The organism is Streptomyces sp. P6-2-1 (assembly GCF_050613165.1).
In the GTDB taxonomy this organism is placed as follows: Bacteria; Actinomycetota; Actinomycetes; order Streptomycetales; family Streptomycetaceae; genus Streptomyces.
In genome coordinates this window covers 4016747-4073374 of record NZ_CP192513.1, presented here as the reverse complement: position 1 = coordinate 4073374, position 56628 = coordinate 4016747, and the positions used below count along the sequence as shown (strand labels likewise).

The window sequence follows — 56628 nt, the reverse complement described above, 5'->3', positions numbered from 1 at the left end:
CCGAGGAGACGGGCACGCGGCACCGCACCGCCGACCGCGTCTCCAAGCAGGTCGGTTTCCCCGTCGTCTCGGTGAGCCAGTCGATGCGGCTCATCGCGCTGTACGTGGACGGGCAGCGCCGTGTCATGGAGGACTCCGCCGCGATCCTCTCGCGCGCGAACCAGGCGCTCGCGACGCTTGAGCGGTACAAGCTGCGTCTCGACGAGGTCGCGGGGACGCTGTCCGCGCTGGAGATCGAGGACCTCGTCACGGTGCGGGACGTGTGCGCGGTGGCGCAGCGCCTGGAGATGGTGCGGCGGATCGCCACGGAGATCGCGGAGTACGTCGTCGAGCTGGGCACCGACGGGCGGCTCCTCGCGCTCCAGCTCGACGAGCTGATCGCCGGTGTCGAGCCGGAGCGGGAGCTGGTCGCGCGCGACTACGTGCCCGAGCCGACCGCGCGCCGGGCCCGCACCGTCGAGGAAGCCCTCACCGAGCTGAACGCGCTCACCCACACCGAACTGCTCGAACTTCCCGTCGTGGCCCGTGCGCTCGGGTACACGGGCTCGCCCGAGGCGCTCGACTCGGCCGTCTCGCCGCGCGGTTACCGGCTGCTCGCGAAGGTGCCGCGCCTGCCGGGCGCCATCATCGACCGTCTCGTGGAGCACTTCGGCGGCTTGCAGAAGCTCCTCGCCGCGAGCGTCGACGATCTCCAGACGGTCGACGGGGTGGGCGAGGCCCGCGCGCGCAGCGTCCGCGAGGGCCTGTCGCGGCTGGCCGAGTCGTCGATCCTGGAACGGTACGTCTGAGGCACGGCGAAGGGGCGGGCGCGGGTGACTCCGCGCGCCCGCCCCTTCGCCGCGGCCCGCCCCACCGGACGGACCGGCCACGCCCTCGGTGGCTCAGTCCTTGTCGAGGCGGAACGACGTACGGGCCTTCTCCAGCCCCGGCGCCTTCGCCTCCACGAGGTACGTTCCCGGCTTCGCCGAGCCGCTCGGCGGCTTCGCGCAGGCGGCGCGGCTCGCCTTGCGGTTCCAGTCGATCGCGTACCGGATCGTCTCCTTCGCCGGCACCCGCAGCCACAGGCTCTCGGTCGCGGGGCAGTCCTTGGAGGACCAGTACGGGGCGTCCTCGCCGGTCAGCGTGATCGTCACGACGGTGCGCGCCGCGCCGAGATTCACCTTGCACGCGGCGGCCGAGCTGTTCTTGACGGACAGTTCGAGCCTGGGTTTCTTGCCGGGCTCGTACGTGTTGTGCGCGCTGCGCAGCGAGAGTTCGGCGATGTCCGTGGTGCAGTCGGGCAGGCTCGATCCTGCGGGGACGCGCTGCGCCGCACTGCTTCCGGCCCCTGCGCCCTTGCCGGAGGTGCCCGAACCGCTGTCGCCGCCCGTCTCGTTGGAGCCGTCGGCGCCGTCCGACCCGTCTCCGGAGCCGTCCTTGCCCGAGCCGTCCTTGCCCGAGCCGTCCTTGCCCGAGCCGCTGCCCGCGTCGCCGTCCGAGGGCTCGTCACCCGGTGCGGCCGTGCCGTCGTCGTCCTTGTCGGCGCCGCCCGACTCGTCGCGGCCGCCCGGCTGTTGACTGATCGCCGGGCCCGAGCCGCTGGGGCCGGGGGTGATCGAGGGCGCGGGCCCCGAGGAGCTGCCGGAACCCTGCGCGCCGTCCTTCTTGCCGCCTCCGCCTCCGCCCGTGAGGTTCACCAGCCAGACGACGAGCAGGGCGACGAGCACCAGTACGGCGCCGAGAATCGCCCTCCGTCGCCAGTAGATGCTGGAGGGAAGCGGACCGACCGGATTGCGCATAGATCCCACGGCGCAACTCTACGAGAGATCCACGCCACTCCCGGCGCCACCCGCCGCCCCACCCTCAACTTTCCCGGATCATCATTCCGGCTGGTCTTCACACGAGCGCCAGTACCGTTTCGCGCTGCCGGTTTCGCGCCGGTACGGGCCGTTCCGGGCCACCCCCCGCACCCGTCGGCCGCCCCCTGATGTCACCTCTCCACCCCCCACCCGGGCCGTGATCACTCCGTTCCCCATTCGTGCCGCTTTCGTTTCCTTCTTCTTCCGGCGCGGGTGCAATCGCCACGCATACGTGCCGTCGCGCCCGCCTCGCGTCCCTGAATCGCCCGCACCCCGCCCGGCTTGTCCGCGCGTACCCCTTCCGCCCCCTCGCCGTCGCAGGACCGGCGCCGCGGCCGGTCCGGTTCACCTCTTCCTCATGCCGTGTCCTCCCCCGGTTCACCTCCCGCCCCTGCCGATCGGCAGGGGCGGCAACGGTCCCGCCGGGGGATGTGGTGGTCGGGAGCAGCCCGTAGCGTCCCCGACTATGGAAGGCATGACCAGCGTCGACTCTGACCTCTATCTCGACATCCTCGACTTCGGGCACAGCACGCCGGAGTGGTTCCAGAAGCTCGCCGAGATCTGGACGGAACTGGGGCTGCTGCTCTTCGCGGCGCTCTTCGTCGTCGCCTGGTGGCGTGCCCGGCGCGGCGACCCGAGCGCCCTCGCCGTCGCCGTCCTCGCCCCGCTCGGCACCGCTGTCGCCTACGTGATCAGCGAGGTCGCCAAGTCCTCGATCACCGAGGAGCGTCCCTGCCGGGCCGTCAAGGGCGCCCGCCCGCTCATCGACTGCCCCGCGCACGGCGACTGGTCCTTCCCCAGCAACCACGCGACCATCGCGGCGGGCGCTGCCGTGGGCCTCATGCTCGCCTGGCGCGTGATCGCCTGGCTCACCCTGCCGATGGCGCTCCTCATGGCGTTCTCACGGGTCTTCGTCGGCGTCCACTACCCGCACGATGTCGCGACAGGGCTCGTCCTCGGCACGCTCGCCTCGCTCGTCGTCGTGAAGCTCGGCACCCGGCCGCTCGCCGCGCTCGCCGCCACCATGCGGGCCTCCTCGATCGGTCTCCTCACCTGGTTCGCAGGCCCGGGCCAGCGCCGCGCCGCGCACGCCGCGCCCTACGTCCGCTGATCCGCTCCTCCCCACCCCTCCTCCCCCACCGGCAGCCCCGCCTCGTGCGCGAGCACGGCGGCGCGGACCCGGTTGGGGACCCCGAGCCGGTCGAGCACGACGCTCACGTAGGCCTTCACCGTCCCCTCGCTCAGGCCGAGCCCTGCCGCGATCCCCGCGTTGGACAGCCCGCCCGCGAGCAGGACGAGCACCTCCCGTTCCCGGGGCGTGAGCCGGGCCACGGCCCGCCGCGCCCCGGCCGCGCGTTCCAGGCGCCGCCCGCCGAGCCCGTCCAGTACGTGCCGGGTCACCCGTGGCGCGAGGAACGCGCCGCCTGCCGCCAGCGCTCTCACCCCTGCGATGAGTTCGCAGGGGTCACCGGACTTGAGCAGGAAGCCCGCCGCCCCGCCGGCGAGCGCCCGCTCCACGTACTCGCCCTCCGAGAACGTCGTGAGCATCCCGACCGCAGTGCCGGGCAGCACCCGGGCGAACTCCTCGGCCGCGCCGAGCCCGTCGAGCACCGGCATCCGCACATCGAGCAGCACCACGCCCGGGCGCAGCCGCAGGCCCTCGGCGAGCGCCTCACGCCCGTCGCCCGCCTGCCCGACGACCTCGATGCCCGGCGCGCTCGCCAGGATCGCAGCGACCCCCTCGCGCACGAGACGTTCGTCGTCCGCGAGCAGCACCCGCACCGGGGCACCGTCCCCCGGCCGCTCCGCTCCCACCCCGCCGTGCTTCCTCATCCGCCCAGCTCCCCGAGTTCCCTGCGCACGTCCCCTGCCGCGCCCGCTCCCGGCACGACGGCCTTGTCCACGAGACGCCCGCCCCTGAAGCACAGCCGGTAGTGGTCCACGCTCACGAAGAGTCCCGGCACCGCCCGGTAGTAACGGCACACGGCCCCCGCCGGCCGGGCGGGCTCCCGCTCGACAGGGACGTCACCGACCGTGCGCGCGGGAAGCCTCGGCGCGAGGTCCGCGTACGGCGTCCCCGGGCGCGCGCTCGCGTAGACCCGCGCGTCGAGCACGGAGTGGCCGCGGCTGTACGCGTACCAGCCGAAGCCTCCGCCGAGCAGCGCCGTCCCGGCCACGACCCCCGCGACGACCAGCGCCCGCAGCCGCCCGGGCCCGAGCACCGGCACCATCCCGGGCGCCGGCCGCGCCCCGGGCACCGGCCACGTCTCAGGCACCAACCCCGTCTCGGGCACCGGTCCGGACCCGAGCGCCTTTGCGGGCCCGAGCGCCTTTGCGGGCGGGCGGTCCCGCTCCCTCGCGGGCAGCCACGCCTCCACGAGGTAGCCGCCGTCCTCACGTGGTCCCGCGTCGAAGCGCCCGCCCACCGCGCGGACCGCCGCGGAGAGCGCCCGCAGCCCGGAACCGCCGCCCTTCGGCACGAGCGGGCGTGGCGGGGAGACCGCCGCGCGGTCGGGGCTGCCCGCCTGGCCCGCGTCCGGGCCGCCCGCCGCCCGGGGGCCGGGTCCGCCGGCGACGCGGAGGTGCGTGCCCCCGTCCCCGGGGACGCACGCGACCGTCACCTCGGCGCCCGGCGCGTACCGCGCGGCGTTGGTGAGCGCTTCGCGTACCACCCTGTGCCGCAGCCCGGTATGCGCATCGGGCCGCTCCGGCCAGGCCGTGACCCGTACCGCGAGCCCCGAGGCCACGGTGCGGCCGAGGAGGTGCGCCAGGTCAGGGGCGTCGGGCGGCCCGGGTGGGGGATCGCTCTCCGCCGGGGGGCCGCCCTCTTCCGCGCGCAGCACGCCCACGATCTCGTGCAGCCGGTCCACCGCGTCCGCCGTCGCCGCGCGCAGCCCCGCCGCCGCCTCGCGGTGGCGCTCCGGCAGGTCGGCGGCGACCTGGAGCGTTCCTGCCCGCAGCGCGATGAGGCTGAGTTCATGGCCCAGCGCGTCGTGCATCTCGCCCGCGATCCTGGCCCGCTCGCGCAGCGCCGCGCGCTCGGCGACGGCCCGCCGCTCCTCCTCGACGCGGGCCGCCCGGGCCCAGCCGGCCTCGGCGAGCGCCCGGCGCTGGAGTCCGTACCTGCCGGCGAGCCACGGGAAGACGACGAGGAAGAGGAGCACGGCGAGGAGGAGCAGCCACGCCGTGACCGGGTCCTCGGCACGCCACAGCACCCGTACGGAGCCCGCGAGAGCGAGTGCCGCGCACGCCGCGCCGGTCTGCCGTGCGCCGCCGCGCAGGCCGAGGAGGTACGTGAGGACGGGCAGCGCGGGCCCGTAGTCCGCGGTGAAGAGCGCCGTACCGAAGGCGAGGCCGGGGGCGGCGCCGAGCAGCAGGGCCGTCGCGGGAAGGCGCCGCGCGCAGGCGGCGGCGAGGGCGAGCGCGACGAGACCGAGCCCGGTGGCCACCCAGGGCACGTGTTCGACGAGGCGGAGGAGCCGCGCCAGGACGACGGGCACGGCGAGCACCGCCCAGAGCCCGAGGGCCCGGACGCCGCGCGAGAGCACCGTGACTGTCATGCCGTTCACGGTACGGGGCCCCACTGACAAGCTCTCCGTAATCATGCGAATACAGTGCGTAAGTGCAGGTCATGGGCATGTGGTCCCGACGGGCCGGCTGCGCACGGGCCGCACCGGCCGCTCCCGGCCACTGCCCCTCACGCACGACGCCCCCCCTCGTGGCACCCGCACCCCCTGCCTGCCCGGCCGCGCGTGCGCCGGGCGTGCGCCCCCTTTGTGCTCCGCCCTCCCCGTCGTCACCCTGGCGCGGGAGGCGCGCCGTGCGGTCAGGAGGTGTGTGCGTGGCAGGATCTGAACGCCATGACTTTGCCCACGCACTCCGCCGCGTCCGTTCCCTCCCCCTCACCCTCGGCGCCTCCCGCACGGGAGGGCGCATCGCTGCACGGCCCCGTGATCGCCTGGTACGAGGCGAACGCCAGGGATCTGCCGTGGCGGCGGCCCGAGGCCGGTGCCTGGGGGGTGATGGTCAGCGAGTTCATGCTCCAGCAGACCCCGGTGGCCCGGGTCCTGCCCGTCTACGAGGAATGGGTGCGGCGCTGGCCGCGCCCGGCCGACCTCGCCAAGGAGCCCTCGGGCGAGGCCGTCCGCGCCTGGGGCCGCCTCGGCTACCCGCGGCGCGCGCTGCGGCTGCACGGCGCGGCCGTCGCCATAACGGAACGACACGGCGGCGACGTGCCCGAGCACCACGCGCAACTCCTCGCCCTGCCCGGCATCGGCGAGTACACGGCGGCGGCCGTCGCCTCCTTCGCGTACGGGCAGCGGCACGCGGTGCTCGACACCAATGTGCGGCGGGTGCTCGCGCGTGCGGTGAGCGGCGAGCAGTTCCCGCCGAACGCGACCACTGCGGCGGAGCGACGCCTCGCGCGTTCGGTGCTGCCCGAGGACGAGGAGACGGCCGCGCGCTGGGCGGCCGCGTCGATGGAACTCGGCGCCCTCGTGTGCACGGCGAAGAACGAACAGTGCGGACCGTGCCCGCTCAGCGACCGCTGCGCCTGGCGGCTCGCGGGCAAGCCCGCGCACAGCGGCCCGCCGCGCCGCGCGCAGACGTACGCGGGCACCGATCGCCAGGTGCGCGGGAAGCTGCTCGCGGTACTGCGCGAGGCTCTGGAACCGGTGCCGCAGGCGACTCTCGACCGGGTGTGGCACGACCCGGCGCAGCGGGCGAGGGCGCTCGACGGGCTCGTCGCCGACGGACTCGTGGAGCCACTGGAGAACGGCCGCTACCGACTGCCGGGACACCGCGCCTTCCCTCCCCACCAGCCCCGCTGAGCACCTTGCTGCCCCACCGGCCCCGCTGACCCCGCGTCACCTCGCCCCTCCCCCCGCCCCTTCCCCCACCTGTCCGAATCCGACAAAAGCCACATGCGGGCGCTTCATTTCCGTCTTCGGCTGGGCTGTTACACAACCGATGGGTAGCTGTGCATCCATCGATCGCTCACTCGGAAGGCTCCGTTACACCTCCTCCGTAGCGTCAGCACCGTGCTTCGACCAGGGCACACGGGGACACGGGGACCACGGGGACACGGAGGCGGACGACATGGCGCAGGCGACAGTCGGCGACGGGGTGCGGGACGAGGCGGCGCGGGACGGGCTGCCGGAGGAGATCCTCGGCTTCGAGGACTACGTACGGGCGCGGCAGGACGCCCTGTTGCGCAGTGCCCGGCGTCTCGTGCCCGACCCGGTGGACGCACAGGACCTGCTCCAGACCGCGCTCGCGCGCACGTACCGCCGCTGGCAGGGCATCGCCGACAAGCGGCTGGCCGACGCCTACCTGCGCCGGGTCATGATCAACACGCGGACCGAGTGGTGGCGCGCGCGCCGTCTCGAAGAGGTGCCGAGCGCCCAGCTGCCCGAGGACGGTGCCGACACCGTGCCCGACCCAACCGAGCAGTACGCCGACCGCTCGCTGCTCGTGGACGTGCTCTCCGTGCTCGCTCCCAAGCAGCGCAGCGTCGTCGTGCTGCGACACTGGGAGCAGATGTCGACCGAGGAGACGGCGGCGGCGCTCGGTATGTCGCCCGGCACCGTCAAGAGCACCCTGCACCGTGCCCTGGCCCGGCTCCGCGAAGAGCTGGAGACCCGGGCGCGCGAGGCGCGGGCGCAGGAACGTGAGGAGCTGGAGCGGTGCGTGGCCTAGTGCCCCGGCAGTCGAGGCGTGCCCGGCCCCGCGTCGCCCCAGGCGAAGGAGCGGGGACGGGGGCGGCTCAGGAGGCGTCCGCCGGTGCGGACGACAGCCCGGAGCGGCCAGGTGGCGCGGCTGCCGCGGGGGCGGACGCCTCGGCAGGCGCGGCGGCCGGGCCGGGCGACCCAGCGCGGCCGGCCGTTCGGGAGCGTCAGGCGGTGCGTCCGCGCCGCGGGCCGCGCCCGGACCGTCGGCGCCGTGCGCCCCGTGCGCGGACCGCGGCGGCGCGCTGGCGGAGGCTCGGGGCAGGGGCCACCGCGTTGCTCGCGGCAGGCGGCTGCGCGGTCGGCGGCACCGGGACGAGGGACGAGGGTCCCGCCCGGCCGGAGGCCGCGGCCCAGGTCAGTCCCGCGTCGAGCCCCTCGGAGAGTGCCTCGGTACCTGTCATGGGCCAGCAGCGCGTCGTCCGGCTGCTCCTCGCCGACGCCGCGGTGAGCGCGGAGACCAAGAAGGACCTCAAGCCGTGCGGCGGGCACGACTACCCGGTGGACGTCTCCTCGGGGGACCTCACGGGAACCGGCACACCCGATCTCCTCGTCAATGTGATGACCTGCGGAGACGCGGTGGGCGTCGCGAGTTACGTCTACCGCAAGGAGAAGTCGCGGTACGTGAGCGTCTTCCGGGCCGAGGACCCCCCGGTCTACGCGGAGATCGACCGGGGTGATCTGGTGGTGACCAAGCAGCTGTACCAGAAGGGTGATCCGGTCTCGTACCCGTCGAGCGAGGAGGTCATCACGTACGGCTGGCACGGGGGCGAGTTCACGGAGTCGTACCGGATGCGGAACGACTACAGCAAGACGGTGGGCGGGGACAACGGCGGCGAGGAGACCGGGGAGGACGACGGCGAGGACGACGGCGCCGCCGCACCGACCAGTCCCCCCCGATGACGACCTGCCGCCGACGGGCCGCCGACAGGACCCGCGGGGCGGGCGGCGGACATGCCGGCCGCACAGGGCGGCGGCACAGGGCGGCGGCTGCGCACGGCGGCGTCTGTACGGGCGGGGCGCGAGGCTGCCGATGCCGCGCGGGGGCGCGGCGCCGCGCGCGTGCGGGGCGGGCGGTGAACGACGAGAAGACGAGCTGACGGACATGGAAGAGCAGACACAACGGCGGGCGGGGGCACACGTCCTCTTCGTGGAGGACGACGACGTGATCCGGGAGGCGACGCAGCTCGCCCTGGAGCGCGTGGGTTTCCGGGTGACGGCGGTACCTGACGGGCTTCAGGGCCTGGAGTCCTTCCGGACGGGGGCACCGGACATCGCGCTCCTGGACGTGATGGTGCCGGGGATGGACGGGGTGAGCCTGTGCCGCCGTATCCGGGACGAGTCCACCGTGCCGGTGATCATGCTGTCGGCGCGCGCGGACAGCATCGATGTCGTCCTCGGCCTGGAGGCCGGGGCGGACGACTACGTGACGAAGCCCTTCGACGTGTCCGTCCTGGTGGCGCGGCTGCGCGCGGTGATGCGGCGCTTCGGGCACGCCGGGGGCGCCGGGGGGCAGCCGGTGGAGCAGGAGGAGCCGGGTCCGCTGCGCTTCGGGGACCTGGAGGTGGACACCGAGGGCATGGAGGTGCGGCGCCGCGGTGAGCGGATCGCGCTCACACCCACAGAGATGCGGCTGCTGCTCGAATTCTCGGCCGCCCCCGGCACCGTGCTCAGCAGGGACCGGCTTCTGGAGCGGGTGTGGGACTACGGCTGGGGCGGGGACACGCGGGTCGTGGACGTCCACGTGCAGCGGCTGCGGGGCAAGATCGGCCAGGACCGGATCGAGACGGTCCGCGGTTTCGGCTACAAGCTGCGGGCCTAGCGTGGCGGAGACGGAGCGACACCCCGAGAGGGACAAGGGCCGGCGGCGGGAGGGGTCCGCCACCGGGCGGGCCAAGCCCCCGTGGCGGGAGCGGCTGCGCAGCCTGTTCCGTACGGGACTGCGCTGGAAGCTGAGCGCGGCGATCGCGCTCGTCGGGGCGCTCGTGGCGATCGCCCTGAGTCTCGTCGTGCACAACGCGGCGCAGCTCTCGATGCTCGACAGCGCCCGCGACGTGCAGGACCAGCGGGTGCAGTTCGCGCAGCGGATCTACGAGACGACGGGGCGGCTCCAGTTCGGCGCCACGCTCGACGACCCGGGGCTGCCGAAGGCGCTGCGTGAGCGGGTGGCGAAGAACCGGCGGGCGACGTACATCGCCTCCGGGCCCGAGGGACGGCCCGACATCTGGGCGGCGCTCCCGCTCAGCAACGGGCACGTCCTGTCCCTGCACACCCGCTGGTCGACGCGGAAGCAGCGGATCATGCAGGACCTCGACCAGGCGCTCGTGATCGGTTCGATCGCGGTGGTGCTCGGAGGCAGCGCGCTCGGGGTGCTCATCGGCGGGCAGCTCTCGCGGCGGCTGCGGAAGGCGGCGGCCGCGGCGCGGGAGGTGGCGCGCGGGCGGCGGGACGTGCAGGTCCGGCAGGCGATCGGGGGGATCGTACGGGACGAGACCGATGATCTGGCGCGGGCCGTGGACGCGATGGCGGATGCCCTGCGGCAGCGGCTTGAGGCGGAGCGGCGGGTCACTGCGGACATCGCGCACGAGCTGCGGACGCCGGTGACCGGCTTGCTGACGGCGGCGGAGCTGCTGCCCCCGGGGCGGCCTACGGAGCTGGTCAAGGACAGGGCGCAGTTGCTGCGCACGCTCGTCGAGGACGTGCTTGAGGTGGCGCGGCTGGACAGTGCGGCGGAGCGGGCCGAGCTTCAGGAGCTGATGCTCGGGGAGTTCGTGGAGCGGCGGGTCCGCGCGTTCGACGCGGGGATCTCCGTGCGAGTGCTGCGGGAGTCGGAGGTGGTGACCGATCCGCGAAGGCTTGAACGCATCCTCGGCAATCTGCTCGCCAATGCCGCGCGGCACGGGCAGGGCCCTGTCGAGGTGACGGTGGAGGGCCGGGTGGTGCGGGTGCGGGATCACGGCCCCGGGTTCCCCGCGGAGCTTCTGGCGCAGGGGCCGAGTCGCTTCCGTACCGGCAGCGCGGACCGCTCCGGGGGCGGGCACGGTCTCGGGCTGACGATCGCGGCGGGGCAGGCGCGGGTGCTCGGGGCGCGGCTCACGTTCCGCAATCTGCTGCCTCCCGGTGCCGACGAGTCCGGTGCCGCGGCCGAGGGGGCTGTGGCGGTGCTGTGGCTGCCGGAGCACGCGCCGACGGACGGCGGGGTGCCGGAGACGGGCTGAGGGCGCGCACGCGGAAGGGCCCCGGCCCGGTCGACAGGGTGTGTCGCCGGGCCGGGGCCCTGGGGAGCGGTCGTGCGGTGCTCCCGTTGTCCGTGGGTGCTGCTCAGGGGTCCGGGTCAGACCTTCACGCCCATCTTGTGGAGGAAGTTGACCGGGTTGACGGCCGAGCCGTAGTTCGGGGTGGTGCGGATCTCGAAGTGGAGGTGCGGGCCACTGGAGTTACCGGTGCTCCCGGACTCCGCGAGGTGCTGGCCGGTCTTGACGCTCTGGCCGACCTTCACGTCGATCTTCGAGAGGTGCGCGTACTGCGAGTACAGCTTGTTGCCGTGCTTGATGACGATGGCGTTGCCGTAGGCGGGGCCGTCACCGGCGCCGATGGGGCCGGCCTTGACGACGGTGCCGCTGTGGGCGGCCATCACGTTGGTGCCGGTCGGGACGGCGAAGTCCTGCCCGGAGTGCTTGTGCGCCCAGCGGGAGCCGTCGTTGCCGAAGCTCGCGGACAGCGTGTACTTCTTCACCGGGTCGATCCAGGACTTGGCGGTCTTGGCGGCGGACGCGGCCTTCGCGGCCTTGTCCTTGGCGGCGTGCTCGGCGGCCTTCGACTGCGCGTCGGCCTGAGCGGTGACACCGGCCGCGCTGACAGTCGGGATGACCTTGGTGGTCTGCGTGCCCGTGTCGGCGGCGACCGCGGCCCCCGCCCCGAGCACCGCGGTGGCGCCGACGCCGGCGGCCAGGAAGGCGGCGCGGTGACGGAGACGGGCGGTGGTGCGGGCGTTCGAGGACGTGGTGCTCTTCGGCATGGGGTGAGTACCTCCGAGTGGGGGGATTCCGGCGGATTGCCGGGGCGACAACCCCATTGGTAACAAGCCCCCCAGAGCATCCAAAACGGGGCATCTACTATCAAATTACGTAGCTCTCGCCCGCCTTTCCGGCTCGCCCAACCCCCTCCCTTTCGCCTGTGACGCGGCTTACGTGACGCCACCCACAGAGAGAAAGCGCAGGTGAAAGGGGGCGCGAACAGGAAAAGGCCGCCGGAGGCCGGATGGGCGCCCGGAATACACCCCGAACCAATTGATCCGCTTTGTCCCTATTTATCCCCTAATGTGGTTAGTACGTGACGCAGGTCCTGTGCCCCACGTCACCCGTAGCCCCTTTTCCGGGCCTTTCCGGACCCCTGGGGGAGTGACCGCGACCACGTGCAGGACGCCGGAAAGGGACTTGCCCGGCCCCGTGCGAGCGGCCGAGAGTGAAGGACCGGTCACGCCGCGAGGCCAGGAGGCTCCATGTCGACCGTCCGTATCGCCGTGCTCGGCGGTGGTTTCTCCACCGAGGGAGACACCGTGCTCGATCCCTGGCTGCTCGGGCACGCGCGGAGCCCTCGCCCCCGGGTCTGTTTCGTGCCGACGGCGAGCGGCGACGCCCGCACGTACGCGGACGCCTTCCGTACGGCCTTCGGGCGCCTCGACTGCGCGCCGAGCGTGCTCTCGCTCTTCACCCGGGACCGGGACGCGGCGGCTCTGCGCGAGCAGGTCCTCACCCAGGACGTCCTCTACGTCGGCGGCGGGAGCACGGCGAACCTACTCGCGGTGTGGCGGGCGCACGGCGTCGACCTGCTGCTGCGGGAGGCCGCCGCGCGCGGTGCGCTGCTCTGCGGGATCTCGGCGGGTGCGAACTGCTGGGCCGACGCTTGGCTCACCGACTCGTACGGACCGCTCGGCGTGCTCGCGGACGGACTCGGCCTGCTGCCGGGGTCCTTCTGCCCGCACTACGACTCCGAGCCGGGCCGCCGCCCCGCCTACCGTGCGGCCGTCGCCTCCGGCGCGCTGCCCGGGGGCTGGGCGCTGGACGACGGGGCGGCGGCGCTCTTCTCCATACGTCCCGGTACCACCGAGCCGCCGGAACCGGTCGAGATCGTCAGCCGCCTCCCCGGGGCCGCCCTCCACCGCGTCGCGCCCGACGGTCGCGGAGGCAGTACGGAGAGCACTCGGGAGGGGCGTCCCCTGGACTGAGCCGGGCCCAGGGCGCGGAGGCGTCGCCGCGGCGGCCCGGCGCGCCCCGGGAGCAGCCCCGCCCCGCCGCCGCCCGCACCCACGCAGCGCGAAGGCCCCGCCCTCTCCCGTACGGGAAAAGGCGGGGCCTTCGCGCTGTGGACCGGGTGGGACCGGGCTCCCTGAGGGGCTCAGCTCTCCTTGGTCAGGTTGGGGCCGCCACCGGTGGCGGACTCGACCGGGGGTGCGTCGGGAAGCGTGGACTTCTCCTCGCCGCGGAAGGTGAAGTTCTCGCTCTCGCCCTCACCCTCCGTGTCGACCACCACGATGTGACCGGGGCGCAGCTCGCCGAAGAGGATCTTCTCCGAGAGCACGTCCTCGATCTCGCGCTGGATCGTGCGACGCAGCGGACGGGCGCCGAGCACCGGGTCGTAACCGCGCTTGCCGAGGAGCTTGCGGGCCGGCTGGCTCAGCTCCAGGCCCATGTCGCGGTCCTTCAGCCGCTCGTCGACCTTGGTGATCATCAGGTCGACGATGCGGGTGATGTCCTTCTCGGTGAGCTGCGGGAAGACCACCGTGTCGTCGACACGGTTGAGGAACTCGGGGCGGAAGTGCTGCTTCAGCTCGTCGTTGACCTTGGCCTTCATGCGCTCGTAGCCGGTCTTCGTGTCGCCCTGGACCGCGAAGCCCAGGTTGAAGCCCTTGGAGATGTCGCGGGTCCCCAGGTTGGTGGTCATGATGATCACCGTGTTCTTGAAGTCCACGACACGGCCCTGGGAGTCGGTCAGACGACCGTCCTCCAGGATCTGGAGCAGCGAGTTGAAGATGTCCGGGTGCGCCTTCTCGACCTCGTCGAAGAGGACGACGGAGAACGGCTTGCGGCGCACCTTCTCGGTGAGCTGGCCGCCCTCCTCGTAGCCGACGTAGCCGGGGGGCGAGCCGAAGAGCCGCGAGACGGTGTGCTTCTCGCTGAACTCCGACATGTCGAGGGAGATCAGCGCGTCCTCGTCGCCGAAGAGGAACTCGGCGAGCGTCTTGGCCAGCTCCGTCTTACCGACACCCGAGGGGCCGGCGAAGATGAAGGAGCCACCGGGGCGCTTCGGGTCCTTGAGCCCGGCGCGCGTGCGGCGGATCGCCTGGGAGAGCGCCTTGACGGCGTCCTCCTGACCGATGACGCGCTTGTGCAGCTCGTCCTCCATGCGGAGCAGACGCGAGGACTCCTCCTCGGTGAGCTTGAAGACCGGGATGCCCGTGGCCGTGGCCAGGACCTCGGCGATCAGCTCCTCGTCGACCTCGGCGACGACGTCCATGTCGCCGGCCTTCCACTCCTTCTCCCGCTTCGCCTTCGCGGCGAGGAGCTGCTTCTCCTTGTCGCGGAGCGAGGCCGCCTTCTCGAAGTCCTGCGAGTCGATCGCGGACTCCTTGTCCCTGCGGACACCGGCGATCTTCTCGTCGAACTCGCGGAGGTCCGGCGGCGCGGTCATGCGGCGGATGCGCATCCGGGAGCCGGCCTCGTCGATGAGGTCGATCGCCTTGTCCGGGAGGAAGCGGTCGGAGATGTACCGGTCGGCGAGGGTCGCCGCGGCGACGAGCGCGGAGTCGGTGATGGAGACCCGGTGGTGCGCCTCGTAGCGGTCGCGGAGGCCCTTGAGGATCTCGATGGTGTGCGCGAGCGAGGGCTCGGCGACCTGGATCGGCTGGAAGCGGCGTTCGAGTGCCGCGTCCTTCTCCAGGTACTTGCGGTACTCCTCCAGGGTCGTCGCGCCGATCGTCTGCAGCTCACCGCGGGCGAGCATCGGCTTGAGGATCGAGGCGGCGTCGATCGCGCCCTCGGCGGCACCCGCGCCGACGAGCGTGTGCAGCTCGTCGATGAACAGGATGATGTCGCCGCGGGTGCGGATCTCCTTGAGGACCTTCTTCAGGCGCTCCTCGAAGTCACCGCGGTACCGGGAGCCGGCGACCAGGGCGCCGAGGTCCAGGGTGTAGAGGTGCTTGTCCTTGAGGGTCTCGGGCACCTCGCCCTTGACGATGGCCTGCGCGAGGCCCTCGACGACGGCGGTCTTGCCGACGCCGGGCTCGCCGATGAGGACCGGGTTGTTCTTGGTGCGGCGCGAGAGCACCTGCATGACCCGCTCGATCTCCTTCTCGCGCCCGATGACCGGGTCGAGTTTGGATTCGCGGGCGGCCTGCGTCAGGTTGCGGCCGAACTGGTCGAGGACCAGCGAGGTCGAGGGGGTGCCCTCGGCGGGGCCGCCGGCCGTCGCCGTCTCCTTGCCGGTCTGGTAACCGGAGAGGAGCTGGATGACCTGCTGACGCACCCTGTTCAGGTCGGCGCCGAGCTTCACGAGGACCTGGGCGGCGACGCCCTCGCCCTCGCGGATCAGGCCGAGCAGGATGTGCTCCGTGCCGATGTAGTTGTGGCCGAGCTGGAGGGCCTCGCGGAGCGACAGCTCCAGGACCTTCTTCGCCCGGGGGGTGAAGGGGATGTGCCCGGACGGGGCCTGCTGGCCCTGGCCGATGATCTCCTCCACCTGCTGGCGGACCGCCTCCAGAGAGATCCCGAGGCTCTCCAGGGCCTTAGCGGCGACACCCTCACCTTCGTGGATCAGCCCCAGAAGGATGTGCTCGGTGCCGATGTAGTTGTGGTTGAGCATCCGGGCTTCTTCCTGAGCCAGGACGACAACCCGCCGCGCGCGGTCGGTGAACCTCTCGAACATCGTTAATCGCTCCTCAGAGCGGTCAGGCAGTAAAGGGGTCGGTCCCCTCTCTGTCCTTCCGCAGCTTAGTCCCGCAAGCGGGGACCGCTCGGGTCCATCCCCGCCTCCGCGGGGACCAGCGTCCTTCCTGAACTGCTGAACGAACTCACTAACACTGATGGTGCGAGACGATGTTCCCCCAGGCCAAGCCGATACCCGCTCCATCGCTACGCCGATGGCGAACGCGGGGGGCCCGGGACGTCCGCGTCGCCCCTCCCTACTGGGAATGTCTTACCCCCGAGCAGGGACAGTCCATGCGACACGACCCCACCCCCTCCGCTACGGGCGAACAGCCTTGCGCGCCTCCGCCTCACGCCACCACCCCACCACTTCCACGTTCCGCGACCGTTCGCACACCCCTCGTAACTACGGGGGGCTCGGCGGAGTTCCCGCGAGCGGGAGAAAAGACGGGAGGAATCCTTCGCAGGAGGAATCCTTCGGAGGAAGAGGAGGCCGCGACCGCCACGGGGACGCGTTCGGCGCCACGGCAGGTAGCGCCACCGCGCACGGGCCTACGCGACGGAGCGGAGCGGCGCGTCCACCTGGCGAGCCGGCACGACGGTCACGTGGCGACCGGCAGAGCGGAGGCGTGGCGACCGGCAGGGCGGAGGCGTGGCGGCCCGGCAGGCTGGAGGACGCCTGTCCTTGCGCGGCGGACGCGTGGGGGCCGCGCAGCGGACGGGCCCGGCCCCCGCGCGGCGTCCGTCCCGGGCGCGGGCATACGCGTACGGGGGCGCCGCCGGGTCACGGGCGGACTGGCCCGCGGGGCCCCGTACCGCCGTGGGCCGCGCCCTGTCCCGTACCGCATCAGCGGGCTCAGCGGTGCGCGTCCTCGTACGCCTGGCGGACGGCCTGCGAGACGCGGCCGCGGTCGTTGACGTCCAGGCCCTGCTCCTTGGCCCAGGCGCGGATCGCGGCAGTCTGTTCGCCGCTGCCGGCGGAGGAACGCGCCTTCGCGCGGGCGGCGGAACCACGGCCGCCGGTGCGGCGCCCGCTCTTGATGTAGTCCTCAAGCAGCCCGCGGAGCTTGTCCGCGTTCGCCGTGGTGAGGTCGATTTCATAGCTCTTGCCGTCGAGCGCGAACGTCACCGTCTCATCGGCCTCGCCGCCGTCGAGATCGTCGACGAGAAGGACCTGAACCTTCTGGGCCACTGGTTTTCCTTTCATCCATAAATGCAGTACGCCGGAAAGCAAACCGCTTTTTCCGGGAAAACACAAACCCCCCGGAGATGCTGAGGAGAGACTGCGCAGAGCGGACCCGCGGGAAACATGCGCGTTTCGGACATAGGTCACAGCCGCTCTGCGGGCCGGGGAATGGCCCGGGATTGCCGTCGCCAAACAGCACGCGAACAGCGCCGGGAACGACACGGGGAAGGGAGCGGGAAGGAGGCGGGAAGGAGGCGGAAGCCTGCCAACCTTTGGCCAGCGCCCGGCTTTGACATACGTGCGGCCATACCGGCAGCCATAGGCACGGGCATAGCCGCACCCATAGGTGGGCTCATAGGCACGGGCATAGCCGCCGCCATAGGAGGGGTGATAGCCGTACCGATAGGCAGGGGCGAGGCGCGCGCAAAGCCGCTCAATCGCGCGCCCGCGCGATCCCGTGCGATCCCGCGCGAAGAGGGGGCGCGGGCACAGCCGTGCCCCCTTCCCCGCACGTCAGAGGCCAGAGCGGCTGCGCCGCGTTCCCGTGCGCGCACTGTTCGTACGGAAAACGTGGGGCCCGCGCCGGGAGCGGGGAACGGGAAGCGAAGCGGTGCGGGGAACGGGAAGCGAAGCGGTGCGGGGAAGGGGCAAGGCCGCGCGCGTTCAGAGATGCAGCAGCATCCGGCAGTTGCCCAAGGTGTTCGGTTTCACTCGTTCGAGGTCGAGGAACTCGGCGACGCCTTCGTCGGGGGAACGCAGCAGTTCGCTGTAGACCTCGGTGTCGACCGGGGTCTCACCGATCTCGACGAAGCCGTGCTTGGCGAAGAAGTTCACTTCGAAGGTGAGGCAGAAAACCCTCCGCACCCCGATCCAGCGCGCGGTGTGGAGGAGCTTCTCCAGCAGGAGATGCCCCACTCCCGAGCCCTTGAGTGCGGGGGCGACCGCGAGCGTGCGGACTTCGGCGAGGTCCTCCCACATGATGTGCAGCGCCCCGCAGCCGACGACCTCCGCGTTGTCGTCGCGTTCAGCGACCCAGAACTCCTGGATGTCCTCGTAAAGGGTCACGGTCGCTTTGTCGAGCAGGATGCCGCGCCGCGTGTACGGGTCGAGCAGCGCGCGCACGGCGGGCACGTCGGCGGTACGGGCGCGGCGCACCGAGACGGCGGGCGCGGGGAGGGGGCCGGGGGCGGGCGGTGCGGCTTCGCTGGACATGCTCGCGACGCTACCGCTCGCCATCGCCGTCGACGGGGGCGGGTGCGGAGGGCGCGGCGGGAGACTCGGGCCCGGCGGGGGCTTCCGGCTCGGCAGGGGGCGTGGCGGGGGCTTCCGGCTCGGCAGGGGGCGTGGCGGGGGCCCCGGGTCCCTGCACCATGCGGACCGCGTCGCGCAGGGCTTCCTGCTGGTCGGCGCTCATCATGCGGAAGAAGGCGACGAGGGCTGCGGCGCGGTTGTCGCTGCGGCCCCAGTCCTCATTCATGAGGGATGCCGCGTAGGCGTCGCGCGTGGAGACGGCCTCGTAGCGGTAGGCGCGGCCTTCCGACTCGCGGCGGACCCAGCCTTTCTGGTGGAGGTTGTCCATGACCGTCATGACGGTCGTATAAGCGATGGAGCGCTCCTGTTTCAGGTCCTCCAGGACTTCGCGGACCGTGACCGGACGGTTCCACTTCCATACGCGGGTCATCACCGCGTCTTCCAGTTCTCCCAAAGGACGGACCACGCGTGCACTGTACGTGCACAAAGCGACACCATCTATTCAATTCGCGGCAATTCCTTTCACTGCACGGCAAAAGGGGTGCGCGTCCCGGCGGGACCCGTGAACGGGTTCCGGGGACACGCACCCCTTGTGACAGCCGGCGCGCGGGGCGCGGCCGTCAGTCGCGCGCGGTGCCGTGCTCCGCGCGGGGGCCGCTCTCGGCACGGGCGAGCGCCGCGTCGACGGCGGCGTCCTCCTTGCTCTTGGCCGCGCCGCCCTGAGTCTTGACGATGACCCTGACGAGGCCGATGAAGAAGACGGCCATCACCACGGGGGGCACGAGGGCGGAGATGTAGTCCATGAGGCTCAGAGTAGACCGGGCTAACCGGCCGCGAGCTTCTGGGGTGCTGTGTCCGCCGTGCCCGCCGTGCCCGCATTCAGGGCGGCACGGCGGGCGCCCGGAGGCGAGGGGCGGCGCTTGGGCGGGAAGGCCTCGGCGGGGGTCGGGACGCCGGGCCGCCGGGTGGGCTGTGCGGGCTTACGGGCGGGGGTCGCCGGTTTCGCCGGGGCGGGCTTGGCGGGGGCGGGCTTCGCGGGCTCGTCGGCCGCACGGCCGCCCGGCAGGGCGCGCAAGGGGGTACGGGGCCCCGGGGCGAGGGCGCGACCCGCGAGGCGGGCCCGTACCGCCTGCTCGGCGAGGTCCTGGCAGCGCGCGAGGAGACGCGCGGCGCCCGGGTCGTGGCGCAGGGCGCGCAGCGCCGCGAGGTCGTCGGGCCCCGGCTGGTACCCGGCGTCGAGCGCCTCGGCCAGCAGGGGGAGGAAGCCGGGGAGGCTGCCGGGGAGGGCGGCGCGGTAGCGCGTGAGGTCGGCCACGAGGAAGGCCCGCAGTCGCGCGGCCTCGTCCACGGCGGCGTCGACCGCCTGCGAGAGGCGGAGGCAGTCGCGGACGTCGTCCGCACGAGCGGGTCCTGGCAGCAGGGCGAGGGCGAGGGCACGGCGCACGACGCGCACTTCGTCCGCGCCGAAGACCATGCCGCCCCGGGAAGATCCGTATGGCGTGGGCATGGAAGGACGATACGCACATAACGGACGAAAATGTGGTTATTGGGGTGGTGGCGTCTCGCGGCCGGGTGCGGGGCACCGGGGCAGGGGCGCGCCACGCGCGAGCCCGGGTTGGGCGCCACGCGCGAGCCCGGGTTGGGCGCCACGCGCGAGCCCGGGTTGGGCGCCACGCGCGAGCCCCGGTGGCGCCACGCGGGAGGCATGGTGCGGCACACGGCACCCGCTGGGCGCGGACGCGCCCCCGTACCGCGTCCGCGCGGGCCCCCTCCCCCGTACGTATTCGTGCGTACTCGCTCGGTTCACCCCCGTGCCCTCACCGGCCCCTCACCTGCGGCCCGTGTTCCTCTCGTACACCAGCCGCAGGCCGATCAGCGTGAGCCACGGTTCATGGTGGTCGATGACCGTGGCCTCGCCGAGGACCATCGGGGCGAGGCCGCCCGTGGCGATGACGGTGACTTCGGCGGGGTCGGCCGCGAGTTCGCGGGCCATGCGCTGGACGACGCCGTCGACCTGCCCCGCGAAGCCGTAGAGGATGCCGGACTGCATGGCCTCGACGGTGCTCTTGCCGATGACGCTGCGGGGCCGGGCCAGCTCGATCTTGCGGAGCTGGGCGCCACGCAGGCCGAGCGCCTCGACGGAGATCTCGATGCCGGGAGCGATCACGCCGCCCGCGTACTCGCCGCGCTCGGAGACCGCGTCGAACGTCGTCGCGGTGCCGAAGTCGACGACGATCGCGGGGCCCCCGTAGAGGTGCTGGGCGGCGACGGCGTTGATGATGCGGTCCGTGCCGACCTCCTTGGGGTTGTCCATGAGGATCGGCACGCCGGTCTTCACGCCCGGCTCCACGAGGATCGCGGGGACGTCCCCGTAGTACCTGCGGCTGACCTCGCGCAGTTCGTGGAGCACGGCGGGCACGGTGGAGCAGATCGCGATGCCGTCGATGCCCTCGCCGAGTTCCATGCCGAGCAGCGGGTGGGTGCCCATGAGGCCCTGGAGGAGGACCGCCAGTTCGTCGGCCGTGCGGCGGGAGTCGGTGGAGATCCGCCAGTGCTCGACGATCTCCTCGCCGTCGAAGAGACCGAGCACGGTATGGGTGTTCCCGACGTCGATGGTCAGCAGCATCGCGAGTGTCCTGAAGGGGAGACGGGGGCAGGCGGGGTCAGTCGTTGTCCGGGGCGCGCAGGTCGAGGCCGATGTCGAGGATCGGCGCGGAGTGCGTGAGCGCGCCGACGGCGAGGTAGTCGACGCCGGTCTCGGCGTAGGCGCGGGCGTTGTCGAGGGTGAGGCGGCCCGAGGATTCGAGCAGGGCGCGGCCCGCGTTGAGCGTCACGGCCTCCTCGGTCTCGGCGGGCGTGAAGTTGTCGAGCAGGACGAGGTCGGCGCCCGCGTCGAGCACCTCGCGGAGCTGGTGGATCGTGTCGACCTCGACCTCGACGGTCAGTCCGGGGAACATCGTCCGCACCGCCGCGAAGGCGGCGGCGACGCCCCCCGCCGCGATGACGTGGTTGTCCTTGACGAGCGCGGCGTCCGAGAGGGACATGCGGTGGTTGACGCCGCCTCCGCAGCGCACGGCGTACTTCTCCAGGGCGCGCAGCCCGGGCGTGGTCTTGCGGGTGTCGCGCACGCGCGCCTTCGTCCCTGCGAGCGCGTCGGCCCAGGCGCGGGTCGCCGTCGCGATGCCGGAGAGGCGGTTGAGCAGGTTGAGGGCGCTGCGCTCGGCCGTGAGCAGGTCGCGGGTGCGGGTCGTGACGCTGAGCAGCTTCTGCCCGGCGTGCACGGCGTCGCCGTCGGCGACGTGCCGCTCGACCTCGAACTCCTCGGTCGCGACGAGCGAGATGACGGCCTCGGCGATGTGCAGCCCGGCGACGACGCCGTTCTCGCGCGCGGTGAAGTCGGCGGTCGCGACGGCGTCGGCGGGGACGGTCGCGAGCGAGGTGACGTCCTCGCCGCCGTCGAGGTCCTCGGCGAGGGTCAGGTACGCGACGTCCTCGACGTGGACGGGGTCGAGACCACCCGCGGCGAGGAGCGCGGCGAGCGCGGGGTCGAGGCCGCAGACGTCCTCGTCGTCCTCGTGCTCGTGGTCGTCGGCGTCGTGGCCGCCACAGGCGCAGCCCGCGCCGCAGCCGCCGCTCGCGCCCGCGTCGTCGGCGGGCAGCAGCGGCAGCACGGCCCCTGGCGCGGCTGCGGGGGTGGGCTCGGTCGGCTCGGGCTGCTCGGGGCTGGTGCTCACGCTCTGGGCTCCTGGTGCGGTACGGGTGGTACGGGGTCGTGCGGGCGCCTTGGTCGCGCCCGCGGGTGGTGCGCGCGGGCCCGGGTGGTGCCCGCGGCGCGCGTCGTGCGGTACGTACGAGTGTGGCCGCGCGGACCGCCGGGCGCGGCGGGACCGCGGTCGCGGTACGTGCGTGTGTACGGACAGTACGCGGTCGCACGGACAGTCGGCTGCTCGTCCTGGCGTACGGACCGCCGCGTACGGCAGCCGTACGGAACGCGGGGCCGGGTACGGGTGGGCGGGGCCGCCCCGGTCGGGCGGGCGTCTCACCCGTACGAGTGAGCGGGGTCAGTCGTGCGGGCGGGTCGGCGGGAAGGTGGTGCCGCTCGTGGGGCGCAGGCGCGGGGTGTGCGTCGGGGCGTCCAGGGTGATGACGATATGCCGTGCGCCGGCGGGGTCGTCGCGCTCGGGGTGGTCCTCGCGCCAGTGGCAGCCGCGCGTCTCCTCGCGCGCGAGCGCGGCCTCGGTGAGGACGCGGGCGACGGTGAGGAGGTTGGTGGTCTGCCACGTGTCGACGCCGGGTTCGGCGGGCTTGGCGGCGACGGCGCGGGCGCGCAGCGCGTCGAGGGCTTCGGCGGCGGCCCGGAGCGAGGCGGCCGAGCGCAGCACGCCCGCGCCCTCGCTCATGACGCGCTGCACGGCGAAACGATCCTCCGGCGGCTGGAGCACCTCGGCGCGAACCGGTTCGCGAACCGGTTCGCGCGCGGTGCGGTGCCCGTCTCCGGCGGTGCCGGAACGTTCCGGCGACGCGGCGTGCCCCGTGATGAGGTGCGCGGCGATGCGTTCCGCGTACACGAGCCCTTCGAGGAGCGAGTTGGACGCGAGCCGGTTGGCGCCGTGGACGCCGGTGCAGGCGACTTCCCCGCAGGCGTAGAGCCCCGGCACGGTCGTCCGCCCGTCCGTGTCGGTGCGGACGCCGCCCGACGCGTAGTGCGCCGCGGGCGAGACGGGGACGGGCTCGGTGACCGGGTCGATGCCGTGGGCCCGGCAGGCGGCGAGGATCGTGGGGAAACGGTTCTCCCACATGTCGGCGCCGAAGTGCCTGGCGTCGAGGTACATGTGCGTCGCGCCCTGCTCGCGCATGCGCCGGGTGATGGCCTTGGCGACGATGTCGCGGGGGGCGAGTTCGCCGAGTTCGTGCTGCCCGGTCATGAAGCGGACGCCGTCCGCGTCGACGAGGTGGGCGCCCTCGCCCCGTACCGCCTCCGAGACGAGCGGCTGCTGGCCCTCGGCGCCGGGGCCGAGGAAGAGGACGGTGGGGTGGAACTGGACGAACTCCAGGTCGCTGACCTCGGCACCCGCACGCAGCGCGAGGGCGACGCCGTCGCCCGTCGAGACGGCCGGGTTCGTCGTCGCGGCGAAGACCTGCCCCATGCCGCCCGTCGCGAGGACCACGGCGGGCGCGAGCACGGCGCCGACGCCGTCGTGCTGGCCCTCGCCCATGACGTGCAGCGTGATACCGGCGGTGCGGCCGTCCGCGTCCTTGAGGAGGTCGAGGGCGAGGGCGTTCTCGATGGTCGGGATCGCCTCGGCGCGTACCGCTTCGACGAGCGCGCGCGAGACCTCGGCGCCGGTCGCGTCGCCACCCGCGTGGACGATGCGGCGGCGGTGGTGACCACCCTCACGGGTGAGGGAGATCTCCGTACCGCCCTCCTCGGTGCGCTCGGTGTCGAAGCGCGCGCCGGTCCCGATGAGGCGGCGCACGGCGCCCGGGCCCTCGGTGACGAGGAGGCGCACGGCGTCCGCGTCGCACAGCCCGACGCCGGCGACGAGCGTGTCGTCGAGGTGCTGCTCGGGCGTGTCGCCCTCGCCGAGCGCGGCGGCGATCCCGCCCTGCGCCCAGCGCGTCGAGCCGTCGTCCAGGCGTGCCTTCGTGACGACGACGGTGCGCAGTCCCGCGGCGCGGCAGCGCAGTGCGACGGTGAGCCCGGCGACGCCGGAGCCGACCACGACGACATCGGCCTCGCGGCGCCAGCCGGGTGCGGGGGCGGGCAGGCGAAGGCTCTCGCCGGGGGTCCCGGGGGGTATCGGGGTCTGTTCGGTGATCATGGTCGGGCTCCGGAGGCGGGAGGGTGTGCGGGCCCGGGGGCCGGGGCCAGCGGGAGGTTGTCGATGAGGCGGGTCGTGCCGACGCGGGCGGCGACGGCGAGGACCGCTTCGGCGGGGAATGCGCCGGTGACCTCGGTGAAGTCGGCGGGGTCGACGAGCGCGAGGTAGTCGAGCACGACGGGCGGTGCGGCGTGCGCGGCCTCGTCGAGCACGCGGCGCGCCGCGGCACGTACGGCCTCGGGGTCCTCGCCGCGCGCGGCGGCGTCCTGGCCCGCGCACAGCGCTCGCGACAGGGCGAGGGCGCTTCGGTGCTCGTCGTCGGAGAGGTAACGGTTGCGGCTGGAGCGGGCGAGTCCGTCGCTCTCGCGCGCGGTGGGCACGGCGACGATCTCGATGCCGAAGGCGAGGTCGCGGACCATGCGGCGCACGAGCGCGAGCTGCTGGGCGTCCTTCTGTCCGAAGAGGGCGACGTCGGGGCGTACGAGGTGGAACATCTTGCCGACGACGGTGAGCATCCCGTCGAAGTGGCCGGGGCGGCTCGCGCCTTCGAGCCGTTCGCCCATGCGGCCCGCGCTGATCCGCACCTCGGGCGCGCCGCCGGGGTAGACCTCGTCGGCGGAGGGCGCGAGGACGTGGTCGGCGCCCGCCGATCCCGCGAGGTCGAGGTCGGCTTCGAGGGTGCGCGGATAACGGTCGAGGTCCTCGCCGGCGCCGAATTGCAGCGGATTGACGAAGACGGTGACGACGACCTGGCCCTCGGGCCCCGCGAGCGTACGGGCCTCGCGGATGAGGCTCGCGTGGCCCTCGTGGAGCGCGCCCATCGTCATGACGAGGGCGCGGCGGCCCGTGGGACGCGGGAGGGCGTGGAGGGCGGCGGCGGTGGTGAGGAGGAAGGGGGGCTCTGTCTCTTCGGCGGGGGCCTCGGTCTTGGGGGCGGGGGCCTCGGTCCTTCCGGCGGCCTCGGTCGTTCCGGCGGGGGCCTCGGTCCTTCCGGCGGGGTCGGGGGTGCCGTGGCCGTGGGCGGGTGTGGGGGTGCCGGGGCCTTGGGCGGGCGCCCTGGTGCCGGTGGGGTGCTGCGGGGCGGTCACTCGGTGCCTCCGGTGGGGTCGGTGGGGCCGGGGCCTCCGGGGTCTTCGGCGGGGCCGGGGCGCGGGGGGTCGGCGAGGACGTCGAGGAGGTCCTCGGCGAGTTCCGGCTTGAGGAGGCCGTGGCTGAGGGCGCGGTCGGCGGTGGCGCGGGCCATCGCGAGGTAGCCCGCGAGGGTCTGCGGGGCATGCGTACGGAGCTGCTCGATGTGCGCGGCGACGGTGCCCGCGTCGCCGCGCGAGACGGGCCCGGTGAGCGCCGCGTCGCCGGAGCGCAGGGCGTTGTCGAGGCTCGCGCCGAGCAGCGGGCCGAGCATGCGGTCGGGCGCGTCGACCCCGGCGGTGCGGAGCAGGTCCATCGCCTGCGCGACGAGCGTGACGAGGTGGTTCGAGCCGAGCGCGAGTGCCGCGTGGTAGAGCGGGCGGGCCTCCTCGGCGATCCACTCGGGTTCGCCGCCCATCTCGATGACGAGCGCCTGAGCGGCGAGCCGCAGTTCCTCGGGCGCGGTGACGCCGAACGAGCATCCCGCGAGGCGCTGCACGTCGACGGGTGTCCCCGTGAAGGTCATGACGGGGTGCAGCGCGAGCGGCAGCCCTCCGGCGCGGACGACGGGGTCGAGGACCTTGGTCCCGTACCGCCCGGAGGTGTGCACGAGAAGCTGCCCGGGGCGGACCGCTCCCGTCTCGACGAGCCCGGCGACGAGGCCGGGGAGCGCGTCGTCGGGAACGGTCAGGAGGACGAGCCGGGCGCGCGCGAGGACCTCGTCGGGGGTGACGAGAGGCACGTCGGGCAGGAGCCTCGCGGCACGCCTGCGGGAGGCGTCGGAGACGCCGGAGACGGCGACGGGGCGATGCCCGGCGAGGGCGAGCGAGGCGGCGAGCGCGGGGCCGACACGGCCGGCGCCGACAACGCCGACATCGAGGCGGGCGGGGCGCGAGGCGGGGTCGGGGGGCGGGGTGTTCACCGGCGGGTCCCGGGGGGTGGGGTGAGGGGGGTCAGGGGGGTGGGGGGTGTGGGGGTCGCGGGGGGCGCGGCCATTGCGGTGAGCGCGTCGGGGGCGAGCGATGCGGTGCGGGCTTCGGGCGCGGGTGATACGGGTTGCGCGGGGGACGTAGCGGGCGCGCTTGATGCGGGGGACGCGGCGGGCGCGGCCAATGCGGTGCGGGCTTCGGGCGCGAGCGGCGCGGTGCGGGCGCTTGACGTGCCGGGGTGGTTCGGCGGGTTCGTATCGGTCACTGGGGGCCTTCCGTTCCAGTCCGCTGCGGGTACCGGACGATTTCTCGTCATGCTAACGCGAAGGCGGCTGAGTGGGGTGGCGGGGCGGTGTGAGGCGGGGAGCGGGCGGCGGATGGCAGGTGGCGGCGAGGGCTGCGGGGGTGGCAGGGAGCGAGCGGGAGGAGCGGAGGGCGGGAGGGGCAGGGGAAGGCCAGGTGGCGGTGGGCGAGGTGAGGAAGGGAGGGCGGCGGGCGGCGGGCGACGGGCGGCAGGCGGCGGAGGCAGGCGGCGGAGGCGGGCGGCGGAGGCGGGCGGCAAAGTTGCGGGCCGGGGGCGGAGGCGGGCGCGGGAAAGTTGCGGGCCGGGGGCGGCTTGTGGCGGGTGGCTGGAGGCGAAGTCGCGGGCGGGGGCAGCCGGAGGCGAGAAGCCCGGCGGGGCGAGCGGCACGCGGCCCGCTGCCCTCCGCCCGGGCGGAGGCGGGGAGGCAGGGAGGCGATTATCTGGTGGTACGACCATCAACGCCCGCTGTGGATAACTTTGGGCGCTCGTTTTGACGGCTTGCCATGATCTATCCAGCGACCGGCACGAACGAGCGGACGGACGAGAGGAGCGGCGGCGATGGCTGACGCGAAGAAGACGGCGGAGGGGCCCGCGGAGCGGGGCGAGGAGCGGAAAGGGGTGGTGGAGCAGGACGGGGGCGCGGCTTTCCGGCGGCGGCTGAGGGACGCGCAGCGATCGGCGCGGCGGGCGTTGAGCAGACCGCGGATGCGGGACTCGCTGGGGGAACGGATCGAGGAGCTGGCGCGGCTGGCGGGAACGGTCGCCGAGCTGGACGAGCCGGTGGACATCTACGGCGGCGGGATCGTCGCCGAGCTGGAGGAACGGGTCGCTGAGCTGCTCGGTACGGAGGCGGCCGCGTTCTTCCCGAGCGGGACGATGGCGCAGCAGGTGGCCTTGCGCGCCTGGGCGGGGCGCACGGGGAACCCGGTCGTGGCGCTGCATCCCCTGGCGCACCCGGAGGTGCACGAGCGGGACGCGTTCCGCACGGTGAGCGGGCTGCGCACGGTGCATCCGACGCGGGCGCCGCGGCTGCCGACGGCGACGGAGGTGGCGGCGCTGGAGGAGCCGTTCGGGACGCTGATGCTGGAGCTGCCGCTGCGGGACGCCGGTTTCGTCCTGCCGAGCTGGGAGGAGCTGGTCGACGTGGTGGCGGCGGCGCGCGAGCGGGACGCCGTCGTGCACTTCGACGGAGCGCGGCTGTGGGAGACGGAGACGCACTTCGGCAGGGACCTGCGCGAGATCGCGGCGCTCGCGGACAGCGTGTACGTGTCCTTCTACAAGTCGCTCGAAGGGCTGGGCGGGGCGGTGCTCGCCGGTCCGCAGCAGCTCATCGACGAGGCCCGGGCCTGGCGGCACCGGTACGGGGGGCAGATCTTCCAGCAGTTCCCGACCGCGCTGAGCGCCCTGATCGGCCTGGACCGCGAGCTGCCACGGCTGCCCGAGTACGTGGCGAGGGCGCGGGAGGTGTCGGCGGCGCTGCGGCGCGGCCTGGAGCGGTCCGGGGTGTCCTGGTACCGGCTCCATCCGGAGGTGCCGCACACGCACCAGTTCCAGTTGTGGCTGCCGTACTCGGCGGGGGAGCTGGACGAGGCGGGGATCGCGCAGGCGCGGGAGCGGAGCGAGAGCCTTTTCGGGGCCTGGCACGACCAACAGGTGCCGGGTATCGCGTTCACGGAGGTGACGGTCACGGCGGCGGCGCTGGAGTGGCCGGACGGGGACATCGAGGAGGCGGCCGCCGATTTCGTGGCGCGGCTGGCGAAGGGGAGCAGGGCGCGAAGGAAGGAGAAGGCCTGACAGGAGGGGGTGTGGGCGGGGCACCATAGTGCGGTGAGCGTCATCATCGACATAGCCGGGCTGCCCCACGACCGGGTCCGCGTGAAGCCCTCGCCGCTGGCGGAGCTGGGCATGGCGCTGCACGCGTTCACGGAGTCCCGGCACCATCCGCGGCTCGCGGCGTGGGTGACGGCGACCACGGCACGCCTCGACCCGCACCTGGCCGACCGGCTGGAGGAGGCGAGGTTTCTGTGGGGTACGACGTTCTCGGACGTCTTCACGGCCTTCGCGGGGCTGCCCGCGGAGGAGGAGGCACAGCCGGCCGGAACGCTCGCCGGGGACCTGGACCTCCTGGACCGGGTGACGGACGAGGAGTTCGTGGCGGCGCTCCTGGAGTTGGTGTGCGATCCCTCGTACGGGGCGTACGGAACACGGACAGCCAGTCCGCTGACGGATGCCGTGGTGCGGCGGCGCACGCTGACGCTGGCTGCGGCGCAGGGGCGGCCGCTGGTCGACTTCACGCAGCGGGTTCTCGCCGACCCGGAGTGGGCGAGGGAGTGGTTCCGGCGCTTGATGACGGAGTGCGAGGAGGCGTTCTTCGCCGCTACGTGGCGGCGGGTGGGTCCTGGCCTCGCGACCGACGCGCGGCACACGGAGGAGTTGCTGCGCCACAAGGGCCTCGGCGCGGCCCTCGCCCACGCCTCGCCGGCCATCACGTACGACGAGAAGACGGCCCGCATCACGGTGGACAAGCTCACCGCGGCGCGGACGGCGGCGGCGCGGCAGGGGCTGACACTCGTGCCGACGCGAATGGGCAGCCCGCACCTGATGGTGCTGCACCGGCACGGCTGGCAGCCGGTGCTGCACTACCCGGTCGCCGCGCAGGACCCGCCTCCGGGGCCGACCGTGGAGGAGCTGACGCTGAGGATGGAGGCGCTTTCGCACCCGGTGCGGATGCGGATGTGCCGGCTGCTCTCGCGCTCGGCGTACAGCACGATGGGGCTGGCCGAGGCGCACGGGCTGAGCGCCCCCGAGGTCTCCCGGCACCTCGCGGTGCTGAAGCGGGCGGGCCTGGTCACGTCGAGCAGGCGCGGCCGTTACGTCCTGCACCAGCTGGACCTCGAACTCGTGGCCCGGCTGGGGACGGACTTCGTGGGGCACCTGCTGAGGTGAGCGGGGCGCCGCCGGAAGGCCGGGACCGAGAAGGAAAGCCGAGAGAGAACGCGAACTGACGAAAGGAAAGGAGGTGGACGGGCCGACGGTTCAGGAGCCGGAGCCGCCGACGCGGACGATGCCGGTCTCGTACGCGAGGACGACGACCTGGACGCGGTCGCGCAGGCCGAGCTTGGTGAGGACCCGGCCGACGTGGGTCTTCACGGTGGCTTCGGAGAGGACGAGCCGGGCGGCGATCTCGCCGTTGGACAGGCCCTGCGCCACGAGCCGCATGACTTCCTGCTCGCGGCCGGTGAGCCGGTCGAGTTCGGGGTGGCCTGCGGGTCCGGTGCCAGGCAGCATCGGGGCGAAGCGGTCGAGCAGCCGACGCGTCGTGCTCGGCGCGACCACCGCGTCCCCGCTGTGCACGGCGCGGATCGCGGCGACCAGTTCGCTGGGGGGCACGTCCTTGAGCATGAAGCCACTGGCCCCGGCGCGCAGGGCGGAGAAGGCGTACTCGTCGAGGTCGAACGTGGTGAGGATGAGCACGCGCGGCGCGGCCGGCCGCTCGTGAATCCGACGCGTCGCCTCGACCCCGTCGAGCCGCGGCATCCGCACATCCATCAACACGACATCGGCGTCGACGCGTTCCAGCACCTCAAGCGCCTCCACCCCGTCGCCCGCCTCCCCGACCACCTCCAGATCCGCCTGCGAGGCCAGCACCATCCGGAATCCGGCCCGGAGCAGAGCTTGGTCGTCGACGAGGAGGATGCGGATGGGGGCGGAGGAAGCAGGGACACCGGGAGCGGCCGTCCCAGAGGCGGCGGGGACGGGGACCGGGGCGCCGGGGGCCGGGGCGCCGGAACCAGTGGCGGCGGGTGCGGCGGAGCCGGGGGTGGCGGGGCTCGGGGGCTCAGGGGCGGTCGCCCGGGCGGGGCCCGGAGCGCCGGGGGTGGCGGGCCGCTGAGCGACGCCGGGGGCGGGGGTACCGCCCGGACCCGGCGCGCCGGGAAGGGGGGCGCCCGAGCGGGAGGCGCGTCGGTCGGCGCCGAGCGGGCCGGGGGCGCTGGCGCCGCGGGCTGGGGTGCCTGGTCCGGGGGCTGGGGTGGGTGGCATGGGGTTCCTTCGGGGACGGGGCGAGGGTGGGCGGAGGGCGGGGACGGGCGGAGGGCGGGGTGCGGCCGAGGGTGGGGGTGGGGAGGGGTGGGGGCGGGGGAGGGGAGCCCCCCGGGGCTCAGGTTGTTCTCAGGGGGAGGAGCGCGCTGATCCGGAAGCCTCCTCCTGGGCGGGGGCCTGCGTCGAGGGTGCCGCCGACCATGCCGACGCGTTCGCGCATGCCGATGAGGCCGTGGCCGGCGCCGTCGGCGCCGCGGTCGGTGGCGAGTGCGGCGGGGGCGCCGCGGCCGTCGTCCTCGATGAGGAGGCCGAGGCCGTCGTCGAAGTAGACGAGGCGGACGCTGGCGCCCGCGTCGGGGCCCCCGTGTTTGCGGGTGTTGGTGAGGGCTTCCTGCACGATGCGGTAGGCGGTGAGTTCGACGCCGCGCGGGAGTTGCCGCACCGCACCCTCGATACGGAAGTCGACGGGGAGCCCGGTGCCTCTGACCTGCTCGATCAGCTCGTTCATCTGGTCGACGTCGGGTTGGGGCATGTACTCGCCCGCCTCGCGGGGTTCACCGGTGCGCAGGACGCCCAGCAGGCGGCGCATTTCGGCGAGCGCCTGTCTGCCGGTGGCGGAGATGGTCTCCAGCGCGGTACGGGCCTGTTCGGGCGAGCCGTCGAGGACGTAGGCGGCGCCGTCCGCTTGGACGACCATGACGGAGACGTTGTGGGCGACGACGTCGTGGAGTTCGCGGGCGATGCGGGCGCGTTCGGCGGCGACGGCGACTTTCGCCTGCGCCTCGCGTTCGCGTTCGAGGCGGGCGGCGCGTTCTTCGAGGTGGGCGAAGTAGGCGCGGCGAGTACGCAGGGAGTCGCCCATGACCCAGGCCAGCACGAAGGGCACCATCAGAATGCCGGTGAAGAAGACCGTTTCCGAGGTGCCTCCCGTCCGGGTGGGCCAGCGCAGTTCCGCGAGGGGGGCGGCGAGGAAGGCGCCGACGAGGGCGAGGCGTGAGGACCAGCGCGCGCCTTGGGACGCGGCCGTGTAGACCGCCACGAGCAACGCGAAGTCCCCGAGAAACACCTGTACGCCGAGGACGAGTTGCGCGACGCCGAGGGCGATGGCCAGCAGCAGGACGCGTTCGGGGCTGCGGCGGCGCAGGCCGACGACACAGCCGAGGCCGAGGAGAACGGCGACGGAGAGGGGGATGCTGCGTTGCCCGTGCTGTCCCGCGAAGGTGAGGAGCGTCACCGCGACGAGGAGCACGGCCCAGCATCCGTCGACCCACGAGGGGTGTCTGCGGATGAAGTCGTAGAGACGCTGCACGTTGCCCAGCGTAGGAACGGGGACGAGGGGGACGGGTCAGCCGAAGGGCCGATCCGGAAGCGATCACCGTACTCCCCAAGGTGGAGAAGCCCCCCTCCGCCCCGGTCACCGGCCCCCGCTCCACCCCTTGAACACCGGCCCGGCCCGCCCCGGCCCCAGATATCTCCAGCCGCCCGGCCACCGGGCCCCCGACCGCCCCACCGCCCCACATCCCCAGCGCCCCACCGCCCCACATCCCCACCGCACCACCGCCCCACATCCCCACCGCGCCACAGCCCCACCGCACCACCGCACCACCCCGGTCACCAACACCCGCGGGCCCCGCGCTTCACCCCCGCCCCCGCCCCGATCCGCACCCGCACCCGCACCGCGCACCCCGCGCCTCACCCCCGCCCGCCACACCCGCCCGTCGCCGCCCCGCACCCGCCCATCGCGAGAACCCACCGCCACCCCAACCCTCGGCATCTCCCGCACACCCCAGCCCAGCGCCCTCAGCAGCCACCCCAATCCCCCGGCACCCCGGCACCCCACCGTCCCCGCCCACCTCAGCCACCCCGCCCCCGGCCGTACCCCACCCCCGACCCCCACCCACTCACCCTTCCCCCGCCCCCTCCCCAAGCAGCCCCAGAAGCCCCCGCACACCCGGCACGTCCCGCGCCACCCCCGCCTCCCCCGCCACCCCAGCCGCTCCCGCCGCCCCGACAGCGCCAGCCACCCCGGCCGCCCCCGCGACCCCAGCCGCCCCGGCCCCCGTCCCGAGCCCCACCCCCTGAAGCAACCACCCGAAGCCCCCCAGCCCCGCCGGGTCGGTCAGCTCGGCCGCCTCCCCCGCTGCCGCCAGTGCCCGCACGTAAGCGGCCGGGTCCGAGTGCGCGAGGGACAGGGGCGGCCTGCCCCCTTCGACGCCGAGCGCGTGCAGCGCCTCGCGTTGGCGCGTGAGTGCGGCGGGGCCGTGGTGGGCGGTCGCGGCGGCGCAGGCGTCGAGTGCCACGTGGGCGGTGAGGTCCGTCGTGCCGTCCGGTACGGGGGTGACCTCGTGGCCCGCGCGGAAACCGGTGAGCGTGCCGAAGGGCGGGCGGGCGTCCGCCGCGTGCGCGTAGTCGACGGCGACGGCGAGGCCGCGCGCGAGGTGCGAGACGGCGGCGGCCCAGGCGGCATCACGCGGCGTACCGGGCTCCGCGCGCCTGCCCTGCTCGGTCCGCTCCTGGTCCCCCGGCTCGGCTCGCCTCCCCGCCTCGCCCCGCGCGCCCGTACCCGCCCGGTCTCCGCACGCGTCGTGGCCCGTCCCCTCCCCCAGCGGCCACCACCGTCCCAGCCACTCGGCGTCCGCCCCGCTCACGGCGTCGCCGAGCCGCTCGGTCCCGTCGGGCGCGACGAGGACGACCCGCGCCACACCCTCCGCGTCGGTCTCGACGACGTCGACGGGCACGTTGTCGAGCCACTCGTTGGCGAAGAGGAGACCGGTGAGCCCACCGCCGGGGATCTCCTCGCCCCAGCCGATACGCGGATCGAGCCCGTCGGGCCGGGGGGCTCGCTCGACTCCGTACGGGCGCAGCCGCGCGGCCGTCCCCGGCGGGAGCGCGGCGAGGACGCCGGTGAGGAGTTCCCCGCGTCCCGCGCCCATGTCGACGAAGTCGAGCACGGGCGGGGCGCCGAGCACGGTGTCCACCTCGGTGAGGAGGCGGGCGACGGCCCGCGCGTAGAGCGGGGAGGCGTGCACGGACGTGCGGAAGTGCGCGGCGGGGCCCGGACCCGCGGAACGGTAGAAGCCACCCGGCCCGTAAAGGGCGGTGGCCATCGCTTCACGCCACGGGAGCGGCCACGGGAGAGGCCCAGGGAGAGGCGGTACGGGGGCGGCGGGACGAGCGGTCACACGCGCACCCTAGCCAGGCCCACCCCCGGAACCCCACGCGAGCGCCCGCACCCACCTCCCGCACCACCCGCGAACAGCGCCCCACGCGTAACAGCACGCCGCACCCCCGAACAGCACCCCACCCCGTAGCGGCACCCCAGCGGCGCCCCCGCCCCTCCCCCCTCCCCCTCCTGGAGCGCTACTTGTCGATGTCACCCACCACGAAGAACAGCGAGCCCAGAATCGCCACCATGTCCGCGACCAGCGTCCCGGGCAGCAGCTCTGTGAGTGCCTGGATGTTGTTGAAGGACGCGGAGCGGAGCTTGAGGCGGTACGGGGTCTTCTCGCCCTTCGACACGAGGTAGTAGCCGTTGAGGCCGAGCGGGTTCTCGGTCCACGCGTACGTGTGGCCCTCGGGCGCCTTCAGGACCTTCGGGAGGCGCTGGTTGACGGGTCCTGGCGGCAGCTCGGCCAGGTGGTCGAGGCAGGCCTCGGCGAGGTCGAGGGAGTTGTGGGTCTGGTCGAGGAGGACCTCGAAGCGGGCGAGGCAGTCGCCTTCCTCGCGCGTGACGACGCGCAGCACGTCCTGGAGTTCCCCGTAGGCGAGGTACGGCTCGTCGCGCCGCAGGTCGAAGTCGACGCCGGAGGCGCGCGCGATGGGCCCGCTCACTCCGTACGCGTGCACGGCGCGCGCGGAGAGGACGCCGACGTCGCGCGTGCGTCCGCGGAAGATCTCGTTGCCGAGGATGAGCCCGTCGTAGTCGGGCATCCGCTCGCGGACGCGCGCGAGCGCGGTGCGGACGCGCTCCGGCCAGCCGAGCGGGATGTCCTCCTTGAGGCCGCCGACGCGGTTGAACATGTAGTGCATGCGTCCGCCGGAGACCTCCTCCATGACGGCCTGGAGTTCCTCGCGCTCGCGGAAGGCGTAGAACATCGGCGTGATGCCGCCGAGTTCGAGCGGGTACGAGCCGAGGAACATGAGGTGATTGAGGACGCGGTTGAGTTCGGCGAGGAGGGTGCGCAGCCATACGGCGCGCGCGGGGACCTCCATGCCGAGCATCCGCTCGACGGCCATGACGACGCCGAGTTCGTTGGAGAAGGCGGAGAGCCAGTCGTGCCGGTTCGCCAGCATGATGATCTGCCGGTAGTCGCGCGCCTCGAAGAGTTTCTCCGCGCCGCGGTGCATGTATCCGATGACCGGTTCGGCGCTCACGATCCGTTCGCCGTCGAGCACGAGCCGCAGTCGCAGCACGCCGTGCGTGGAGGGGTGCTGCGGGCCGATGTTCAGCACCATGTCGGTGCTCTCGGCCGCGCCGCCAATGCCGATCACGGTCTCCGTCATGGTTTCAGTCTCTCGCACCTACGCTGGACGGATGGAGACGGGGACGCGCCCGGGCGCGGACGACGGCACAACGGACGGCAGCGGCACGGGCCGAAGCGCCGCTACGGGCCTGCCCGGCGCCACGAGCCTGCCTGGCGCCATGAGCCTGCCCGGCGCCGCGAGCCTGGGCGGCGCCTCGGGCCGATCCGACGGTACGGGCCGATCCGACGGTACGGGCCGGGGCGGAGGTACGGGCCGGAGCGGCGGTACGGGCCGGAGCGGCGACGCACCCCCGCCCCCCGGCGCACCCACGCCCCCCGACGCGCCCACGCCCCCCGACGCACCTCCAGCCGATGCCCCCTGGCTCCGCCTCCCCCGCCAAGTCCTCTCGCTGCGCCGTCTCCTCCTGTCCCTCACCACGCTCCCCCTCGCCGCTCTCGTCGCCGGGCTCGTCGGCTGGCTCGCCGGCCCGGTGTGGGCGCTCTTCGCGCTGCTGCCGCTCGCCGTGCTCGCCTGCGGCTGGGTGCTGCTCGCGCGCAACTGGCGCTCGTGGGGCTACCGCGAGCGCGCCGACGACCTGCTCCTGGCGCGCGGGGTGCTGTGGCGGCGCGAGACGATCGTCCCGTACGGCCGGATGCAGCTCGTCGAGGTGACCTCGGGTCCTGTGGAGCGCCGTTTCGGTCTGGCGAGCGTGCAGTTGCACACCGCGGCGGCGGCGAGCGACGCGCGTGTCCCCGGTCTCGTCCCGGCGGAGGCCGAGCGCCTGCGGGACCGGCTCACCGCACTCGGCGAGGCCCGATCGGCGGGCCTGTGAGCGGCGCGGCGGGGCTGCCGACCGGCCCGTACGGGGAAACACCGCACGGGCCGTACGAAAATATGCCCGCCTCCTCCGCACCTGCCCCCGTATCTCCCCCCGTGTCCGCCCCCGCGGCCACTCCGCCCCACACGCCCGCGCCCTCACCCGCCCCCACGGCCCCCGCGCCCCCCGCTCCCGCCCCACCCCTCCCCCGCCCCGAACGCCGGCTCCATCCCCTCACCCCTCTCCGCCGCGCCTGGGCGCCCGTCGCCGTGGTCCTCGGCTGGGCGGTGCACGATCCGAACGGCACGTACCGGCAGCTGTCCGCGCTCGCGACCGGGACGCTCGTGCTCGCGAGCGTCGGCGTCGTCCTGGTCGCCTGCGTGTACGGCGTGCTGAGCTGGTGGGTGACGTGGTTCGCGGTGACGGAGAGCGAGTTGCGCATCCGTTCGGGGGTGCTGTTCCGGCGTACCGCGCACATCCGCCTCGACCGGCTCCAGGCCGTGGACGTGACGCGGCCCCTGCTCGGACGGCTCGCGGGGGTCGCGAAGCTGAAGCTCGACGTGGTGGGCGCGAAGTCGAAGGACGAGCTGGCGTACCTCGCGGAGGCGGAGGCGCGGACGCTGCGCGCCGAGCTGCTCGCGCGCGCGGCGGGGGGCACGGTGCGGGGCCCCGACGAGGCGGAGCGGCGGGTGCTGTGGCGCGTGGCGCCGGGGCAGCTCGCGGGCTCGGTGCTGCTGAGCGGGGGCCTGTTCGGTTCACTGTGCGTCACGGCGTTCGTGTCGTGGCTGCTGTGGACGGCTTCGCACAGCCTGTGGTCGATCGCCGTGACGGCGGTCCCGATCGTGGGCGGCGCGGCGACGAAGCTGTTCCGTACGTACGCGAACGCCTACGACTGGACGGTCGGCGAGTCCCCCGACGGGCTGCGCCTGGACCACGGGCTCCTGGAGACGGCGCACGAGACGGTGCCGCCCGGGCGGGTGCAGTCGGTGCGGCTCGTGGAGCCGCTGCTGTGGCGGGCCTTCGGGTGGGTACGGGTCGAGCTGCACGTGGCGGGCTCGCAGAATTCGGTGCTCGTGCCGGTGGCGCCGTACGCGACGGGCCGCGCGCTCGTGGCGCGGGTGCTGCCGGGTACGGGACTGCCCGAGCCGGTACGTCCGCCGCGCCGCGCGCGCTGGCGCCTCGCGTGGTGGTGGCGGGGCCAGGGCCTCGCGGTGGACGCGCACCTCTTCGTCGCGCGGCAGGGCGTGCTGCGCCGTACGACGTCGCTCGTTCCGCACGCGAAGGTGCAGAGCGTCCGCCTCACGCAGGGCCCCTGGGAACGCGCCATCGGCCTCGCCTCGCTGGCCGTCGACAACGGCGCGAACCGCACGATCCGCGTCCGCTCCCGCGCGGCCGACGAGGCCCGCGCCGTCTTCCACGCCCAGGCCACCCGCTCCCGCACGAGCCGCCGCACGGCCACCCGCGAGGAGTGGCTGCGCAAGCACCCCTGAAGCACGTCGCATGAGTCTGGGGGCGGGTTTTTCTCCTGCGTGGGTGGGGTGTCGGGGACTGCGGCGTTGTGGGGGGAGAGAGTTCACCGGGCTGTGGATGCGGCAGCTCGCGCCACTGTTCGGCGCCCTCGACCAGCTCGCCACAGCCCTCCGGGCGTTCGTCGTTCGTCGTTCGTCGTTCGTCGTTCGTCGTTCGTCGAGAGCACCGACGCCGGACACGGCGCGTAAGGGTGGTGTGTTGATCGCTGGAGGGCGTCGGCGAGGACGACCGTCCACAGGTGGGTCACGTGAGGCCGAACAGGGCTTCGGCGTTCGCGGAGGCGATCTTGGTGCGGTCCGCAGGGGCGGGGACGGCCTCGAAGAACTTCTGGACGGCCGCTGCGTCGGGCTGGTGGAAGGGGTAGTCGGTGGAGAACAGCACCTTGTCCGCACTGGTGAAGTCCAGGGTGTGGCGCAGGAGCCGTTCTTGGAGCATGCCGCTGCTGGTGATGTGGATGTTGGTTTTGATGTAGTCGGCCACGCGGCGTTCGAGGTGCGTGGCGACATGGGAGAGGCTGTCGACCCGGTCCATCCAGAACAGCAGCATCTCGCCCCAGTGCCCGAGGACGAGCTTCAGTTCGGGGTGGCGGTCGAAGGTGCCGCTCAGGATGAGGCGCAGGGCGGAAAGGCCGGTGTCCATGTGCCAGCCCCAGCCGAAGCTCGCCAGGCCGAGCTCGACCTGTGGGTCCAGGCCCCGGTACGAGGCGTCGCGCAGGTCGTTGGAGGTGATCTGCGGGTGGATGAAGAGGGGCCGGCGCAGGCGTGCCGCAGTGGCGAACAGGTCCTCGTAGGCGGGATCGTCGAGTGTGCGGCTGCCGCTGCGCCCGTGGATCATCGCGCCGACGTGCCCCCACTCGGTCGCGCACCGTTCGAGTTCGGCGGCTGCGGCCTGGGGGTCGCTGGTCGGCAGGGTGGCGAACGCCTGGAAGCGGTCCGGGTACGCGCGGACGGCGTCGGTGGCTTCGTCGTTCGCCTCCCGCGCCAGGGCGACGGCCTCGGCCGGGGGCAGGGGCTGGGTGGCGGGTGTGACGACCGACAGGATGGAGACGTCGATCCCGGCGGCGTCCATCGCCGCGATGCGGCCGGGGCCGATGTCCTCCAGGCGTGCCTGGTTGTCGCCCTGTGCGTTGAAGGCGACGCTTTCGTCCCGGGACGCGGCCGGCAGGCGCTCCAGCGCGTCCCGGATGCGGGCGCTGTTCCAGTGTTCTTCGACAGCGATGATCTTCACGTGGATGTCCCTCGGGTCGAACGGGCAGGGCGTGCTACCAGCGGACGGTCTGGCCCTCGCGGTCGAGGTAGTGCAGTCCGCCTTTGCCGGCCTGGGCCTCGATCGTGTCGACGACGCCGGGGATGCTCTCCTCGATGGTCAGGCGGGCGCTCGGGCCGCCCAGGTCGGTCTTGACCCAGCCCGGGGCCATGAGCAGGAGCGTGCGCGGGTCGTCGGCGTGCCGGGCGGCGAAGCTGCGCATCAACTGGTTCAGCGCGGACTTGCTCGCCCGGTAGACCTCGAAGCCGCCCCTGGTGTTGTCGGCGACGCTGCCCTGCCCCGATGACATCACCCCGATGGTTCCGCTCTCCGGGACCAGGTCCTGCAATGTCTCGACGGCGCGCATGGGGCTCAGCGCGTTGGTGACCATGACGCGACTGAAGTCGTCGGTGGACACATCGGTGAAGGTCGCCGCGGGGTCGGTAGTGTAGTTCGTTCCTGCGTTGACGAACAGCAGGTCGAGCGTCGTACCTGCAAGGCGCTGGTGCAGTGCGGCGATCTGCTCGGGCACCGTGATGTCGACGTTCTCCACCGTGAGGCGGCCCTCCGCCGAGTCGGCCAGGGCATGCAGGTCGGACTGCTTGCGTTCCGTCGCGGTGACCTGCCAGCCGCGGTCCAGGAGTTCGGCGGCCAGCGCATAGCCCAGCCCGCGAGACGCGCCGACGATCAGAGCGGTCTTGCCGTCAGGTGATGTCATCACTGTTCCTCATTCCAGGAGACGGTCGGGTGCCGAATCGGAATCTACGCAATTCGGACTCTTGCTACGCTACGAGACGCAGATTTACCTGTCAAATGATACCTATCATGCGACAGGGAAGTTAGGGTGGGGGAGTGGATGAGAACCAGCCCTCGCGGCTTTTCGAGCTGGCCGACCTGATCCTCGCGGTGGGCCGGCACATCGAGGCGTCCAAGGAGGCCGCGGCTGAGTCCGGGACCCCCTTGGAGGGAGCGGTGATGCGTTTCATCGACCGCCATCCCGGTACGACGGCACGCGAAGCGGCCGAGGCCACCCGGCTGATCTCCAGCAATTTCAGCAGGGCTGTCCGCGGCCTGGAGAAGAAGGGCCTGGTCCGGCGCGACGCCGACGAGCACGACGCCCGCCGGGTGCGCCTCTACCCCACCCGGAAAGCGCAGGAGAACCTGCAACGACTGCGTGACGTCTGGGCCCGCCTGCTCGATGGCACCGTCACCGACCCCGACGAGATCGACGCCGTGATCTCCACCCTTCAGCAGATCGAGAACCGGCTCGTCACGCAGCCTTCCCAGTAGTGCCCGCGGGCCGTCGCGTCAGATCCCTTCCAGGGCGCCCGGCACCGCCGGCACCACCGAAGTGTGCGGGGACGAGCGGTTCCCGTTCGTCCGCCGCCCGCCCAAGGATCAGATCCGACGGTGCCCCGCCACTGCTTGCTCCGGGCAAGCGCTGCTGTCGCAACACAGACCAAGGATTCGCACCGGGCCGCGCAACAGATCTCCGCCGAAGACCGCCCGATCACTCCCCGAGGCGAGACGCAACACGGACGAGCCCGCGGCGTGGCCGGGCGCGGACTGCGGAGTGAGGTGTTCGTCGATCCGGTGGAGGCCATCCCACGACGCAGCTGCCCGGCCTGATGGAAGGGCCCAAACCCGGCCGCGTCCGCCCGTTTTCCGCTCCGGCGTCGACCAGGCGCGTCCCCGTCCCGCGTGCGCAGCACCCCGCTCTGGACGGCCTCCGCACCCCCGCGCACCGGGCGCTGCACACACGCGCGTCCCCGTTCACCATGTGCGCGGCCTCAAGAAGGACCGCCGAGTGTTTCCACGCTCATCCAGCTCACTGACATACGTATCCGCCTCACGCCTCACGCCTCACGCCCCGCGCCTCACGTGGGAGATGGTCTGAAGGCACGGACGGGGGTGGGCGACGCGATCTCCCCCGTACACCTCGGACACCCCACGTCCCGCCGGGTACGGGCGAACGGGAGCTGATCCCCGCGCCTGGACCCGCACGACGGCGCGGGCTTCCACGTCATCCTTGAGGGCCGCTGCCGGCTCCTGACCGACGATGACACCCCGGTATCCCTCGGTGTGGGAGACACGGTGCTCCTGCCTCATGGCACAGGCCATGTCCTCGCCGATTCCTCGTCCGCTTTCCCCGCCGGACAGGCAGCCTCAGCGAGGTCCTCGGGCGAGAAGGCCACCGCCCGCGCAGCCTTCTCCGCCGAGCCGCAGCCCTCTTCGCCACCAGGGGCATCGACCGCGCCGAAGGGGACCTGACCGACAACGCCCGGCCCTCCCGCAAGAGCTTCGTCCGGCGCGTCGCCCTGGCCGATCTTGGCCCGACGGGCGAACTCGCCCGTGCCCGGGCGCGCTCCGTCTCCGCCTTCGCGCACGTCTTCTTCCGCCGCACACGCCGAAGGCGCGGGCCGCGCGGCCCGCGCCTTCGTTGTCCGGGGTGGCGCGAGGGCTCAGGCCCCCATCGCCTGGCGGAGTCCCCCGACGTCCAGTTGTTCCGTCTCGTCGTGCGCCGTGAGGTCGATGACCTGCTCGCTCGCGACCTGTCCGCTCGCCGCGGCCTCGGCCGCCTCCTCGCCCACGACGTCCGCGAGGTCCGCGTGCTGCACGGCCTCGCGCACGGCGGCGGGGATTTCGGCGGGGTGGCGGGCGGGGGCGCCCGCGCTGTGCGTGCCGAAGAAGTCGAAGCTTCCCTGCGGGATCGGGCGGCGCGGGGCGGGGGCGGGGGCGAAGGCCGAGGCGGCGGCGATCTGACGGCGGGCGGGCGGTGCGGCCGGTGCGGGGTGCGCCGGGGCGTGCTCCGCCGGGGGCTGCGCGGCGGCCGCCGCGGTACGGGCCCGGGCCGCGCGGTGCGCGAGCGCGTCCAGGGCGGCGTTGGCCCGCCCGTACAGCTCCGGTGTCGGGCGGGTGCCGTGCGGCGCGGCCTGTCGCGCGCTCGGCCGCTGGTCGGCGTCGGCCGGGGGCAGCGCGCGGGCCGGGGATGCGGCTTCGATGGCGAGCCTGCGGCGGCCTTCGAGCGCGTTGGCGCGGCCTGTCTCGGCGGCGGCGTAGCGGCGCAGGAGTGCGGCGTGCTCGTTGCGCAGGGCCGCGAGTTCGGCGCGCTTGGCGCGGACCTTGCGGGCCAGTTCGCGCCGCTGTTCGCGCGATTCCTCCAGCTCGGTCTCCAGCTCGGCCACGCGTTCCTCGTGGCGCCACTCGTCGGCGCCGCGCGCGCGGTCCAGTTCCGCGACGCGCAGTCCGGCGACGCTGTCCCAGCGGCGCATCACGACGGCGCCGGTGAGGGCGGCGACGGCGACGAGGAGCACGAGCACGCGCAGGACGAGTGCCTGGCCGCTGAACCAGGAGGCCCCGGCCCCGAGCACGGCCACCACGGCGATCGCGGTGGGCGGCAGCAGCCGGTGCAGTGGTGGGGAGTGACGGTGACGTCCGTGTGGCATGGCCAGAAACTTACCGCGCGTAGGCAATTTACGGAGCCCCGGCCGGAAACATGGCGGCCCGTCAGATAAGGAAAAGCCCGAACCCCGCACGAACGGACCGGGAAATTCCGTATGTATACGTCGGCGGGGCCGCTCCAGGACGTTCACGGACCCGCCGGGAAGCCACGCCGAAGCCACCGTGCCACACCTGTACGCCGTCCGCGCGGCGCTCGTACGGCATCGGCGCGGAGCCCGTACGCCCCCGCACGCCCCCGCACGGCCCCGCACGCCCCCGCACGGCCCCGCACGGCCCCGCACGGTGCCCGCGCGCCGCCCCGCACCGCGCCCGCGGGCAGGGGCCCCGCCGCCTCCGTACGACGGGGCCCCTGCCCTCCGGAATTCCGGCTCAGCCCTTCAGGAGTCCCTTCTCCTTCAGGTAATCCGCGGCGACGTCCTTCTCCTTCAGTCGTTCCGCGTCGACCTTCCGGTTGAGTTCCACAAGATCATCCGTGGTGAGGGTCTGGTTGAGCTTGTTGAGCGCACTGGCTATCGCGGAGTCACCGGCGTCCTTCGCGTTGACGACGGGAATGATGTTGTCGGCGTTCTGGAGCTTCTTGTCATCCTCCAGGACGACGAGTCCGTAGCTCTCCAGCGTGGCGTCGGTCGTGGTGGTGAGGGCGAGCTGGTCCTTGCCGTCCTTGACGGCCTGCTTGGACTGCGGCGTGCCGACGCCCTTGGGGTCGATTCCGGCCACATTGATGCCGTACGTCTTCTTCAGGCCCGGCGCGCAGAAGGGGCGGGTCGCGCACTCGTCGCCCGCGGCGATGGTGACCTTCTCCTTCGATCTGCCGAGGTCGGAGAGGGTCTTGAGCTGGTGCTTGGCGGCGTAGTCCTTGGTGACGACGAAGGCGTTCTGGTCGACGGCCTTGCCCGCGTCGAGGACCTTGAGGCCCTGCGGCTCGGCGAGCTTGCGCAGCTCCGCGACGGTCGCGTCGACGTCGCTGGAGGCGACCTCCTTGGCGTCCTCGCCGTTCTTGGCCTTGTTGAGCCACTCGGTGAGCGTCGCCGCGTACTCGGGGACGACGTCGATCGCGCCCTTGCGCAGCTCGGGCTCGTACACCTCGCGGTTCTGCACGGTCTTGACGGTCGTGCTGTACCCGGCGTCCTCCAGGACTCCCGCGTACAGCTCGGCGAGGACCTTCGCCTCGGTGAAGCGGGCAGCGCCGATGACGAGCGAGCCCTTCTTGCCGCCGCCGCTGCTCTCATCGCTCTTGGCGGTGGAGGAGTCCTTGCCGTTGTCCTCCAGGCTGTCGCCGCCGCAGGCGGTCAGGCCCGCGGCGAGTGCGGCGGTGGCGAGCACCGCTCCTGCCAGCCGCGCACGGCGCGTGTTGCTGCTCATGTCGGGGTCTCCGTTCATCGGTTCACGGTGCGAAGGGGGGTGTCGAATCGCGAGGTGTCGCAAGGGCGGGGGCGGGGGCGGGGCGCACGGCGCGGGGTACGTGGCTCAGGCGACGGCGGCGGGCTCCGCGCTCGCCCCCGTACCGCTCGCCCCCGTACCGCTCGTCCCCGTACCGCTCGTCCCCGGGCCCCTACCGTCGCCGCTCGTCCCGGTACCGCCGCTCGCCCCCGTACCGCCGCTCGGCACCGCGGCCTTGGCCCGCCGGTGCCGCATCGGGTCGGCCCAGCGGCCGAGGAGCACGAGGAGTCCTTCGACGAGCAGCGCGAGGAGGGCGACGAGGAGGGCTCCGGCGACGACCTGGGAGGTGTTCTGGAGGTTGAAGCCCGCGGTGATGACGCGGCCGAGGCCGCCGCCGCCGGGTATCGCCGCGAGCGTCGCTGTCGCGACGGTCTGCACGGCGGCGCTGCGTATCCCTGTCATGAGGAGCGGGAAGGCGAGGGGCAGTTCGACGCGCAGGAAGACCTGCCCGCCGCTCATGCCCATGCCGCGCGCGGCCTCGACGACGGCGCGGTCGGCCTCGCGCATGCCGATGTAGGCGTTGGTGAGGACGGGGGGTATCGCGAAGAGGACGAGCGCGATGAGCGTCGGTGTCTCGCCGTGCTGCCGCAGCGGGGTGAGCGAGAGCAGCGCGAGGAGGGCGAGGGTGGGGACGGCGCGGCCGATGTTGGAGATGTTGACAGCGAGGGCGCCGCCCTTGCCGAGGTGGCCGAGCCACAGCGCGACGGGCAGGGCGATGAGGCAGGCGAGGAGCATGCTCAGCCCGGTGAAGCCGAGGTGTTCCAGCAGGCGGTGCTGGATGCCCGCGTCGCCGTGCCAGTTCTTGCCGTCGCCGAGCCAGTCGAAGGCTCCGGTGAGCGCGTTCATATCGCCTCCGCCGGCTGCGTACGGGATCGGGGACGCCGGGGCGCGCGGCTCGCGCGGGTCCACGGGGTCAAAAGCCGCTGGAGGCCGAGGAGGAGCAGGTCGGCGGCGACGGCGAGGATCACGCACAGCACGGAGGCGGCGAGCACCTGCGCCTTGAAGGTGGTGTCGAGGCCGTCGAGGATGAGGGAGCCGAGGCCGCCGTAGTCGACGATCGCGCCGACGGTGGTGAGCGCGACGGTGGAGACCGTCGCGATGCGGACGCCACCGAGCACGGCGGGCAGCGCGAGGGGCAGTTCGACCTCCCACAGGAGGCGCCAGGACCCGTACCCCATGCCGCGCGCGGCTTCGCGGGCCTCTTCGGGGACCGCTTCGAGCCCGGCGAGGATGTTGCGCACGAGGATCGTCAGGGAGTACAGCACGAGGCCCGTCACGACGAGCGCGGGCGAGAGCCCGAAGACGGGGAGGAGCAGCGAGAACATCGCGAGCGAGGGGATCGTGTAGAGGATCGTGGTGATGCCGAGCACCGGCCCGGCGAGCGGCTTGAAGCGCCGGGCGAGTACGGCGAGCGGCAGCGCGACGGCGAGGCCGATCGCGACCGAGACGACGGTGATGAGCACGTGCTGCACCGTCGCGTCCGTCAGCTCCTGGCTGCGGGTTCGCAGATACTCGCCGCAGATCCACTCGTTCGTGACCAAGCAGTTCTGTCCGCTCATGCGCGAGCCCACCTCCTCAGGTCCCTTTCGCCCCCGGACCTCCCGAGAACAGCCGTCCGACTACCCACCGGCGTGGACGCCAACCCCGCCGCGTCCGTACCGTGACCGAGCCACGCGCGCCGCACCGCGCACGCCGTGCGCCGCGCCGTGTGGACGCCGTGCGGGACGCGCGCCGAGCCGGGCGCGAGCCGCCGTCACACGGACCCGCACCCACGCGCGTTCGCACACGTGGTCGATCTGCCGCGACCCTAACCCGGGCCACTGACAATCCCCCGAACTCTTCGCCGCCCCGTCGCATTCCGGCAACAGGGGGCAACACTGAAGACATACGACCGACCACAATGGGGACCCATGATCCGGTTCGAGCACGTCAGCAAACGGTACGAGGACGGCACCACGGCCGTCGACGACCTGTCCTTCGAGGTCACGGCCGGTGAACTCGTCACTCTCGTCGGCCCTTCCGGGTGCGGCAAGACGACGACGATGAAGATGGTCAACCGGCTCATCGAGCCGACGGACGGGCACATATTCCTCGACGGCGAGGACATATCCGGCATCGATCCGGTCGAACTGCGTCGCCGGATCGGCTATGTCATCCAGCAAGTCGGCCTTTTCCCGCATAAATCGATCCTCGACAACACGGCGACGGTGCCGCATCTGCTGGGCTGGAAGAAGGCGAAGGCCCGCGCCCGCGCCGCCGAACTCCTCGACCTCGTAGGGCTCGACCCCTCCGTCTACGGCGACCGCTACCCCGAGCAGCTCTCGGGCGGCCAGCGCCAGCGCGTCGGCGTGGCCCGCGCGCTCGCCGCCGATCCGCCCGTACTCCTCATGGACGAGCCGTTCGGCGCCGTCGACCCCGTCGTGCGCGAGCACCTCCAGTCCGAATTCCTGCGCCTCCAGGCCGCCGTGCACAAGACGGTCCTGTTCGTGACGCACGACATCGAGGAGGCGGTCAGGCTCGGCGACCGCATGGCCGTCTACGGAGCGGGCCGCATCGAGCAGTTCGACACGCCGAGCACCGTCCTCGGCGCCCCCGCGACCCCGTACGTCGCGGACTTCGTCGGCGCGGACCGCGGCCTCAAGCGCCTCTCCGTCACGCCGATCGAGCCGGGCGACCTCGAACAGCCGCCCGTCGTACGCCTCGACGACCCGCTCACCGAGGTCACCGCACGCCTGCGCGCCGAGGACGCCCGCTGGGCCGTCGTACTCGACGCGGCGGGCGCGCTGCGGGGCTGGATCGGCGGCACGGACGAGGAGCACGCGTCCGGGACCGTCGCCGACCGCGTGCGCCGCATGGAGGCGTGGCTGCCGGTCGGCGCGACGCTCAAGCAGGCGTTCGCGACGATGCTCCAGCACGACGCGGGGTGGATCGCCGTGACCGACCCGGACGAGGGCGACCGCTTCCTCGGCGTCCTCACCCCGGCCCGCCTCCACGAGGCCCTGCGCCGCTCGACGGCGGCCGACGCGCGCGCCGTCGCCCGCGCCGAGATCGCCCTGGAAACCGTCAGCTCGGCCTGAACGCACGGGCAGCGGACCGCAGGCACGGAGCGAGGCGGGGCAGCTGGGGCACGAGGCACGGAGGCGGTACGGGGGCGGGGCCGCGGCGTGGCGGGGGCGGGGCGGCGGTACGGGGCCGGGGGCCGCGGCGGGGCCGGGGGCGGTTCGGGGACGGGGCGTCCGGGCCCGTACCGGCGCGCGCGTCCCGTACCGCCGCGGCGCCCCGCCCCCGTACGCCCCCTGACCAGCGGCGCCGCGCGGACCCGCGTGGGCGCGCGCCCGCGCCCGTACCCGCCCAGCGCCTACCCTGGGCGGCATGAGTACGTTGCGTGGGCGCGGTCGCGTCGAGGGTCTGCCCGAGTGGGACCGGTGCGCGGTCATGGGGGTCGTCAACGTGACACCCGACTCCTTCTCGGACGGGGGACGCTGGTTCGACACCGAGGCCGCGGTCAAGCACGGTCTCGAACTCGTCGCGCAGGGCGCCGACCTGGTCGATGTCGGCGGCGAGTCGACCAGGCCCGGGGCCTCGCGGGTCGACGAGGCGGAGGAGCTGCGGCGGGTCGTACCCGTCGTGCGGGCGCTCGCCGCTGAGGGCGTCACGCTGTCGGTCGACACGATGCGCGCGCGGGTCGCCGAGGCGGCGCTCGACGCGGGGGCGCACCTGGTCAACGACGTGAGCGGGGGCCTCGCCGACGCCGCGATGGTCCCGATGGTCGCCGCGACGGGCGCGCCTTTCGTCGTGATGCACTGGCGCGGTTTCAGCGAGGACATGAACGCGCGCGCCGTCTACGCGGACGTGGTCGGCGAGGTGGTGGCCGAGCTGGAGCGGCGTATGGACGCGGTGGTCGAGGCGGGGGTCGCGCCCGAACGCGTCCTGCTCGACCCGGGGCTCGGCTTCGCGAAGACGACCGAGCACGATCTCGCGCTCCTCGCGCACATCGACCGGCTCCGCGCGCTCGGCCGTCCCCTGCTCGTCGCCGCGTCCCGCAAGCGGTTCCTCGGCCGTGTCCTCGCCGGTGGCGCGTCGGCGACCCCGCCGCCCGCGCGCGAGCGCGACGCGGCGACCGCCGCGGTCTCGGCGCTCTCGGCGGCGGCGGGCGCCTGGGGCGTGCGCGTGCACGAGGTACGGGCGAGCGCGGACGCGGTACGGGTCGCGCGTGCCGTGGAGGCCGCCCGGTGAGCGCGCGCACGGCGGCCGAGGAGGTCGAGCAGGCGAACGCCGCCTACTACGCGGCGATGGAGGCGGGCGACTTCGACGCGCTCGCCCGGCTGTGGCTGGACACGACGGACGACGTCAACGACGGGGACGGCTCCGACATCGCCTGCGTGCACCCGGGGTGGCCGGTGCTGAGCGGGCGCGGCGAGGTGCTGCGCAGTTACGCGGTGATCATGGCGAACACCGAGTACATCCAGTTCTTCCTGACCGATGTCGCGGTCACGGTGCACGGCCAGACGGCGCTGCTCACCTGCACCGAGAACATCCTCTCGGGCGCCCCGGCCCCCGAGGACGAGGAGGGCCCGGGCCCGCTCCTGGGGCAGCTCGTCGTGGCGACGAACCTCTTCCGCCGCACGGCAGCGGGCTGGCGCCTGTGGTCGCACCACGCCTCGCCCGTCCTGACCAGGGACGACGACGAGGAGGACGGTCCCGACGACGAGTCCAGGGGGCCGGGGGACGCGACGCCGGCCTGAACCGTACCCCGTCCCGGCCGCTGCCCGTCCGGAGCGAAAAATCCGCTCACTCCGAAGAGTGAGCGGATTTTTGACTTGCGCGGAGTTATCCACAGATTGCGGGGGGTGGCGGGGTGGGGGGCGGAAAGCCTGGAAGACTTGTTGCAGGGGTGCCCCCCTGGGAGGGCGGGGGCTGCGCCCACACAGGTTAAACGTGCGCCCGACGCCCCCCTGGGAGAGCCAGGGCTGCGCCCGCACAGGTAAACGCGCCCCCGACACCACCCCCGGGAGGGCCAGGGCTGCGCCCACACAGGTAAACGCGCCCCCGACACCACCCAGGGAGGGCGCGGGCTCCGCCCGCACAAGCACACGTACCCCCGGCGCCACCCCAGGAGGACGGAGGCTGCGCGCACACTGCGCGCACAAGCCCGCATCCCCCCCCCAGAAGAGCGGAACCTGTCCCCGCACGAGCACGCTTACCCCCGCCACCCCCGGGTAAGGGCCCCCAAACACCACCCCGCCCCGCCCATCCCTCGCACCCCGCACCCGCACCCGCACCCGCACCCGCACCCGCATCACCCCGCCACCCCCGCCCTCACCCACCCCGCGCCCCCACCTACCCCGCACCCCCATCTCCCTCCGCGCCCCACCTCCCCCGCCCCCGCACCCATCCCCACCCCCCCTTCCCCGCCCCCCGTCAGCCCGCGCGGGTAGATTCGAATACGCCAGAAGCATTCGAACGCGGCCCCGCCGTGCCGGACGACGCCGCTCGCGCCGTACGAGGAAGCCCTCGGGGACCGACGACCGCTGGAGTGAGTACGTGGATCGTGTCGCGCTGCGCGGCCTGCGCGCCCGGGGACACCACGGTGTCTTCCCCGAGGAACGCGAGCAGGGCCAGACCTTCGTGATCGACCTGAGCCTCGGCCTGGACACGCGTCCCGCCGCGGCCGGGGACGACCTGGAGCGGACGGTGCACTACGGAGTGGTCGCCGAGGAGGTCGTCGCCGTCGTCGAGGGCGAGCCCGTCGACCTCATCGAGACGCTCGCCGAGCGCATCGCGCGGACGTGCCTGCGGCACGCGGCCGTGCGCGAGGTCGAGGTCGTCGTCCACAAACCCCAAGCACCCATCACGGTCCCCTTCGACGACGTGACCGTCACCATCACCCGGAGCCGAGCATGACCGCACGCGACCAGGTCCACGGGGACCCCACCGTCCAGCCGGTGCCCGCATCCGTCGTCGCCCAGGTGGACGCCGCCGACACCACCCTGTCCAATCCCCGCCGCGCCGTCGTCGCCCTCGGCTCGAACCTCGGGAACCGCCTGGAGAACCTCCAGGGCGCGATCGACGCCCTGGAGGACACGCCCGGCCTGCGCGTCAAGGCCGTCTCGCCGGTCTACGAGACCGAGCCCTGGGGCGTCGATCCCGGCAGCCAGCCCTCGTACTTCAACGCCGTCGTGTCGATCCGTACGACGCTGCCGCCCTCCTCGCTCCTGGAGCGCGCGCACGCGGTCGAGGAGGCCTTCCACCGCGAGCGCGCCGAGCGCTGGGGGCCGCGCACGCTCGACGTGGACATCGTCACGTACGCGGATGTCGTCTCGGACGACCCGGTGCTCACGCTGCCGCACCCGCGCGCCCACGAACGCGCCTTCGTCCTCGCGCCCTGGGCCGACATCGAGCCGGACGCGAGCCTGCCGGGGCACGGCACGGTCGGTGACCTCCTCGCGGCGGTCGGCGACGAGGGCGTCACCCCGCGCCCGGATCTGGAACTGATCGTCCCCGATTAGCCGTTAGGGTCGACGAGGGGCGCTCGCGGACGGGCCACGGGGCCCGTGAGCGTACGAAGGGACGACAGTCAGGTGCAGAAGCTCCGCCTCCGGGTGCTCGCCGGGATCTTCCTCGTGGCCGGGGTGCTCTCCTGGGCCGGGGCCCGGCTGTGGGACGCGTACGGTCAGCTGCCCTCCGTGCCCGTCGCCGCGCCCGTCGTCTTCTTCGCGCTCGCCGCGCTGCTCCTCGCCACGGCCCTGTCGATGCGCTCCCGGCTCCGCGCCCAGCGCGAGCGCAGGCCCGAGGCCGAGGGCGTCAACCCGCTCCAGGCGGCGCGCGCCGTCGTCCTCGGGCAGGCGAGCGCTCTCGTCGCCGCGGTCGTCGCGGGTCTCTACGGCGGCATGGGCGTCTTCCTGCTCACGCGCCTCGACGAACCGGCCCGCCGCGACCAGGCGGTCTACGCCGCGCTCACGGTGCTCGCCGGAGCGGCCGTCATCGCCGTCGCCTTCTTCCTTGAGCACGTCTGCAAGCTCCCCGACGACCACGACGAGGACACCCCGCACCCGGCGAGCTGACAGAGACCTCGCGGGTACGGGGTGCGGCGCCCTTCACGACGGCGCCCTCCGCGGCGGTACGGGTTCCGTACGGCGCGCGCACGGCCGCTCCAGGCGCTCCGGCCGCTCCGGGCGCCCCGGCCGCTCCAGGCGGCCCGGCCGCTCCAGGCGCTCCGGCCGCTTCAGGCGCCCCGGCCCCTCCAGGCGCTCCGGCCGCTCAGCGCGCCATGATCAGGCTCATCGCCTCGGCCCGCGTCGCCGGGTCGCGCAGCTGTCCGCGTACCGCCGAGGTGAGCGTCTTCGCGCCGGGCTTGCGCACGCCCCGCATCGACATGCACAGGTGCTCGCACTCGATGACGACGATGACCCCGCGCGGTTCCAGTATCCGCATGAGCGCCTCGGCGACCTGCGTGGTGAGGCGTTCCTGCACCTGGGGGCGGCGGGCGTAGACGTCGACGAGGCGGGCGAGCTTGGACAGCCCGGTGATCTTGCCGTCGGCCGCGGGGATGTAGCCGACGTGGGCGACGCCGACGAAGGGCACGAGGTGGTGTTCGCAGGTGCTCTGCACCTCGATGTCCTTCACCAGGACCATCTCGTCGTGGCCGAGGTCGAAGGTCGTGGTCAGCACGTCCTCCGGCTCCTGCCAGAGCCCGGCGAAGATCTCCTTGTAGGCGCGGGCGACCCGGCCGGGCGTCTCGCGCAGCCCCTCGCGGTCGGGGTCCTCGCCCACGGCGAACAGGAGTTCGCGGACGGCGTTCTCGGCGCGCTTCTCGTCGAAGACACCGATCGTGCCCTCGCCGTCCAGGGCCACGTGGTCGGTCATGTCTGCCTCGTTCCGTTGCCGTGCCGCCGCCCGGGGCCGGTGCCCTGAGCTGGGGATACGGGAAAGCCCGTCCCCTCCAGGCTAAAACCTGGCGGGGACGGGCTTCATTCCGGGCTCGGCCCGCGCCGCGCTCCTCCGGGGAAGGGCTCAGCTGTCGCCGCGGTCCTCCGGGGAGGACTCGGGCTCGGCCTGCGGTGTCTTGTCGACGGAGACCTGGCTCGGCTGGGTGCCGTTGGCACCCGTGGTGCCATTGGCCCCGTGCGTGAGCTGGAGTTCCTTCGGCGAGAGCACCGGCGGCCTGGTGGAGGGCGTCCGGCGGGACGATCCGGTCCACGCCGGGCGGGCCGGGCGCTTCACGATCGGGGCGAAGATCTCGGCGATCTCCTCCTTGCCGAGCGTCTCCTTCTCCAGGAGCGCGAGGACCAGGTTGTCGAGGACGTCCCGGTTCTCGACGAGGATTTCCCACGCCTCGTTGTGCGCCGTCTCGATGAGCTTCTTGACCTCTTCGTCGACGAGCGCGGCGACCTCTTCCGAGTAGTCGCGCTGGTGGCCCATCTCGCGGCCCAGGAAGGGCTCCGAGTTGTCGCCGCCGAACTTGATCGCGCCGAGCCGCTCGGTCATCCCGTACTGGGTGACCATCGCGCGGGCGGTCCCTGTGGCCTTCTCGATGTCGTTCGCCGCGCCGGTCGTCGGGTCGTGGAAGACCAGTTCCTCCGCGGCCCGGCCGCCCAGCATGTAGGCGAGCTGGTCGAGCATCTCGTTGCGCGTGGTCGAGTACTTGTCCTCGTCCGGGAGCACCATCGTGTAGCCGAGGGCGCGACCCCGGGACAGGATGGTGATCTTGTGCACCGGGTCGGAGTTCGGGGAAGCCGCCGCGACCAGGGCGTGTCCGCCCTCGTGGTACGCGGTGATCTTCTTCTCCTTGTCCGACATGATGCGCGTGCGCTTCTGCGGCCCCGCGACGACGCGGTCGATGGCCTCGTCGAGCATCCCGTTGTCGATGAGCTTCTTGTCGCTGCGCGCGGTGAGGAGCGCGGCCTCGTTGAGCACGTTGGCGAGGTCGGCGCCGGTGAAGCCCGGGGTGCGCCTGGCGACGGCCGCGAGGTCGACGTTGGGGGCGACGGGCTTGCCCTGCACGTGCACCTTGAGGATTTCCAGGCGGCCCTGCATGTCGGGGCGGTCGACGGCGATCTGCCGGTCGAAGCGGCCCGGGCGCAGGAGCGCGGGGTCGAGGATGTCGGGCCGGTTCGTGGCGGCGATGAGGATCACGCCGCCCTTCACGTCGAAGCCGTCCATCTCGACGAGCAGCTGGTTGAGGGTCTGCTCGCGCTCGTCGTGGCCGCCGCCGAGGCCCGCGCCGCGGTGCCGGCCGACGGCGTCGATCTCGTCGACGAAGACGATCGCCGGGGCGTTCGCCTTGGCCTGCTCGAAGAGGTCGCGCACACGGGAGGCACCGACACCGACGAACATCTCGACGAAGTCGGAACCGGAGATCGAGTAGAACGGCACCCCGGCCTCGCCCGCCACCGCGCGGGCGAGGAGGGTCTTGCCCGTGCCGGGAGGCCCGTAGAGCAGGACGCCCTTGGGGATCTTGGCGCCGACGGCCTGGAACTTCGCCGGTTCCTGGAGGAACTCCTTGATCTCCTGGAGTTCCTCGACGGCCTCGTCGGAGCCGGCGACGTCCGCGAAGGTCGTCTTCGGGGTGTCCTTCGTCAGGAGCTTCGCCTTGGACTTCCCGAACTGCATGACGCGGGAGCCGCCGCCCTGCATCTGGTTCATGAGGAACAGGAAGATGAGGACGATGACGATGATCGGCAGCAGCGAGAAGAGGATGCTGAGGAACGGGCTCTGCTTCGACGGCTGGACCGTGTAGCCGTCGGGGATCTTGTTGTCCTGGTACTTCTTCTGGAGCGTGTCGGCGAGTGCGGTGCCCTGGTCACCGATGTAACTCGCCTGGATCTTGCTGCTCCCCTTGACCTTCTGGTCCTTCTTCAGCTCGACCTTGATGATGTGGTCATCGCCGGTGCTGAGCTTGACCGCCTTCGCCTTGTCCTGGTCGATCGCCTTGACGACCTGACCGGTGTCCACCGTCTTGTAGCCGCCGGAATTACCGACGAACTGCATCAACACGACCACGGCGAGGACGGCCAGCACGATCCACATGACCGGCCCACGGAAGTATCGCTTCACGTCCATCCACACGGAGCGGGATGCGCCCCGTCCCTCCTGCCATAGTGAGTGAGATAAAGACTGTTCTTCGGACGGTACCCCAGCATTGTCACCCGAAGTCGCAGGGGAGTGCTGGGGAACCTGGTTACGCCTCGTCCAACGGAGGGGGAGGCGTACGGGTTCCCGTGGCGGCCCGCGAAGTGTGACGCGGCCTCGGTCAGGCGCCCCCACGCGGGCCCCGGCGGCCCCCGCGAGCGGCGCCGCCGCGACGGGCGCGCGGTCCCCGCCCTCGTGAGCGCGCGGCCCCCGCCCCCGTCCTCGGCGTCTCAGCCGCCGTAGACGTGCGGCGCGAGGGTGCCGACGAACGGCAGGTTGCGGTACTTCTCCGCGTAGTCGAGTCCGTAGCCGACGACGAACTCGTTGGGGATGTCGAAGCCCGTCCACTTCACGTCGATCGCGACCTTCGCCGCGTCCGGCTTGCGCAGCAGCGTGCACACCTCCAGGGACGCGGGTTCGCGCGAGCCGAGGTTGGTGAGCAGCCACGACAGGGTCAGGCCCGAGTCGATGATGTCCTCGACGATCAGGACGTGACGGCCCTTGATGTCGGTGTCGAGGTCCTTGAGGATGCGCACCACGCCGGAGGACTGGGTGCCCGCCCCGTAGGACGAGACGGCCATCCAGTCCATCGTGACCGGTGTGGACAGGGTGCGCGCGAGGTCGGCCATGACCATCACCGCGCCCTTGAGGACTCCGACCAGGAGGAGGTCCTTGCCCGCGTACTCCGCGTCGATCTTGGCGGCCAGCTCGGCGAGCTTCGCGTCGATCTCTTCCTTCGTGAGGAGGACCGACTGAAGGTCGGAGCCCATGTCTTTCGCGTCCACGCGCATCACTTTCGTCTGTCGAACCGGGAGCGGCCGGGGGTGGTGCCGCGCCCGCCCGTGGGCGCGTGCCTCAGCCTTGCCGGATGACCAGTCTGCCACCTAGCCGCCTGGCCTCGACCTTCCCGGGGAGGTTGAGTGCCCGCTGTCCGCGCCAGGCGGTGATGAGCCGGTCGACCTCCTCGATGTGCGCGGCGAAGAGCGCCCCGCCGGGGGCGCCCGCTTCCAGGAGCGCGGCGCGCAGGACGCGGCGGCGGACGGCCGCGGGCAGCGCGTAGAGCCCGGCGCAGTCGAGTGCGCCGTGTTCGTCGCGTACGGTCGTCGCCGCGCGCGCGGCCCAGGCGTCGAGGGCGTCGGCGTCGTCGCGGGAGAGCTGGGCCGTACGGGCGAGTGCTTCGACGACACCCTTGCCGAGGGACTTCTCCAGGGCGGGCAGGCCTTCGTGGCGCAGCCGGGAGCGGGTGTAGGCGGGGTCGGTGTTGTGCGGGTCGTCCCAGACGGGCAGCGACTGCACCATGCAGGCCTTGCGGGCGGTCTGCCTGTCGATGCGCAGGAAGGGGCGGCGGTAGCGGCCGCCAGGCCCGGAGACCTCGGCCATGCCGGACAGGGAGCGGGTGCCCGAGCCGCGGGCGAGGCCGAGGAGGACGGTCTCGGCCTGGTCGTCGCGGGTGTGCCCGAGGAGGATCGCGGTGGCGCCGTGCTGTGCGGCGACGGCGTCGAGCGCCGCGTACCTGGCCTCGCGCGCGGCCGCTTCGGGGCCTCCGGCGCGGCCGACGTCGACGGCGACGGCGTCGACGGGGGTCAGGCGCAGGGCGGTGAGGCGGGCGGCGACCTCGGCGGCGCGGCGGCCCGAGCCTTCCTGGAGGCGGTGGTCGACGGTGACGCCGCCGGCGCGGATGCCGAGACGGGGGGCCTCGAAGGCGAGCGCGGAGGCGAGGGCCATCGAGTCGGCGCCGCCCGAGCAGGCGACGAGGACGAGGGGCGCGTCGGGGTCCGGGGCGGGGAAGGGACGGCGCGAGCGGAGGATTCCGGCGGCCCAGTCGGGGCCGGTGGCATCGGCGGGCTCCGCGGGTCCCGCGGGTGCGGTCGGGTGGGGGCCCGGCGGGGCTGCCGCGGCCAGGGCGGGGGGCTGCGGGTCGCGGGGCGCGGGGCGGGCGCCGGGGCCGGCGGGGCCTGCCGCGTGCTGACTGAGGATGTCGTGCAGGGCGCGGCGGACCGCCAGACGTATCGCCGCGACCGCGGGATGGGGACCCATGTCCGTGTTCCCTTCGTTGGAGCGCGTGTGCCCCCGGGGCCGGGGCGGGGAGGGGACGGCCGTACGGCGCCGGGGCGCGCGGGGGTCGTCCACCACCCCGGTTGTCACGCAGGGTGCGTAGATGGTGACAGAAGGGGGCCCTTCTTCGAGCATCGCACGCCCTCCGAGGGCTTACGGTCCCTCGGATGGGTGATTACCGGGGCGTTTCGCTGCCGCCGGGGCAGGTACGGGGCTCGTTCTCGGGTAACGGACGACGGGCGCCTGTGGTCACGCCCCGTCAGGTCCCTGGGCCCTCGCCCGTGTCCGAGCCGCGCTCGCCTTCCGCGCCGGTCCCCCCGTCCGCGCCACGGTCGCCGTCCACGCCGGTCCCTCCGTCCGCGCCGGTCCCTCCGTCCGCGCCGCGCCCTCCGTCCGCGCCGGTCTCGCCGCCGCCGTGGACGCGGGCGATCCATTCGGCGGGGTGGTGGATCTCGTGCTTCGTGGGGAGGGTGTTCGGCGAGGTCCAGACGCGGTTGAAGCCGTCCATGCCGGTCTCGTCGACGACGGCGCGGACGAAGCGTTCGCCGTCGCGGTACTGACGGAGCTTCGCGTCGAGGCCGAGGAGGCGGCGCAGGGCGAGGTCGATGCGGCTCGCGCCCTTGGCGCGGCGTTCCTGGAACTTCTCGCGGATCTCGCCGACGGAGGGCACGACGGCGGGTCCCACGCCGTCCATCACGTAGTCGGCGTGGCCTTCGAGGAGGGACATGACGGCGGTGAGGCGGCCGAGGATCTCGCGCTGGGCGGGGGTCTGGACGAGTTCGACGAGCGAGGCGCCGTCCTCGTCGCCCGCGCCGTCGGCGGGCCGCTTCTCGCGGCCCTCGCGGTCGAACAGGGAACGGACGGTCTCCCCCAGGCGGTCGGCGAAGTGGCCCGGGTCCAGTTCGGTCTCGTCGAGGAAACCGCGGATCTCGTTCTCCAGGTGGTCGCGCAGCCAGGGCACGCCGGTGAACTGGGTGCGGTGGGTCTCCTCGTGGAGGGTGACCCAGAGCCGGAAGTCATGCGGGTCGACGCCGAGTTCGCGCTCGACGTGCACGATGTTGGGCGCGACGAGGAGGAGGCGGCCGCCGCCCGTGCCGCCGGGGAGTTCGCGCGAGGGCGGCGCGAAGGTCTCGTACTGGCCGAGGACGCGCGAGGAGAGGAAGGAGAGGAGGACCCCGAGTTCGGCGCCGGTGACCTTGCCGCCGAGCGCCGTGACGATGCTGGAGGAGCCGCCCTCGTTCCTGCGGCCCTGCATCTTGTCGAGCAGCGGCGCGAGCAGCGAGCGGAACCCCGCGACGTTGGCGCGGACCCAGCCGGGCCTGTCGACGACGAGGACG

General features: G+C 73.2%; 48 protein-coding genes and 2 pseudogenes (2 of these 50 only partly in view). 20 read left to right on the top strand and 30 right to left on the bottom strand.

The window, feature by feature from the left end:
• Positions 1–788, top strand: the 3' portion of a protein-coding gene (disA, locus tag ACQYWQ_RS17535; RefSeq protein ID WP_431035726.1) for a DNA integrity scanning diadenylate cyclase DisA. 337 nt of this gene lie to the left of the window's left edge; only the last 788 of its 1125 coding nucleotides appear in the window; its start codon lies off the left edge, out of view; its stop codon occupies positions 786–788.
• A 93-nt stretch (positions 789–881) separates the two neighbouring features.
• On the opposite strand, the gene ACQYWQ_RS17530 is transcribed toward disA, so the two are convergent.
• Positions 882–1787: a hypothetical protein gene (locus tag ACQYWQ_RS17530; RefSeq protein ID WP_431035725.1), complete on the bottom strand. Its 906-nt coding sequence runs from the start codon at positions 1785–1787 to the stop codon at positions 882–884.
• Positions 1788–2304: 517 nt separating this feature from the next.
• Here ACQYWQ_RS17530 and ACQYWQ_RS17525 point away from each other — a divergent pair.
• Complete coding sequence (locus ACQYWQ_RS17525; RefSeq protein WP_431035724.1) at positions 2305–2949, top strand: phosphatase PAP2 family protein; 645 nt, start codon at positions 2305–2307, stop codon at positions 2947–2949.
• On the opposite strand, the gene ACQYWQ_RS17520 is transcribed toward ACQYWQ_RS17525, so the two are convergent.
• The gene (locus ACQYWQ_RS17520) at positions 2937–3671 is read right to left on the bottom strand and encodes a response regulator transcription factor (protein ID WP_431035723.1); all 735 of its coding nucleotides are present in this window, start codon (positions 3669–3671) and stop codon (positions 2937–2939) included. The genes ACQYWQ_RS17525 and ACQYWQ_RS17520 overlap by 13 nt on opposite strands.
• Complete coding sequence (locus ACQYWQ_RS17515; RefSeq protein WP_431035721.1) at positions 3668–5398, bottom strand: sensor histidine kinase; 1731 nt, start codon at positions 5396–5398, stop codon at positions 3668–3670. Before ACQYWQ_RS17515 ends, ACQYWQ_RS17520 begins: the two co-directional genes overlap by 4 nt.
• Positions 5399–5698: 300 nt before the next feature.
• On the opposite strand from ACQYWQ_RS17515, the gene ACQYWQ_RS17510 reads away from it, so the two are divergent.
• From ACQYWQ_RS17510 to cseC, 5 genes are all read left to right on the top strand, one after another.
• Complete coding sequence (locus tag ACQYWQ_RS17510; protein WP_431035719.1) at positions 5699–6667, top strand: A/G-specific adenine glycosylase; 969 nt, start codon at positions 5699–5701, stop codon at positions 6665–6667.
• 268 nt (positions 6668–6935) lie between these two features.
• The gene (locus ACQYWQ_RS17505) at positions 6936–7535 is read left to right on the top strand and encodes a SigE family RNA polymerase sigma factor (RefSeq protein ID WP_431035717.1); all 600 of its coding nucleotides are present in this window, start codon (positions 6936–6938) and stop codon (positions 7533–7535) included.
• A 203-nt stretch (positions 7536–7738) separates the two neighbouring features.
• Complete coding sequence (locus ACQYWQ_RS17500) at positions 7739–8467, top strand: hypothetical protein (protein ID WP_431035716.1); 729 nt, start codon at positions 7739–7741, stop codon at positions 8465–8467.
• Positions 8468–8669: 202 nt separating this feature from the next.
• A complete protein-coding gene (cseB, locus tag ACQYWQ_RS17495) occupies positions 8670–9386 on the top strand; it encodes a two-component system response regulator CseB (RefSeq protein ID WP_431035714.1) in 717 nt (238 codons plus the stop codon).
• Position 9387: 1 nt separating this feature from the next.
• Positions 9388–10782, top strand: coding sequence for a two-component system sensor histidine kinase CseC (gene cseC, locus ACQYWQ_RS17490; protein ID WP_431035713.1), 1395 nt, complete (start codon positions 9388–9390; stop codon positions 10780–10782).
• A 116-nt stretch (positions 10783–10898) separates the two neighbouring features.
• On the opposite strand, the gene ACQYWQ_RS17485 is transcribed toward cseC, so the two are convergent.
• A complete protein-coding gene (locus tag ACQYWQ_RS17485) occupies positions 10899–11582 on the bottom strand; it encodes a M23 family metallopeptidase (protein ID WP_431035712.1) in 684 nt (227 codons plus the stop codon).
• 483 nt (positions 11583–12065) lie between these two features.
• Between ACQYWQ_RS17485 and ACQYWQ_RS17480 the strand changes: the two genes are divergently transcribed.
• The gene (locus ACQYWQ_RS17480; protein WP_431035711.1) at positions 12066–12791 is read left to right on the top strand and encodes a Type 1 glutamine amidotransferase-like domain-containing protein; all 726 of its coding nucleotides are present in this window, start codon (positions 12066–12068) and stop codon (positions 12789–12791) included.
• 170 nt (positions 12792–12961) lie between these two features.
• On the opposite strand, the gene ACQYWQ_RS17475 is transcribed toward ACQYWQ_RS17480, so the two are convergent.
• The 11 genes from ACQYWQ_RS17475 to ACQYWQ_RS17425 all read right to left on the bottom strand — a co-directional run bounded on the left by ACQYWQ_RS17475 (position 12962) and on the right by ACQYWQ_RS17425 (position 25795).
• A complete protein-coding gene (locus ACQYWQ_RS17475) occupies positions 12962–15487 on the bottom strand; it encodes an ATP-dependent Clp protease ATP-binding subunit (protein ID WP_431035709.1) in 2526 nt (841 codons plus the stop codon).
• 855 nt (positions 15488–16342) lie between these two features.
• Positions 16343–16678: a histone-like nucleoid-structuring protein Lsr2 gene (locus ACQYWQ_RS17470; RefSeq protein WP_431035708.1), complete on the bottom strand. Its 336-nt coding sequence runs from the start codon at positions 16676–16678 to the stop codon at positions 16343–16345.
• Positions 16679–17335: 657 nt separating this feature from the next.
• Positions 17336–17884, bottom strand: coding sequence for an amino-acid N-acetyltransferase (locus ACQYWQ_RS17465; RefSeq protein ID WP_431035706.1), 549 nt, complete (start codon positions 17882–17884; stop codon positions 17336–17338).
• A gap of 10 nt (positions 17885–17894) precedes the next feature.
• Positions 17895–18389 (bottom strand): BlaI/MecI/CopY family transcriptional regulator, encoded by a 495-nt coding sequence (locus ACQYWQ_RS17460; protein WP_431035704.1) that lies wholly within the window; start codon positions 18387–18389, stop codon positions 17895–17897.
• 154 nt (positions 18390–18543) lie between these two features.
• Positions 18544–18726, bottom strand: coding sequence for a hypothetical protein (locus tag ACQYWQ_RS17455; RefSeq protein WP_431035703.1), 183 nt, complete (start codon positions 18724–18726; stop codon positions 18544–18546).
• A 20-nt stretch (positions 18727–18746) separates the two neighbouring features.
• Positions 18747–19397 (bottom strand): hypothetical protein, encoded by a 651-nt coding sequence (locus tag ACQYWQ_RS17450; protein WP_431039233.1) that lies wholly within the window; start codon positions 19395–19397, stop codon positions 18747–18749.
• A 354-nt stretch (positions 19398–19751) separates the two neighbouring features.
• Positions 19752–20549 (bottom strand): type III pantothenate kinase, encoded by a 798-nt coding sequence (locus tag ACQYWQ_RS17445; RefSeq protein WP_431035701.1) that lies wholly within the window; start codon positions 20547–20549, stop codon positions 19752–19754.
• A gap of 37 nt (positions 20550–20586) precedes the next feature.
• Positions 20587–21657: a carboxylating nicotinate-nucleotide diphosphorylase gene (nadC, locus tag ACQYWQ_RS17440; protein WP_431035700.1), complete on the bottom strand. Its 1071-nt coding sequence runs from the start codon at positions 21655–21657 to the stop codon at positions 20587–20589.
• Between the two features lie 327 nt (positions 21658–21984).
• Positions 21985–23745 (bottom strand): L-aspartate oxidase, encoded by a 1761-nt coding sequence (locus tag ACQYWQ_RS17435; RefSeq protein ID WP_431035698.1) that lies wholly within the window; start codon positions 23743–23745, stop codon positions 21985–21987.
• Entirely contained in the window at positions 23742–24833 is a 1092-nt protein-coding gene (panC, locus tag ACQYWQ_RS17430; RefSeq protein WP_431035697.1) for a pantoate--beta-alanine ligase, read from the bottom strand. The genes ACQYWQ_RS17435 and panC overlap by 4 nt, the downstream gene beginning before the upstream one ends.
• Entirely contained in the window at positions 24830–25795 is a 966-nt protein-coding gene (locus ACQYWQ_RS17425) for a Rossmann-like and DUF2520 domain-containing protein (RefSeq protein ID WP_431035696.1), read from the bottom strand. The genes panC and ACQYWQ_RS17425 overlap by 4 nt, the downstream gene beginning before the upstream one ends.
• Positions 25796–26664: 869 nt before the next feature.
• Between ACQYWQ_RS17425 and ACQYWQ_RS17420 the strand changes: the two genes are divergently transcribed.
• Together ACQYWQ_RS17420 and ACQYWQ_RS17415 are read left to right on the top strand one after the other, a co-directional pair.
• Positions 26665–27900, top strand: coding sequence for a threonine aldolase family protein (locus ACQYWQ_RS17420; protein WP_431035694.1), 1236 nt, complete (start codon positions 26665–26667; stop codon positions 27898–27900).
• Between the two features lie 33 nt (positions 27901–27933).
• Positions 27934–29052 carry a DUF5937 family protein gene (locus ACQYWQ_RS17415; protein WP_431035692.1) on the top strand — a complete coding sequence of 373 codons (1119 nt, stop codon included), beginning with the start codon at positions 27934–27936 and terminating at the stop codon, positions 29050–29052.
• A 90-nt stretch (positions 29053–29142) separates the two neighbouring features.
• Here the strand turns inward: ACQYWQ_RS17415 and ACQYWQ_RS17410 are convergent, their stop codons facing one another.
• The 4 genes from ACQYWQ_RS17410 to ACQYWQ_RS17395 form a co-directional block, all read right to left on the bottom strand.
• A complete protein-coding gene (locus ACQYWQ_RS17410) occupies positions 29143–29808 on the bottom strand; it encodes a response regulator (protein ID WP_431039232.1) in 666 nt (221 codons plus the stop codon).
• A gap of 457 nt (positions 29809–30265) precedes the next feature.
• Complete coding sequence (locus ACQYWQ_RS17405) at positions 30266–31456, bottom strand: sensor histidine kinase (RefSeq protein ID WP_431035691.1); 1191 nt, start codon at positions 31454–31456, stop codon at positions 30266–30268.
• 592 nt (positions 31457–32048) lie between these two features.
• Complete coding sequence (locus ACQYWQ_RS17400; protein ID WP_431035689.1) at positions 32049–33254, bottom strand: SAM-dependent methyltransferase; 1206 nt, start codon at positions 33252–33254, stop codon at positions 32049–32051.
• A gap of 253 nt (positions 33255–33507) precedes the next feature.
• Positions 33508–34650: an NADH-quinone oxidoreductase subunit D gene (locus tag ACQYWQ_RS17395; protein ID WP_431035687.1), complete on the bottom strand. Its 1143-nt coding sequence runs from the start codon at positions 34648–34650 to the stop codon at positions 33508–33510.
• A gap of 139 nt (positions 34651–34789) precedes the next feature.
• Here ACQYWQ_RS17395 and ACQYWQ_RS17390 point away from each other — a divergent pair, with 139 nt between their 5' ends.
• Together ACQYWQ_RS17390 and ACQYWQ_RS17385 are read left to right on the top strand one after the other, a co-directional pair.
• On the top strand, positions 34790–35443 hold the full coding sequence (locus ACQYWQ_RS17390; RefSeq protein ID WP_431039231.1) for a PH domain-containing protein: 654 nt from the start codon (positions 34790–34792) through the stop codon (positions 35441–35443).
• Positions 35444–35505: 62 nt separating this feature from the next.
• Positions 35506–36918, top strand: a complete 1413-nt coding sequence (locus ACQYWQ_RS17385; protein WP_431035686.1) for a PH domain-containing protein — start codon at positions 35506–35508, stop codon at positions 36916–36918.
• A gap of 283 nt (positions 36919–37201) precedes the next feature.
• Here ACQYWQ_RS17385 and ACQYWQ_RS17380 read toward each other — a convergent pair whose 3' ends face one another.
• The gene (locus ACQYWQ_RS17380; RefSeq protein WP_431035684.1) at positions 37202–38185 is read right to left on the bottom strand and encodes an amidohydrolase family protein; all 984 of its coding nucleotides are present in this window, start codon (positions 38183–38185) and stop codon (positions 37202–37204) included.
• A gap of 34 nt (positions 38186–38219) precedes the next feature.
• Positions 38220–38921, bottom strand: coding sequence for an SDR family NAD(P)-dependent oxidoreductase (locus ACQYWQ_RS17375; RefSeq protein WP_431035682.1), 702 nt, complete (start codon positions 38919–38921; stop codon positions 38220–38222).
• Between the two features lie 134 nt (positions 38922–39055).
• Here ACQYWQ_RS17375 and ACQYWQ_RS17370 point away from each other — a divergent pair, with 134 nt between their 5' ends.
• Positions 39056–39493 carry a MarR family winged helix-turn-helix transcriptional regulator gene (locus ACQYWQ_RS17370; RefSeq protein WP_431035681.1) on the top strand — a complete coding sequence of 146 codons (438 nt, stop codon included), beginning with the start codon at positions 39056–39058 and terminating at the stop codon, positions 39491–39493.
• A gap of 621 nt (positions 39494–40114) precedes the next feature.
• Positions 40115–40384: pseudogene (locus ACQYWQ_RS17365) on the top strand (cupin domain-containing protein); the annotation flags it as partial.
• Between the two features lie 281 nt (positions 40385–40665).
• On the opposite strand, the gene ACQYWQ_RS17360 reads toward ACQYWQ_RS17365, so the two are convergent.
• From ACQYWQ_RS17360 to ACQYWQ_RS17345, 4 genes are all read right to left on the bottom strand, one after another.
• Positions 40666–41649: a hypothetical protein gene (locus tag ACQYWQ_RS17360; protein ID WP_431035679.1), complete on the bottom strand. Its 984-nt coding sequence runs from the start codon at positions 41647–41649 to the stop codon at positions 40666–40668.
• 385 nt (positions 41650–42034) lie between these two features.
• Positions 42035–43027, bottom strand: a complete 993-nt coding sequence (locus ACQYWQ_RS17355) for an ABC transporter substrate-binding protein (protein WP_431035678.1) — start codon at positions 43025–43027, stop codon at positions 42035–42037.
• 105 nt (positions 43028–43132) lie between these two features.
• Entirely contained in the window at positions 43133–43951 is an 819-nt protein-coding gene (locus ACQYWQ_RS17350; RefSeq protein WP_431035677.1) for an ABC transporter permease, read from the bottom strand.
• Positions 43948–44664 carry an ABC transporter permease gene (locus tag ACQYWQ_RS17345; protein ID WP_431035676.1) on the bottom strand — a complete coding sequence of 239 codons (717 nt, stop codon included), beginning with the start codon at positions 44662–44664 and terminating at the stop codon, positions 43948–43950. The genes ACQYWQ_RS17350 and ACQYWQ_RS17345 overlap by 4 nt, the downstream gene beginning before the upstream one ends.
• A gap of 351 nt (positions 44665–45015) precedes the next feature.
• Between ACQYWQ_RS17345 and ACQYWQ_RS17340 the strand changes: the two genes are divergently transcribed.
• The 6 genes from ACQYWQ_RS17340 (at position 45016) to ACQYWQ_RS17315 (ending at position 50169) form a co-directional block, all read left to right on the top strand.
• A complete protein-coding gene (locus ACQYWQ_RS17340; RefSeq protein ID WP_431035674.1) occupies positions 45016–46182 on the top strand; it encodes an ABC transporter ATP-binding protein in 1167 nt (388 codons plus the stop codon).
• Positions 46183–46477: 295 nt separating this feature from the next.
• Entirely contained in the window at positions 46478–47341 is an 864-nt protein-coding gene (folP, locus tag ACQYWQ_RS17335; protein ID WP_431035672.1) for a dihydropteroate synthase, read from the top strand.
• Positions 47338–47850 (top strand): nuclear transport factor 2 family protein, encoded by a 513-nt coding sequence (locus tag ACQYWQ_RS17330; protein ID WP_431035671.1) that lies wholly within the window; start codon positions 47338–47340, stop codon positions 47848–47850. The genes folP and ACQYWQ_RS17330 overlap by 4 nt, the downstream gene beginning before the upstream one ends.
• Positions 47851–48649: 799 nt before the next feature.
• Positions 48650–49009 carry a dihydroneopterin aldolase gene (gene folB, locus ACQYWQ_RS17325; RefSeq protein WP_010275679.1) on the top strand — a complete coding sequence of 120 codons (360 nt, stop codon included), beginning with the start codon at positions 48650–48652 and terminating at the stop codon, positions 49007–49009.
• A complete protein-coding gene (gene folK / locus ACQYWQ_RS17320; RefSeq protein WP_431035669.1) occupies positions 49006–49614 on the top strand; it encodes a 2-amino-4-hydroxy-6-hydroxymethyldihydropteridine diphosphokinase in 609 nt (202 codons plus the stop codon). The genes folB and folK overlap by 4 nt, the downstream gene beginning before the upstream one ends.
• 72 nt (positions 49615–49686) lie before the next feature.
• Complete coding sequence (locus ACQYWQ_RS17315; protein ID WP_431039230.1) at positions 49687–50169, top strand: DUF3180 domain-containing protein; 483 nt, start codon at positions 49687–49689, stop codon at positions 50167–50169.
• A gap of 196 nt (positions 50170–50365) precedes the next feature.
• Here the strand turns inward: ACQYWQ_RS17315 and folE are convergent, their stop codons facing one another.
• From folE to ACQYWQ_RS17290, 5 genes and pseudogenes are all read right to left on the bottom strand, one after another.
• Complete coding sequence (folE, locus tag ACQYWQ_RS17310) at positions 50366–50971, bottom strand: GTP cyclohydrolase I FolE (protein WP_431035668.1); 606 nt, start codon at positions 50969–50971, stop codon at positions 50366–50368.
• Between the two features lie 147 nt (positions 50972–51118).
• The gene (gene ftsH / locus ACQYWQ_RS17305; protein WP_431035667.1) at positions 51119–53167 is read right to left on the bottom strand and encodes an ATP-dependent zinc metalloprotease FtsH; all 2049 of its coding nucleotides are present in this window, start codon (positions 53165–53167) and stop codon (positions 51119–51121) included.
• A 299-nt stretch (positions 53168–53466) separates the two neighbouring features.
• A complete protein-coding gene (gene hpt / locus ACQYWQ_RS17300; RefSeq protein WP_361323270.1) occupies positions 53467–54027 on the bottom strand; it encodes a hypoxanthine phosphoribosyltransferase in 561 nt (186 codons plus the stop codon).
• Positions 54028–54091: 64 nt separating this feature from the next.
• Positions 54092–55273: a tRNA lysidine(34) synthetase TilS gene (gene tilS / locus ACQYWQ_RS17295; protein ID WP_431035666.1), complete on the bottom strand. Its 1182-nt coding sequence runs from the start codon at positions 55271–55273 to the stop codon at positions 54092–54094.
• Positions 55274–55691: 418 nt separating this feature from the next.
• Positions 55692–56628: pseudogene (locus ACQYWQ_RS17290) on the bottom strand (zinc-dependent metalloprotease); its annotated part runs 200 nt beyond the window's last position; the annotation flags it as partial.

Coding starts and splice junctions, on each gene's coding strand:
- ACQYWQ_RS17525 (WP_431035724.1), top strand. CDS start 2,305: ATGGAAGGCATGACCAGCGTCGACTCTGACCTCTATCTCGACATCCTC.
- ACQYWQ_RS17520 (WP_431035723.1), bottom strand. CDS start 3,671: ATGAGGAAGCACGGCGGGGTGGGAGCGGAGCGGCCGGGGGACGGTGCC.
- ACQYWQ_RS17515 (WP_431035721.1), bottom strand. CDS start 5,398: ATGACAGTCACGGTGCTCTCGCGCGGCGTCCGGGCCCTCGGGCTCTGG.
- ACQYWQ_RS17510 (WP_431035719.1), top strand. CDS start 5,699: ATGACTTTGCCCACGCACTCCGCCGCGTCCGTTCCCTCCCCCTCACCC.
- ACQYWQ_RS17505 (WP_431035717.1), top strand. CDS start 6,936: ATGGCGCAGGCGACAGTCGGCGACGGGGTGCGGGACGAGGCGGCGCGG.
- cseB (WP_431035714.1), top strand. CDS start 8,670: ATGGAAGAGCAGACACAACGGCGGGCGGGGGCACACGTCCTCTTCGTG.
- ACQYWQ_RS17485 (WP_431035712.1), bottom strand. CDS start 11,582: ATGCCGAAGAGCACCACGTCCTCGAACGCCCGCACCACCGCCCGTCTC.
- ACQYWQ_RS17480 (WP_431035711.1), top strand. CDS start 12,066: ATGTCGACCGTCCGTATCGCCGTGCTCGGCGGTGGTTTCTCCACCGAG.
- ACQYWQ_RS17475 (WP_431035709.1), bottom strand. CDS start 15,487: ATGTTCGAGAGGTTCACCGACCGCGCGCGGCGGGTTGTCGTCCTGGCT.
- ACQYWQ_RS17465 (WP_431035706.1), bottom strand. CDS start 17,884: ATGTCCAGCGAAGCCGCACCGCCCGCCCCCGGCCCCCTCCCCGCGCCC.
- ACQYWQ_RS17455 (WP_431035703.1), bottom strand. CDS start 18,726: ATGGACTACATCTCCGCCCTCGTGCCCCCCGTGGTGATGGCCGTCTTC.
- ACQYWQ_RS17450 (WP_431039233.1), bottom strand. CDS start 19,397: ATGGTCTTCGGCGCGGACGAAGTGCGCGTCGTGCGCCGTGCCCTCGCC.
- ACQYWQ_RS17445 (WP_431035701.1), bottom strand. CDS start 20,549: ATGCTGCTGACCATCGACGTCGGGAACACCCATACCGTGCTCGGTCTC.
- ACQYWQ_RS17435 (WP_431035698.1), bottom strand. CDS start 23,745: ATGATCACCGAACAGACCCCGATACCCCCCGGGACCCCCGGCGAGAGC.
- ACQYWQ_RS17420 (WP_431035694.1), top strand. CDS start 26,665: ATGGCTGACGCGAAGAAGACGGCGGAGGGGCCCGCGGAGCGGGGCGAG.
- ACQYWQ_RS17400 (WP_431035689.1), bottom strand. CDS start 33,254: ATGGCCACCGCCCTTTACGGGCCGGGTGGCTTCTACCGTTCCGCGGGT.
- ACQYWQ_RS17395 (WP_431035687.1), bottom strand. CDS start 34,650: ATGACGGAGACCGTGATCGGCATTGGCGGCGCGGCCGAGAGCACCGAC.
- ACQYWQ_RS17390 (WP_431039231.1), top strand. CDS start 34,790: ATGAGCCTGCCCGGCGCCGCGAGCCTGGGCGGCGCCTCGGGCCGATCC.
- ACQYWQ_RS17385 (WP_431035686.1), top strand. CDS start 35,506: ATGCCCGCCTCCTCCGCACCTGCCCCCGTATCTCCCCCCGTGTCCGCC.
- ACQYWQ_RS17375 (WP_431035682.1), bottom strand. CDS start 38,921: ATGACATCACCTGACGGCAAGACCGCTCTGATCGTCGGCGCGTCTCGC.
- ACQYWQ_RS17360 (WP_431035679.1), bottom strand. CDS start 41,649: ATGCCACACGGACGTCACCGTCACTCCCCACCACTGCACCGGCTGCTG.
- ACQYWQ_RS17355 (WP_431035678.1), bottom strand. CDS start 43,027: ATGAGCAGCAACACGCGCCGTGCGCGGCTGGCAGGAGCGGTGCTCGCC.
- ACQYWQ_RS17350 (WP_431035677.1), bottom strand. CDS start 43,951: ATGAACGCGCTCACCGGAGCCTTCGACTGGCTCGGCGACGGCAAGAAC.
- ACQYWQ_RS17345 (WP_431035676.1), bottom strand. CDS start 44,664: ATGAGCGGACAGAACTGCTTGGTCACGAACGAGTGGATCTGCGGCGAG.
- ACQYWQ_RS17340 (WP_431035674.1), top strand. CDS start 45,016: ATGATCCGGTTCGAGCACGTCAGCAAACGGTACGAGGACGGCACCACG.
- folP (WP_431035672.1), top strand. CDS start 46,478: ATGAGTACGTTGCGTGGGCGCGGTCGCGTCGAGGGTCTGCCCGAGTGG.
- folK (WP_431035669.1), top strand. CDS start 49,006: ATGACCGCACGCGACCAGGTCCACGGGGACCCCACCGTCCAGCCGGTG.
- folE (WP_431035668.1), bottom strand. CDS start 50,971: ATGACCGACCACGTGGCCCTGGACGGCGAGGGCACGATCGGTGTCTTC.
- ftsH (WP_431035667.1), bottom strand. CDS start 53,167: ATGGACGTGAAGCGATACTTCCGTGGGCCGGTCATGTGGATCGTGCTG.
- hpt (WP_361323270.1), bottom strand. CDS start 54,027: ATGCGCGTGGACGCGAAAGACATGGGCTCCGACCTTCAGTCGGTCCTC.
- tilS (WP_431035666.1), bottom strand. CDS start 55,273: ATGGGTCCCCATCCCGCGGTCGCGGCGATACGTCTGGCGGTCCGCCGC.